Source organism: Aneurinibacillus thermoaerophilus, from assembly GCF_019603355.1.
Lineage (GTDB): Bacteria > Bacillota > Bacilli > Aneurinibacillales > Aneurinibacillaceae > Aneurinibacillus > Aneurinibacillus thermoaerophilus.
The window spans coordinates 3,550,001-3,607,671 of record NZ_CP080764.1; the positions used below are offsets into that span (position 1 = coordinate 3,550,001).

54 protein-coding genes, 1 rRNA gene and 1 riboswitch (2 of these 56 running past the window's edge) are annotated in these 57,671 nt (G+C 43.4%); of the genes, 12 read left to right on the plus strand and 43 right to left on the minus strand.

Translation table 11 applies throughout. The features are described from left to right. Both K3F53_RS18220 and K3F53_RS18225 read right to left on the minus strand, forming a co-directional pair. Window positions 1-1,374 (minus strand): 16S ribosomal RNA (locus K3F53_RS18220); it reaches 167 nt to the left of the window's first position. 712 nt (window positions 1,375-2,086) lie between these two features. After that, on the minus strand, window positions 2,087-2,353 hold the full coding sequence (locus tag K3F53_RS18225; protein WP_057897299.1) for a hypothetical protein: 267 nt from the start codon (window positions 2,351-2,353) through the stop codon (window positions 2,087-2,089). Between the two features lie 295 nt (window positions 2,354-2,648). Then, a riboswitch (glycine riboswitch) is annotated at window positions 2,649-2,773 on the plus strand. Window positions 2,774-2,917: 144 nt separating this feature from the next. Here K3F53_RS18225 and K3F53_RS18230 point away from each other — a divergent pair. Beyond that, window positions 2,918-4,288 (plus strand): alanine/glycine:cation symporter family protein, encoded by a 1,371-nt coding sequence (locus tag K3F53_RS18230; RefSeq protein WP_057897297.1) that lies wholly within the window; start codon window positions 2,918-2,920, stop codon window positions 4,286-4,288. A 189-nt stretch (window positions 4,289-4,477) separates the two neighbouring features. Beyond that, complete coding sequence (speE, locus tag K3F53_RS18235; RefSeq protein WP_091260544.1) at window positions 4,478-5,335, plus strand: polyamine aminopropyltransferase; 858 nt, start codon at window positions 4,478-4,480, stop codon at window positions 5,333-5,335. A 214-nt stretch (window positions 5,336-5,549) separates the two neighbouring features. Here the strand turns inward: speE and K3F53_RS18240 are convergent, their stop codons facing one another. The 12 genes from K3F53_RS18240 to K3F53_RS18295 all read right to left on the minus strand — a co-directional run bounded on the left by K3F53_RS18240 (window position 5,550) and on the right by K3F53_RS18295 (window position 16,331). After that, on the minus strand, window positions 5,550-6,197 hold the full coding sequence (locus K3F53_RS18240) for an amino acid ABC transporter permease (protein ID WP_057897295.1): 648 nt from the start codon (window positions 6,195-6,197) through the stop codon (window positions 5,550-5,552). Window positions 6,198-6,227: 30 nt separating this feature from the next. Continuing rightward, window positions 6,228-6,884: an amino acid ABC transporter permease gene (locus K3F53_RS18245; RefSeq protein ID WP_057897294.1), complete on the minus strand. Its 657-nt coding sequence runs from the start codon at window positions 6,882-6,884 to the stop codon at window positions 6,228-6,230. A 71-nt stretch (window positions 6,885-6,955) separates the two neighbouring features. Continuing rightward, window positions 6,956-7,810 (minus strand): ABC transporter substrate-binding protein, encoded by an 855-nt coding sequence (locus K3F53_RS18250; RefSeq protein ID WP_220559220.1) that lies wholly within the window; start codon window positions 7,808-7,810, stop codon window positions 6,956-6,958. A gap of 28 nt (window positions 7,811-7,838) precedes the next feature. Further along, the gene (locus K3F53_RS18255) at window positions 7,839-8,567 is read right to left on the minus strand and encodes an amino acid ABC transporter ATP-binding protein (RefSeq protein ID WP_057897292.1); all 729 of its coding nucleotides are present in this window, start codon (window positions 8,565-8,567) and stop codon (window positions 7,839-7,841) included. Window positions 8,568-8,814: 247 nt separating this feature from the next. Next, entirely contained in the window at window positions 8,815-10,329 is a 1,515-nt protein-coding gene (gene hutH / locus K3F53_RS18260) for a histidine ammonia-lyase (protein WP_057897291.1), read from the minus strand. Between the two features lie 132 nt (window positions 10,330-10,461). Beyond that, entirely contained in the window at window positions 10,462-10,920 is a 459-nt protein-coding gene (hutP, locus tag K3F53_RS18265; RefSeq protein WP_057900196.1) for a histidine utilization transcription antiterminator HutP, read from the minus strand. Window positions 10,921-11,050: 130 nt separating this feature from the next. Beyond that, window positions 11,051-11,791, minus strand: a complete 741-nt coding sequence (locus K3F53_RS18270) for a M20/M25/M40 family metallo-hydrolase (RefSeq protein ID WP_220561084.1) — start codon at window positions 11,789-11,791, stop codon at window positions 11,051-11,053. Further along, the gene (locus K3F53_RS18275) at window positions 11,697-12,008 is read right to left on the minus strand and encodes a hypothetical protein (RefSeq protein WP_057897289.1); all 312 of its coding nucleotides are present in this window, start codon (window positions 12,006-12,008) and stop codon (window positions 11,697-11,699) included. The genes K3F53_RS18270 and K3F53_RS18275 overlap by 95 nt, the downstream gene beginning before the upstream one ends. A 127-nt stretch (window positions 12,009-12,135) precedes the next feature. Beyond that, window positions 12,136-13,599, minus strand: coding sequence for an efflux RND transporter periplasmic adaptor subunit (locus tag K3F53_RS18280; protein WP_236781937.1), 1,464 nt, complete (start codon window positions 13,597-13,599; stop codon window positions 12,136-12,138). A 27-nt stretch (window positions 13,600-13,626) separates the two neighbouring features. Then, window positions 13,627-15,150, minus strand: a complete 1,524-nt coding sequence (locus K3F53_RS18285) for a DHA2 family efflux MFS transporter permease subunit (RefSeq protein ID WP_057897287.1) — start codon at window positions 15,148-15,150, stop codon at window positions 13,627-13,629. 18 nt (window positions 15,151-15,168) lie between these two features. Then, on the minus strand, window positions 15,169-15,822 hold the full coding sequence (locus tag K3F53_RS18290; RefSeq protein ID WP_057897286.1) for an HlyD family secretion protein: 654 nt from the start codon (window positions 15,820-15,822) through the stop codon (window positions 15,169-15,171). 68 nt (window positions 15,823-15,890) lie between these two features. Next, window positions 15,891-16,331 (minus strand): MarR family winged helix-turn-helix transcriptional regulator, encoded by a 441-nt coding sequence (locus K3F53_RS18295; RefSeq protein ID WP_057897285.1) that lies wholly within the window; start codon window positions 16,329-16,331, stop codon window positions 15,891-15,893. A gap of 111 nt (window positions 16,332-16,442) precedes the next feature. Here K3F53_RS18295 and K3F53_RS18300 point away from each other — a divergent pair, with 111 nt between their 5' ends. Continuing rightward, window positions 16,443-16,733, plus strand: a complete 291-nt coding sequence (locus K3F53_RS18300) for a hypothetical protein (RefSeq protein ID WP_139184955.1) — start codon at window positions 16,443-16,445, stop codon at window positions 16,731-16,733. 29 nt (window positions 16,734-16,762) lie between these two features. On the opposite strand, the gene K3F53_RS18305 is transcribed toward K3F53_RS18300, so the two are convergent. The 14 genes from K3F53_RS18305 to K3F53_RS18370 all read right to left on the minus strand — a co-directional run bounded on the left by K3F53_RS18305 (window position 16,763) and on the right by K3F53_RS18370 (window position 30,721). Continuing rightward, entirely contained in the window at window positions 16,763-17,497 is a 735-nt protein-coding gene (locus tag K3F53_RS18305; protein WP_057897284.1) for a glycerophosphodiester phosphodiesterase, read from the minus strand. A gap of 121 nt (window positions 17,498-17,618) precedes the next feature. Continuing rightward, window positions 17,619-18,938, minus strand: coding sequence for an ABC transporter substrate-binding protein (locus tag K3F53_RS18310; protein ID WP_057897283.1), 1,320 nt, complete (start codon window positions 18,936-18,938; stop codon window positions 17,619-17,621). 27 nt (window positions 18,939-18,965) lie between these two features. Beyond that, window positions 18,966-19,772, minus strand: a complete 807-nt coding sequence (locus K3F53_RS18315; protein ID WP_057900195.1) for a carbohydrate ABC transporter permease — start codon at window positions 19,770-19,772, stop codon at window positions 18,966-18,968. Between the two features lie 45 nt (window positions 19,773-19,817). Next, complete coding sequence (locus K3F53_RS18320) at window positions 19,818-20,756, minus strand: carbohydrate ABC transporter permease (protein WP_057897282.1); 939 nt, start codon at window positions 20,754-20,756, stop codon at window positions 19,818-19,820. Next, window positions 20,757-21,830 (minus strand): ABC transporter ATP-binding protein, encoded by a 1,074-nt coding sequence (locus K3F53_RS18325; protein ID WP_057897281.1) that lies wholly within the window; start codon window positions 21,828-21,830, stop codon window positions 20,757-20,759. Window positions 21,831-21,846: 16 nt separating this feature from the next. After that, window positions 21,847-22,509 (minus strand): HAD-IA family hydrolase, encoded by a 663-nt coding sequence (locus K3F53_RS18330; protein WP_220559221.1) that lies wholly within the window; start codon window positions 22,507-22,509, stop codon window positions 21,847-21,849. Continuing rightward, window positions 22,481-23,086, minus strand: a complete 606-nt coding sequence (locus K3F53_RS18335; protein ID WP_057897279.1) for a glycerol-3-phosphate responsive antiterminator — start codon at window positions 23,084-23,086, stop codon at window positions 22,481-22,483. Before K3F53_RS18335 ends, K3F53_RS18330 begins: the two co-directional genes overlap by 29 nt. 250 nt (window positions 23,087-23,336) lie before the next feature. Next, a complete protein-coding gene (locus K3F53_RS18340) occupies window positions 23,337-25,016 on the minus strand; it encodes a M20/M25/M40 family metallo-hydrolase (protein ID WP_057897278.1) in 1,680 nt (559 codons plus the stop codon). An 18-nt stretch (window positions 25,017-25,034) separates the two neighbouring features. After that, window positions 25,035-26,435 carry an alanine/glycine:cation symporter family protein gene (locus K3F53_RS18345; protein ID WP_220559222.1) on the minus strand — a complete coding sequence of 467 codons (1,401 nt, stop codon included), beginning with the start codon at window positions 26,433-26,435 and terminating at the stop codon, window positions 25,035-25,037. A 321-nt stretch (window positions 26,436-26,756) separates the two neighbouring features. Next, window positions 26,757-27,737, minus strand: coding sequence for a peptide-methionine (R)-S-oxide reductase MsrB (gene msrB, locus K3F53_RS18350; protein ID WP_057897276.1), 981 nt, complete (start codon window positions 27,735-27,737; stop codon window positions 26,757-26,759). Window positions 27,738-27,879: 142 nt separating this feature from the next. After that, window positions 27,880-28,281, minus strand: coding sequence for a secondary thiamine-phosphate synthase enzyme YjbQ (locus K3F53_RS18355; RefSeq protein ID WP_057897275.1), 402 nt, complete (start codon window positions 28,279-28,281; stop codon window positions 27,880-27,882). Between the two features lie 27 nt (window positions 28,282-28,308). Further along, window positions 28,309-29,154 carry a DUF72 domain-containing protein gene (locus K3F53_RS18360; RefSeq protein WP_057897274.1) on the minus strand — a complete coding sequence of 282 codons (846 nt, stop codon included), beginning with the start codon at window positions 29,152-29,154 and terminating at the stop codon, window positions 28,309-28,311. Window positions 29,155-29,157: 3 nt separating this feature from the next. Beyond that, the gene (locus K3F53_RS18365; protein ID WP_220559223.1) at window positions 29,158-30,105 is read right to left on the minus strand and encodes an SDR family NAD(P)-dependent oxidoreductase; all 948 of its coding nucleotides are present in this window, start codon (window positions 30,103-30,105) and stop codon (window positions 29,158-29,160) included. 28 nt (window positions 30,106-30,133) lie between these two features. Then, window positions 30,134-30,721: a TetR/AcrR family transcriptional regulator gene (locus K3F53_RS18370; RefSeq protein ID WP_057897272.1), complete on the minus strand. Its 588-nt coding sequence runs from the start codon at window positions 30,719-30,721 to the stop codon at window positions 30,134-30,136. A gap of 364 nt (window positions 30,722-31,085) precedes the next feature. Here K3F53_RS18370 and pdxK point away from each other — a divergent pair, with 364 nt between their 5' ends. Then, the gene (gene pdxK / locus K3F53_RS18375; RefSeq protein ID WP_175493589.1) at window positions 31,086-31,940 is read left to right on the plus strand and encodes a pyridoxine/pyridoxal/pyridoxamine kinase; all 855 of its coding nucleotides are present in this window, start codon (window positions 31,086-31,088) and stop codon (window positions 31,938-31,940) included. Between the two features lie 138 nt (window positions 31,941-32,078). On the opposite strand, the gene cyoD is transcribed toward pdxK, so the two are convergent. The 4 genes from cyoD to K3F53_RS18395 are packed head-to-tail and all read right to left on the minus strand — an operon-like array spanning window position 32,079 to window position 36,011. Further along, entirely contained in the window at window positions 32,079-32,390 is a 312-nt protein-coding gene (gene cyoD, locus K3F53_RS18380) for a cytochrome o ubiquinol oxidase subunit IV (protein WP_057897271.1), read from the minus strand. 1 nt (window position 32,391) lies between these two features. Then, complete coding sequence (gene cyoC, locus K3F53_RS18385; RefSeq protein WP_057897270.1) at window positions 32,392-32,991, minus strand: cytochrome o ubiquinol oxidase subunit III; 600 nt, start codon at window positions 32,989-32,991, stop codon at window positions 32,392-32,394. Further along, window positions 32,991-35,006, minus strand: coding sequence for a cytochrome aa3 quinol oxidase subunit I (qoxB, locus tag K3F53_RS18390; protein ID WP_057897269.1), 2,016 nt, complete (start codon window positions 35,004-35,006; stop codon window positions 32,991-32,993). Before qoxB ends, cyoC begins: the two co-directional genes overlap by 1 nt. A gap of 24 nt (window positions 35,007-35,030) precedes the next feature. Beyond that, window positions 35,031-36,011, minus strand: a complete 981-nt coding sequence (locus tag K3F53_RS18395) for a COX aromatic rich motif-containing protein (protein WP_091260548.1) — start codon at window positions 36,009-36,011, stop codon at window positions 35,031-35,033. 473 nt (window positions 36,012-36,484) lie between these two features. Between K3F53_RS18395 and K3F53_RS18400 the strand changes: the two genes are divergently transcribed. Continuing rightward, entirely contained in the window at window positions 36,485-37,021 is a 537-nt protein-coding gene (locus K3F53_RS18400; RefSeq protein WP_057897268.1) for a DUF420 domain-containing protein, read from the plus strand. A 71-nt stretch (window positions 37,022-37,092) separates the two neighbouring features. On the opposite strand, the gene K3F53_RS18405 is transcribed toward K3F53_RS18400, so the two are convergent. From K3F53_RS18405 to K3F53_RS18415, 3 genes are all read right to left on the minus strand, one after another. Beyond that, on the minus strand, window positions 37,093-38,766 hold the full coding sequence (locus K3F53_RS18405) for a glutamine--tRNA ligase/YqeY domain fusion protein (RefSeq protein WP_057900192.1): 1,674 nt from the start codon (window positions 38,764-38,766) through the stop codon (window positions 37,093-37,095). A 229-nt stretch (window positions 38,767-38,995) separates the two neighbouring features. Then, window positions 38,996-40,999 (minus strand): N-6 DNA methylase, encoded by a 2,004-nt coding sequence (locus K3F53_RS18410; protein ID WP_236781936.1) that lies wholly within the window; start codon window positions 40,997-40,999, stop codon window positions 38,996-38,998. A gap of 59 nt (window positions 41,000-41,058) precedes the next feature. Beyond that, window positions 41,059-41,964: a glutamate biosynthesis transcriptional regulator GltC gene (locus K3F53_RS18415; RefSeq protein WP_057897267.1), complete on the minus strand. Its 906-nt coding sequence runs from the start codon at window positions 41,962-41,964 to the stop codon at window positions 41,059-41,061. 217 nt (window positions 41,965-42,181) lie between these two features. Here K3F53_RS18415 and K3F53_RS18420 point away from each other — a divergent pair, with 217 nt between their 5' ends. Next, entirely contained in the window at window positions 42,182-43,459 is a 1,278-nt protein-coding gene (locus K3F53_RS18420) for a Glu/Leu/Phe/Val family dehydrogenase (RefSeq protein ID WP_220559224.1), read from the plus strand. Window positions 43,460-43,746: 287 nt separating this feature from the next. On the opposite strand, the gene K3F53_RS18425 is transcribed toward K3F53_RS18420, so the two are convergent. Continuing rightward, the gene (locus tag K3F53_RS18425) at window positions 43,747-44,658 is read right to left on the minus strand and encodes a LysR family transcriptional regulator (protein WP_057900191.1); all 912 of its coding nucleotides are present in this window, start codon (window positions 44,656-44,658) and stop codon (window positions 43,747-43,749) included. 137 nt (window positions 44,659-44,795) lie between these two features. Between K3F53_RS18425 and K3F53_RS18430 the strand changes: the two genes are divergently transcribed. The 3 genes from K3F53_RS18430 to K3F53_RS18440 all read left to right on the plus strand — a co-directional run bounded on the left by K3F53_RS18430 (window position 44,796) and on the right by K3F53_RS18440 (window position 49,875). Further along, on the plus strand, window positions 44,796-45,974 hold the full coding sequence (locus tag K3F53_RS18430; protein ID WP_057897265.1) for an MFS transporter: 1,179 nt from the start codon (window positions 44,796-44,798) through the stop codon (window positions 45,972-45,974). A gap of 441 nt (window positions 45,975-46,415) precedes the next feature. Continuing rightward, entirely contained in the window at window positions 46,416-48,470 is a 2,055-nt protein-coding gene (locus K3F53_RS18435; protein WP_057897264.1) for a methyl-accepting chemotaxis protein, read from the plus strand. Window positions 48,471-48,570: 100 nt separating this feature from the next. Then, the gene (locus K3F53_RS18440) at window positions 48,571-49,875 is read left to right on the plus strand and encodes a haloacid dehalogenase-like hydrolase (protein WP_057897263.1); all 1,305 of its coding nucleotides are present in this window, start codon (window positions 48,571-48,573) and stop codon (window positions 49,873-49,875) included. A 102-nt stretch (window positions 49,876-49,977) separates the two neighbouring features. On the opposite strand, the gene K3F53_RS18445 is transcribed toward K3F53_RS18440, so the two are convergent. Then, window positions 49,978-50,853 carry a LysR family transcriptional regulator gene (locus K3F53_RS18445; RefSeq protein WP_057897262.1) on the minus strand — a complete coding sequence of 292 codons (876 nt, stop codon included), beginning with the start codon at window positions 50,851-50,853 and terminating at the stop codon, window positions 49,978-49,980. A gap of 134 nt (window positions 50,854-50,987) precedes the next feature. Between K3F53_RS18445 and K3F53_RS18450 the strand changes: the two genes are divergently transcribed. Further along, complete coding sequence (locus K3F53_RS18450) at window positions 50,988-51,932, plus strand: DMT family transporter (RefSeq protein WP_057897261.1); 945 nt, start codon at window positions 50,988-50,990, stop codon at window positions 51,930-51,932. A gap of 95 nt (window positions 51,933-52,027) precedes the next feature. Continuing rightward, on the plus strand, window positions 52,028-52,738 hold the full coding sequence (locus K3F53_RS18455; RefSeq protein WP_246615665.1) for a thioredoxin domain-containing protein: 711 nt from the start codon (window positions 52,028-52,030) through the stop codon (window positions 52,736-52,738). Between the two features lie 34 nt (window positions 52,739-52,772). On the opposite strand, the gene K3F53_RS18460 is transcribed toward K3F53_RS18455, so the two are convergent. The 6 genes from K3F53_RS18460 to K3F53_RS18480 all read right to left on the minus strand — a co-directional run bounded on the left by K3F53_RS18460 (window position 52,773) and on the right by K3F53_RS18480 (window position 57,098). Next, a complete protein-coding gene (locus tag K3F53_RS18460; protein ID WP_057897259.1) occupies window positions 52,773-53,129 on the minus strand; it encodes a hypothetical protein in 357 nt (118 codons plus the stop codon). A 37-nt stretch (window positions 53,130-53,166) separates the two neighbouring features. Continuing rightward, window positions 53,167-54,555, minus strand: a complete 1,389-nt coding sequence (fumC, locus tag K3F53_RS18465) for a class II fumarate hydratase (protein ID WP_057897258.1) — start codon at window positions 54,553-54,555, stop codon at window positions 53,167-53,169. A 196-nt stretch (window positions 54,556-54,751) separates the two neighbouring features. Next, on the minus strand, window positions 54,752-55,090 hold the full coding sequence (locus K3F53_RS19815) for an ATP-binding domain-containing protein (protein ID WP_327851000.1): 339 nt from the start codon (window positions 55,088-55,090) through the stop codon (window positions 54,752-54,754). 208 nt (window positions 55,091-55,298) lie between these two features. Continuing rightward, complete coding sequence (locus K3F53_RS19820) at window positions 55,299-55,529, minus strand: UvrD-helicase domain-containing protein (RefSeq protein ID WP_327850994.1); 231 nt, start codon at window positions 55,527-55,529, stop codon at window positions 55,299-55,301. A gap of 9 nt (window positions 55,530-55,538) precedes the next feature. Next, entirely contained in the window at window positions 55,539-55,697 is a 159-nt protein-coding gene (locus tag K3F53_RS19975) for a transposase (RefSeq protein ID WP_220561086.1), read from the minus strand. Window positions 55,698-56,147: 450 nt separating this feature from the next. Then, window positions 56,148-57,098, minus strand: coding sequence for an ABC transporter substrate-binding protein (locus K3F53_RS18480; RefSeq protein ID WP_220559225.1), 951 nt, complete (start codon window positions 57,096-57,098; stop codon window positions 56,148-56,150). Window positions 57,099-57,308: 210 nt separating this feature from the next. On the opposite strand from K3F53_RS18480, the gene K3F53_RS18485 reads away from it, so the two are divergent. Continuing rightward, window positions 57,309-57,671: the 5' portion of a FecCD family ABC transporter permease gene (locus K3F53_RS18485; RefSeq protein ID WP_057897255.1), read on the plus strand. The gene runs 672 nt beyond the window's last position; only the first 363 of its 1,035 coding nucleotides appear in the window; it begins with the start codon at window positions 57,309-57,311; its stop codon lies beyond the right edge, outside the window.

Consider the following 57,671-nt stretch of genomic DNA (forward strand, 5'->3'; position numbering starts at 1 on the left):
TTCACCGCGGCATGCTGATCCGCGATTACTAGCGATTCCGGCTTCATGCAGGCGAGTTGCAGCCTGCAATCCGAACTGAGAACGGTTTTTAGGGATTGGCTCACCCTCGCGGGTTGGCACGCCCGTTGTACCGTCCATTGTAGCACGTGTGTAGCCCAGGACATAAGGGGCATGATGATTTGACGTCATCCCCACCTTCCTCCGTCTTGTCGACGGCAGTCTCCTTAGAGTGCCCAACTGAATGCTGGCAACAAAGGACAAGGGTTGCGCTCGTTGCGGGACTTAACCCAACATCTCACGACACGAGCTGACGACAACCATGCACCACCTGTCACCGCTGTCCCGAAGGAAGCCTCCATCTCTGGAGGGGTCAGCGGGATGTCAAGCCCTGGTAAGGTTCTTCGCGTTGCTTCGAATTAAACCACATGCTCCACCGCTTGTGCGGGTCCCCGTCAATTCCTTTGAGTTTCAGCCTTGCGGCCGTACTCCCCAGGCGGAGTGCTTATTGCGTTAGCTGCGGCACTGAGGAGGTGAACTCCCCAACACCTAGCACTCATCGTTTACGGCGTGGACTACCAGGGTATCTAATCCTGTTTGCTCCCCACGCTTTCGCGCCTCAGCGTCAGTTACAGGCCAGAGAGCCGCCTTCGCCACTGGTGTTCCTCCACATCTCTACGCATTTCACCGCTACACGTGGAATTCCGCTCTCCTCTCCTGCACTCAAGCTCCCCAGTTTCAGATGGCCCTCCACAGTTGAGCCGTGGGCTTTCACACCTGACTTAAGAAGCCGCCTGCGCGCGCTTTACGCCCAATAATTCCGGACAACGCTTGCCCCCTACGTATTACCGCGGCTGCTGGCACGTAGTTAGCCGGGGCTTTCTCGTCAGGTACCGTCAGACCGGGAGGTCATCCCGGCGGTTCTTCCCTGACAACAGAGTTTTACGATCCGAAGACCTTCCTCACTCACGCGGCGTTGCTCCGTCAGACTTTCGTCCATTGCGGAAGATTCCCTACTGCTGCCTCCCGTAGGAGTCTGGGCCGTGTCTCAGTCCCAGTGTGGCCGTTCACCCTCTCAGGTCGGCTACGCATCGTCGCCTTGGTAGGCCGTTACCCCACCAACTAGCTAATGCGCCGCAGGCCCATCTGTACGCGGCTCAAAGGCCTTTCCATGCCGAACCATGCGGTTCGGCATCCTATCCGGTATTAGCTCCGGTTTCCCGGAGTTATCCCGGTCGTACAGGCAGGTTGCCTACGTGTTACTCACCCGTCCGCCGCTAACCTCAGGAATGCAAGCACTCCATCGGTTCGCTCGACTTGCATGTATTAGGCACGCCGCCAGCGTTCGTCCTGAGCCAGGATCAAACTCTCCAAAAAAGTTGAAGATTGATACGCAAGCTCGTAAGCTAGCTCATAAAGTAAAGAATGTTTTTCGGGCCCCATAAAAGTGCCTGAAATCAACTTTGAAGCTGACCTTCACTTTCATGGGATATTTAACTCGCACACAAACGAGTGTCACTGTTCAGTTTTCAAGGAACTTCTTTTTCATTTTCACCGCGTTCCAGCGGCGACTTTTTCATCTTATTATAACCTAAGATTTTTGTCAACAACTTTTTTTGTTTTTTATTCTAATTCTTCACTGTGCTTGGCAACAACCTTTTATTATAACAAAAAGGATTAGTTGATGCAAAGTTTTTAATTTGTTACAGCGATAGTTTTCATTTTATCACACCTTCGATATAAAATGCAAATCGAGTGAAGACAATCGGTCTTTTCATTTCATGTCGTTACATAGCATGTACTATGGCCTCTGTTGGCTACAGTATGGACTTTGTTTTGTTTGGTAAACTCATCCAAAGAACGTTGGCCTCCTATGAGGTTCGTTTCGTATTCCTCAGGCCAAAGGTTTGCCGCCGACTTCCTTCAGATTCGACCTCGAAGTCGACATCCTTGTCTTAAGTTAATGGCTACTACTGCCTTCGCCATTCAGGACTTGAACCCTATAGATGACCCCCATGCCGAGCGCACCAAAAAATGGCCGCTTTTAAAAGGCCATTTTTTCCCTCAAAACTATATATACTGTACCTTCCTAATTCTGTGGCTGCTGCATCTGCGCTACACGTCTGCGTACTTCCTCCAATTGCTCCACCATCTCAGCGACAGCGCGCTGATTTTCGCTTGTATTCGCTTGTGCGATTGCACGTTCTGCCTGTTCAATAGCATTTTGAGCGCCTTCAAGCGCTTGCTGGGTAGGGTGGGATTGCATCTGAGCCGCAGCATTCTTTGCCTGCTCTACCGCGTTTTGCGCCTGAGAAATCGGGTTTTGCGTCTGTATGCTGGATTGTTGATTATCCATGTGATTGCCTCCTGCTCACATTTTTTCTGTATTTAATATAAGCACCTATCATTTTCTTTATCCGTCATTCTCCCATTAAAACCTTTTACCAAAAATATTTTCAATCAATTTAAATTTCATTTAACCTCTTGATTTCTCATTTTTATTTCCTATAATTTAACTTATTAATCAAATATATATTTCGGATGAACCATGCAGGAGAAGATGAACCGTGATTCACTGGTTTGTCTACCGACGGGGCAAGAAGCAAAAGCTTCGAAACTCTCAGGTCTTGGGATCAAGTAGAACTGTATGGGGACGAAACTCTGGAGAGACCCCCTCCGCTTCCACACTAATGAAACGGAGGAAAAAGGGCACCGAAGGAGCAAGTCTGCGCCACCGCGCAGATAATCTCTCAGGTAAAAGGACAGGGATTACAAAAAAGAAAAAAAGGCCAATCTTTACTTTATTTTATGGAAAGGCGTTCTTTCACCATTTATTCTCTACCTTGCCATATCTCCAGAGACCATTTTATCCACAGGATAAAATGGTTTTTTTATTTCTAAAAAGGAAAGGGAACGGCAAATGGATGCTCTAGCAAAACTACTTGACAAAATCAACGGATACGTATGGGGAATGCCTACGCTCATTCTCTTGGCCGGAACAGGCCTTCTGCTCACTGTGCGTCTGCGTGGCCTCCAATTCACGAAACTTGGATATGCACTAAGCCTAGCTTTTGGCAGAAAACAGGACAAAACATCAGAAGGGGATATTAACCATTTCCAAGCGCTTATGACGGCTCTTGCCGCTACAATCGGAATAGGAAACATCGCGGGTGTAGCCACGGCAATTACCACCGGAGGGCCTGGTGCAATTTTTTGGATGTGGCTTACAGCCCTGTTCGGTATGGCGACCAAATACTCAGAAGCCATTCTAGCCGTCAAATACCGAGTAAAAGGAAAAAACGGGGAATACTCAGGCGGTCCCATGTACTATCTGGAACATGGACTAGGAAAAAAATGGCTGGCTGTGCTATTTTCTCTTTTCGGAATTTGCGCTTCCTTCGGCATCGGCAATATGGTGCAGGCTAATTCCGTCGCGGAAGCGGTAAAAATAAACTTCTCGGTTCCCCCAGTCATTACCGGTATTGCACTTGCCGTTCTCACTGCCTTTGTCATTCTCGGCGGCGTGCAGAAAATCGGGCAGGTAACAGGCGTGCTGGTTCCTTTTATGGCTATCTTTTATATTACAGCAGGAGTTGTGATCATACTTGTTCATATTGAGCACGTCCCTGACGCGATCGCTGCCATTTTGTCCGGCGCTTTTAACGGTACAGCGGCTGCTGGAGGTTTCCTCGGTGCGACAGTAGCCCAAGCGATTCAAATGGGGGTTGCACGCGGCGTTTTCTCGAATGAAGCTGGTCTTGGCAGCGCTCCAATCGCCGCGGCCGCGGCAAAAACCGATTCGCCCGCAAAACAGGCGCTTGTTTCAATGACAGGAACGTTTATTGATACGATTATCGTCTGTTCAATTACCGGACTAGCGCTTGTTACAACCGGCGTCTGGGAAATGGGCAAAACAGGCGTAGAAGCGACAACGCTTGCGTTCCGTAGCGTGTTCGGCAGTACCGGAAGCGTCATTTTAGCAGTTTCGATTATTCTATTCGCTTACTCCACGATTCTTGGTTGGGCGTATTACGGCACCAAATGTATCGAATACCTTCTGGGCCGCAAAGCCGTATGTTATTACCAAGCTATTTTCATTATCGTTATCGCCTTTGGTTCGGCGCTTAAGCTTCATATTGTCTGGACGTTTTCCGATATTGCTAACGGCTTAATGGCTATTCCAAATCTTATCGGTCTGATTGGATTAAGCGCAGTAGTTGTAGCTGAGACCCGACGATTTCTTGCTTCCGAAGCAAAACCGAGAAAAGAAAACACGAACCAAGCTCTATGATGATAGGAAAAGTAAAAACCTTTGAATTGTCTGCGCTTTTCCGTTATGATACCCTAAAAGAGGGACATTGCTGTTTTCTCCCGGGGACTTAAACCTTGAGGAAAGGAACTCTGTGTCTCTTTTTGTTTATATTAATGACATCATGTGAAATACATTACTTTTTTGCGAAGATCATACAAGGAGGTAGAAATGAAGCAAACACCGAACTACATTGAGAAAAAAGATGATGTATTATGGCTTACGGAAGATGAGCGCGAAAATTTGAAAATAAGCTACCGCATTAAAGAAATCGTCGCCTCGGAATCTTCTCCTTTCCAACATGTGATGATCCTTGACTCATATGATTTCGGTAGAATGCTGGTGCTTGACGGCGTTGTACAGACGACTTCAATTGACGGGTTTATATACAATGAAATGATTACCCATGTGCCGTTGCATTTCCACCCGAACCCTAAACGCGTTCTTATTATCGGGGGCGGCGATTGTGGCGCAGCGCGCGAAGTGACAAAGTACAAAAATGTGGAACAAATCGACATGGTTGAGTTGGACGAACTGGTAGTCAAATTCTGCAAAGAACACTTGCAGGAAGTTTCCGGGAATCTCTCTGACCCGCGCGTTCGTTTTATTTACAATGATGGCGTCGCCTTTGTCAAAGACATTGAAAATCACTACGATGTTATTATTGTGGATTCGTCTGATCCGATCGGGCCGGCGAAACAATTGTTTGAGTTGGATTTCTATAGAAATATCCACCGCGCTCTCAAAGAGGATGGCATTATGGTTTGCCAAAGTCAGTCGCCGATTTTCCACTTTGATGTTCTACAGCAATCATATAAGCATATCAGCGATCTCTTCCCGTTAACCAAACTGTACACTGCCGTTGTCCCGACATATCCGGGAGGGATGTGGACGTTTACAATGGGATCAAAAGTATATGAAAAACCGGTAGAACATGCTTTCCAGCAAGATACGAAATACTTTAATAAAAATATTCTCGACGCTTGTTTCCAGCTTCCACAGTTTCTAATCCAAAAATTACAGGCCTAGCGCTGGGCCTGTAATTTTTTGTTCCAGAATCATTTGACAATACACAGACTTAAATAAGCCTCCTATTATTTCTCGCCCGCTGACGTCTATTTGCCGAAGTTGGGCTGTACGCCTGGGCAGGCATTGCAACGGATACATACACATAAGAAAACGAGGCGGCACAGATGCTACGGCACCCCTTCGGGCAAGTGCATCCATCCCCTCGTTTTTTGCCTTAACGAGAATGTTCCAACCGCCGCGCAATAAGCGACAGGCTGAAGTTAACGACGAAATACAATAAAGCGATTAACAGCAGAATCGGGATAACATATGAATAATTAGTATTGTAAATAACCTGTCCATTGTGCATCAATTCCGGAAGAGCAATGATAATTGCCAGCGAAGTATCCTTCAACAGCGAAATAAACTGACTAACGATCGGTGGAATCATACGACGCAATGCCTGTGGTAAGATAATGTAGCGAAGGGCTTGCCCGTACGTTAAACCAGACGCACGCGCAGCCTCAATTTGTCCTTTATCCACCGACATCAGACCGCTTCGGACAACCTCGGAAATCATCGCCGATTCGAAAATTGTTAGCCCTACTACTGCCGCGCTGAATACCCCCAGTTTAATTCCGACATCACGCAAGGCAAAATATACAAAGAAAATAATTAAAAGCAATGGCAGATTCCTAATCATTTCCACCCATACAAATAACAGTTGCGATAACACCGGGATTTTTGTATATCGAATAATCGCCACAATAATTGCAATCACAAATGAAAGCAAAATTGCCAGCGCTGCTACTTCAAGCGTTACCAGAAATCCTTCCAGCAAATAACGCAAATTCGGCCAACTGTACGCACCAGCAAAATCCATAAACTTCACTCCTTTTCCTCTCCACTACATTCAGGCATGCTTCAGGCGACGCTCCAACCAATTCACCAGAATAGAAAGTGGTACCGTAATGGTTAGATAGAAAAAGCCGACAAGAATATACGTATCGAAAACATTAAGCGTATTGGAAGCGACAATATCCGCATGATACATCAAGTCCATTCCCGCAATAACACCTAGGATAGATGAGTTTTTAACAAGGTTAATAAACTGGTTACCAAGCGGAGGGATAACAATTCTAAAAGCCTGTGGCAAAATAACGTAACGCATCGCCTGAATATAGGTCAGACCGGAAGCACGAGCAGCTTCCATTTGGCCTTTCGAAATTGAATGAATTCCGGCTCGGATAGCTTCCGAAATAAAAGCGGCCGTGTAAACTGTAAGGCCAAGTGTGCCTGCGGTGAATGCGCCAATTTGAATGCCGAGCGAAGGCAAACCAAAGAAAAAGAAGAATACTTGAATTAATAAAGGAGTATTACGAATGAATTCAACATAACACCGCCCGATAATAACCAGAATGCGAAAAGGCGAGATGCAAAAAATGGCGAGCATAGTGCCCAACGCTAAGCTCGCGATCAATGAGATGAAACTAACTTTCAACGTTGTGATCAGACCGCTAATATACTCAGTTCGGTATTCAGACAAGATTTCAAATATTGTTTGCAGCATACGTTCTGTTCCTTTCCTCCGGAAAGATGAAAAGGGCCTGCGGCCACCGCGCCGTCAGGCCCCTTCTTCCCCTATTTTTTCTGCGGCTTTTCGCCAAACCATTTTTCGTAAATCTTGTCATACTCACCGGAAGACTTCAGTTCCGCGAGCATTTCATTGATCGTTTTCAGCATCTCGGTGTCGCCTTTGCGAACTGCAATACCGTATGGTTCATCCGTAAATAGGCCTCCCACCAGTTTGAAATTCGGATCTTCTTTCTGCATACCAAGCAGAATGGAGTTATCCGTTGTAAGAGCGTCGCCTTTTTTCGATTTCAGCGCCGTAAACGCTTCTGCATAATTCTCATACTCAGCTACTTTCGCCTGCGGAGCTTTTTGGCGAATATTTTTCGCAGAAGTGGAACCTTTCACCGCGATAACCGTCTTGCCATTCAAATCCTGTATGCCTGTAATCGGAGAATTTTTCGGAACGAGCAAGGACTGGCCTGCTTCAAAATACACATCGGAGAAGTCAACCGTTTTCTTACGTTCTTCCGTAATGGTCATAGTCGCGATAATCGCATCAATATCACCATTTTTCAGCATTGGAATACGCGTCTTAGACGTTACTTCTTTCAGTTCAATCTTCGTCTCATCACCCATGATTTTTTTTGCTAGCGCTTTCGCTATGTCAATATCAAATCCTTTTACTTGACCATCAACCGGATCTTTCTTGCCGAACAGGTTCGTGTCATACTTTACACCTACGATCAGCTTGCCACGTTCTTTCGCCGCGGCTACTGCGCTTTTTTCTGCGCTCCCGTCGCTTGCCGCCGAACCCGCATCCGCTGGTTTGCCCGCTTCCTGCTTACCGCCGCAAGCCGCAAGCATAACAGACATGACCAGCATAAAAATAAGGCTTAAAATCGATATTTTTTGCTTCACCATGTAAAACCCCCTTTATAAATTGCATAAATTAATGGTTCAACAGGCGACTCAAGAAGATGCGCGCTCGTTCTTCCTTCGGATTTGCGAAGAACTCTTTCGGCTCGCCAACTTCTACAATTTGCCCGTGATCCATAAACACCACACGATCGGCTACTTCCTTGGCGAATCCCATTTCGTGGGTCACGACTACCATAGTCATGCCCTCTCTTGCCAAGCTTTTCATCACTTCCAGCACTTCGCCGATCATTTCCGGGTCAAGCGCGGATGTCGGTTCATCAAACAGCATAATCTTCGGCTGCATTGCAAGTCCCCGCGCGATTGCCACCCGCTGCTGCTGACCGCCAGAAAGGGCTGAAGGGTAAGCATCCGCTTTGTGTAAAAGCCCAACCTTCTCCAAGTAATAACGGGCCGTCTTTTCTGCTTCTTCACGCGAAATTTTGCGCACCTTCATCGGAGCAAGCGTAATATTCTCCAACACAGTCATGTGCGGATACAAATTAAAGTGCTGAAATACCATGCCAATTTCCTGCCGCAACGCATTTAGATTTGTTTTTTTGTCATGAACATTTACGTTATCAACAATGAGCTCCCCACTTGAGATTTTCTCCAAATGATTGATGCAGCGAAGCAACGTCGACTTTCCTGATCCGGAAGGACCAATAATCACAACCACTTCCCCTTCGGAAATCTTCAAGTTAATATCCCGCAGCACATGAAAATTGCCATAGTACTTATCTACATGGCGAAACTCGATCACTATGTACCTCCGTAAACTCCTAGTTTATGTTGGATAATATTGGCTGTCCTAATTTGATCATACTATAATTAATTGATAATTGCAAATATTTTATTAATTAATTAACATTCATCATTTAGACCCTTAATATTTAGGAAAATAGACTTCAATATCCTTAATTTTTTAATTTATAGATAAACAAAGAACATAAATACAAGAGAAAAAGCGATTCATCCCCCACCTATAGAGGAAGGAGACTTCTCGCTACTTATATAAAAAATGTCGTTCCCACCATAGTTTGTACGGGTGTCTGAAGCAAAAAATTAGTCACTGCTTCGATGTCTTGCGCAAATACGCGATCTTCACTAATTGGCGCCGTAACTGCGCGGGCCATGGCATGAAATTTTCTGGTTTTCGTTGCCATCTTCTCAACCCCATGATATTCGGCTGCCTGCAATGCGCAGATTAATTCAATCGCAAGCACCCGGCGGCAGTTTTGTATAATCTGATAAGCATGGCGTGCTGCAATTGTCCCCATACTAACATGATCTTCCTGGTTGGCCGAAGACGGAATAGAATCGACGCTCGCCGGGTGTGCCAGCGTTTTGTTTTCCGAAACAAGTGAAGCAGCACAGTATTGCAAAATCATCGCACCTGATTGCAGTCCGGGTTGCGGACTTAAAAAAGCTGGCAAGCCGCTTAATTGTGGATTAACCATCCGCTCAATCCGGCGTTCGGAAATATTAGCCAGCTCCGCGACAGCCATTTTTAGAAAATCCATCGCCAGCGCAATCGGTTGCCCATGAAAGTTCCCTCCAGAAATCACCTGCTCCCCGTCTTGAAAGACGAGCGGATTGTCCGTGGCGGCGTTCATTTCAATTTCTAACTTTTCTTTCACATACCCAAGCACCTGCCAAGAAGCGCCGTGAACCTGTGGGATGCAGCGCAATGAATACGCATCCTGCACGCGCAATTGACCTTGTCTTGTCGTTAGTTTGCTATCCGCAAGATAGTCACGCATCCGCGCCGCAACCGCTACCTGTTCCGGATACCCACGCGCGACATGCACTTCTTCGGCAAACGCGTCCATGATACCACGCAGTCCTTCCATCGTTACGGCGGCAATAAGTTCCACCTGATAGGCAAGCTGTTCCGCTTCGAGATAAGCAACTATACCCATGGCCGTCATAGCTTGCGTTCCATTAATTAGCGCCAGCCCTTCTTTGGCTGTCAAAACAAGCGGCTGAATGTTTTCTGCCTTAAGGGCTACGGAAGCGGGAACGATTTGCCCTTTGTAAAACACGTCACCTTCCCCAATGAGCGCAAGTGCCAAATGGGATAATGGAGCCAGGTCGCCGCTCGCGCCAAGCGAACCTTGTTGTGGAATAACCGGATGGATTCTACGGTTGAGAAAGGCAAGCAAGCTGTCAATCACTTCCCGACGCACGCCAGAGTACCCCTTTAAAAGTGCGTTCGCCCGCAGCAAGAGCATCGCCCGTGATACCACTTCCGGAAATGGTTCGCCAGTTCCACACGCATGGCTACGAATGAGATTTAGCTGCAATTTCTCCACATTTTTCGGATCAATCAACACGTCGCTTAACTTGCCAAATCCCGTGTTAATACCATAGGCAATTTTATTTTCTGCCACGATTTTTTCCACCGCACGTCGACTCGCTTCCACCCGCTGCAAGCTTTCCGGCGACACTTCTACCTGTTCAAACTCATACAGAATACGTTGCGCCTGGGCTAGTGTTAAAGAATAGCCGTTCAATTTGACCATACGCTTCACTCTCCTTTTCAAAATAAACAAAAAGGGAGCCACATATGCCTAAATAAAGCGATAAAACCGCTTCTTCTTAAGCAATATGCAGCCCCCTATTATCTGTTTGCTATGGGCTTTCTAAATTCTTATTCAAATGTGATTGATTCCAAGTCCCAGCGTCTCGTGCTCCAGTCCGCGAACCGGTGCACCGATCGTGCCGTACAGCGCCACGGCGATCCACTCACCTTCTCGCTCACTATCATACGGACATCCCCGTACAATCGCAAAATTTAATCCTACAGTCCGAAGTACAGTGCCAAGCTGGACCTGGCCACGGGTAACGCCCTGCATCGCTTCGATGATGGCATGGTATAGCGCATGTGCCTCACGGTAAAACGAGCCGTCGATAATCTGCTCCTTTTTGGCGGCAGTTTCAATAGCGGCCACCACTTTATGAGCGTCCATAGAACCAACTTTTCCCCTACAATACTGATAACCTAACTTCTCTAACCTGGCAAGGGAAAAATCTTCTGCTTCAAACTCGTCTTCTTCCAGCAACGCCAACTGCATTGCCATCTTGCCGATGCGATGCTCAATACGTAAAGACACGTCTTCACCACTCACTAACTATAACGATCTGCTACTATACTAATATATAAATATGTCAGAAAATAGTCAATGTTTACACACAAAACTTTTTACACCTACGCTTGCTAATCTTTTCCCACACTGTCTCACATTATTTTTTCGGTTCTTTTATATGCGTGAGCAACTCGATTAAGAGAATCGAAAATGTGTGCAGACGCTCCTCCATTCTACCTGGGAACTGTGAACGGATAAAATTCAAACTATCTTTCTCAGGATTATGCCATATAGCCCCATGCTTTTCCGTTTGAACATAACCATCCTGATCACACAGCGCCCAGTTTGTCGCTTCAAAATAAGCGAACGGGATTCCTAGTTTCTTAAATGCCGCATGGTCGCTCCAATCACCCGTCGAACCTTTCGGATATTCAGGATTAAGACCCGGATTGGTTTCCACGTTCAGTTTCTTTTTCTTTGCAAGGTCCAGCGCCTGATCGCGCACCCAACCGTCTTCGCCTTCATCCCCGTATACATACATCTTATCCCCAGCGATCAAACTATCCAAATTCACCATGGCTACCGTATTTTGTATTTCTTTCGGAGTCATTTGAGAAGTGTAATACTCAGAACCTTTCGTGCCGATTTCTTCAGCCCCGAAGAAAACAAACGTTAGCGTGTAAGGCATTTTCTTATGTTGAAAACTCTCAATGGCTTCCAATATTACGCCCACGCCGGAACCATTATCATCGACTCCCTGTACGCCTTTTACCGTATCGTAGTGAGCTCCTACAATGATTTGCCTATCTGATTCCCCTATTTTTTTCGCAATAATATTCTGCGAAACAATCGTTTCCCCCGCTTCTGTTCGTTGTTGTAAATGTTTGAATTTCTGGATGCAAGCCTAACTTTCTCAACACTTCTACAATATACTGTGCCGCCCGCTTCTCATCTTCCGTGCCAGCTACCCTATCGACAATTTGCGTCGCCAGGTTAAAGATATGATCGGCAGCGATAGTACCTGGTTCTGTCTTCGATTTTGCCGTTGCCAGCGGAACAAACGAAATAAATACAAGTATCAAACAACATAGAAGAACAAATTGCTTTTTGATCATCTTTCCCCCTCCTACCCCTCTCAAAATATGACTCTATTATATTTTTGTATAAAAATGTTGTAAATAGAATATTAATACAAATAAAAAGACCCAATCCGCAAGGAAAAGATTGGGTCTTTTTACATATTTAATGCTGTATTTCAATTTTGGTTTGATCGGCCAAAAGCGCCACATTATTAACGATCACTGTGTCATTTTTCCGTAAACCGGACGTAATCAGCGCTTCCGCTCCCTTTTCAGCCCCTTCCTTCACTTCCACTCGTTTTGCCTTATCGCCTTCTGCTACGTACACATAGGTTTTTCCATTTTCTTTTACAATAGCAGAGGATGGGATAACAATGCCTTTTTGCGAGCCGGGAGCAATTAAGCGAACGTCAGCGAGCATGCCCGCTTTCAGCTTCACATCCGGATTCGGTACCGTAATCTCTACAGGATATCCTTTTCCTTTTTCATCAAGTGGGCTAATATTCTTCACCGTGCCTATCGTTTGGAAATTAAACGCCTTTGCCTTTACCTGAACCTGGCTTCCCGGCTGTATACGGTTTATCTGATCAGCCGGGAAATATGTCAGAATCCGAACTTCGGACAGATTGGCCACGACAAGCACAGGCGCCTGCGGGGAGACCATCTCACCGATTTCTGCTTTTTTCGCACCGATAATTCCGTCGATCGGCGAAACGACAGTCGCGTCGTCAAGCATGTCGCGTGCTGAAGCAGCCGCGACTTGCGCCTGCTTCAACGCCTGACGGCTTGCTTCAATTCCCGCTTCACTTTGCGCTACATCAACCTGTTTTTGGGCATTTTCATAGCCGCTGATTGCATTTTGATAACTTGCTGTTGCATTGTCATATGCCTTCTGCGCAGTGGCCAGCGCTTTTTGGGCTGCTCCCAATTTCTCTCTAGCATTCGCGCGTGCAATTTCTGCGCTCCGATGCGCCGCTTCCGCATTGACAAGCGATGTTTCCGCTTGTTCCAGCTGCGCTTTGGATACAGCCCCTTGTTCGAACAATTGAGCAATGCGGTCACGGTTTGCCTTCGCATCATGCAGAGCTTGCTCTGCTTTAATGAACGAAGCGTCCGCATCTTTTACCGCGTTAGCGGTCTGCTCCAACGCACTTTTAGCCTGTGTAACAGCTCCCTGCGCCTGAATCATGCCGTTTTTCGCCTGTAACATTCCGTTTTTCGACTGTACAGCACCGCCTGTTGCCTGAACCACACCTGATTTTTGCGCCATCTCCGCCGTTTGAATCCCTGCTTCCGCCGCTGATACAGCAGCTTCCGCTTTCCGTACAGCGTTTCGTAACTCTTTATCTTCCAATTTAAACAGTACCTGGCCCTTTTTGACCCGCATGCCAAGTTCTACCGGCATCTCAGCAATTTTCCCCGCGATTTTCGGTACGATATTAACTTGCTGCTCCGGAAGCACAGTACCTGTGAATATCTCTCCTGTACCAAGCACACCTTCCTGCGCTTGCGCCACTTTCACCGGGACTACGGTTTCCGGGCTTACAGCTTCTTTCGCGCTGGTTGTGCATCCCGCCAGCGCGAACGCTCCAAGCAACAGGCAGGCTACTGCCTTTGTTCGTCTCATTTTTTTCATCCCTTCTCCCTTTCTTTGTTATCCTTGTTTTGTCATCTGCGCCTGTGGCAACTTCTTTTTTTGTTTAAACAAAAATACAAGCGGAATAGCAATAAACAGAGGTATAGAAGAAATCAAAAACGTATCAGCAATACTCCACGCTGTCGCTTCACGCTGTATAATCCCTACAAGTGTCGGAATACTATTTACACCGAGGCTTTCCTGTGCGGTTTGAAACGCTACCGTATTGATAGATTCGGTAATATGCTCGGCATGCTCGGCTGCTTTATGTTGCATAATAGCTGTCAATACCGCAATTCCAAGTGAAGCCGCTACTTGCCTAATAAGATTGGAAACTGCGGATGCATTCCCAACCTGATGCGGAGCTACGGCATTCATTCCGGCAGTGGAAAGCGGCATCATACAAAGCCCAATGCCAATGCCGCGAATGGTAAGCACAGTCTCAAGCCATTCTTGCGGCGTGTTGACAGTTAAACGATGAAGCTCGTACGTCATTACGCTCAAAATCGTAAGACCGACAAATCCTAAGGGAATGACTCCGACTTTATCAAATAATTTTCCGGCTATAGGCATCATGACCGCCATCGCGATCGATTGTGGAATGAGCAAAATTCCTGTATCAATAGCGGATATCCCCTGAATGTTTTGCAGGAAAATTGGGGTCAAAAACACGCCGCCAAATAATCCGATAGTTACAAGGCTAGCAGAAATTACACTCAGCGTATACGTAAAATTTTTAAATAAACTTAAATCGATGATCGGATCTTCTTTTCCGGTCTCAACCCACAGTAAGAAGACAAGCGCCCAAAAAGAAATAAACATCAAAGCCACAATTTCAAATGAAGTCCAACCTTTCGTCTGACCGTTACTGAGCGCATATAGCAGTGTTCCTGCTGAAATCGCTGTAAGTACAAAACCGAGCGTATCAAAGGATTTGCCTTCGACTTTTTCTGTCTCCTGTAACAAAACAGATATGAGAAAAATCGCCAGAAGCGCCACTGGAATATTAACAATGAATAAAGAGCGCCAATTGAACCACTCGATTAAATATCCACTCAATGTCGGGCCGACCGCAGGAGCTACCATGGCGGAAATCCCCCACAGTCCAAGCGCCATGCCAATTTGGTTACGCGGAATGATTTTATAAATGATCGACATGCTAAGCGGCATAATCACACCGCCGCCAAGTCCTGCAATCACACGTCCAGCAATTAATGACGTATCGCTCCAGGCCAGTGCGCAAAACAATGTTCCGGCGGTAAACACGCTTAGCGAAATGATAAAAAACTTCTTGTAGCCAAGCCTGTCTCCCATATATCCGCTAATCGGAATGATCACACCGGACGCCAGCATATAGCCTGTTAATACCCATTGGATTCGTTCTGTCGTCGAACCGAGATCGTTCGTCAACTTAGGAATGGCCACATTAATGAGACTATTGTTCAAAATAGCAACGAACGCCGCAACAATAATGGCAATAAAAGCAACCCAATTCGTACCGGATGATTCGGCTGAAGGAGCGGCAGAACCCTGCGTACTCACATTTATTCCCCCTCCCCGTTATGTAATATGAACTTTGATCTCCACGTTCGTTCCCGGTATGAGTTCTACGGCATCAGGCTTATCAATACTGATTTCAACCGGAATTCGCTGTGTTACTTTATTGAAATTACCGCTTGCGTTCGTCGCGGGAATTAAAGCAAATGTGGAGTTTGAAGCCTTCCCTATTTTTCTTACTTTTCCTGTAATCGTTTTGCCATTTGCCGCATCAAGCGTAATGTCCACCTTTTGTCCAGGATGTATTTTAGAGATATCTGTTTCCTCAATATTAGCTGATACATAAAGATGTTTGAAATCCATCATCACCGCTACTGGCTGGCCGGGAGCTCCCATCTCATGCTCTTTGGCGAAAACCTTAACAACTACACCGCTAATCGGTGCGCGCAACACGGAGCGACTTACCATACTGGGGTCCATATTCGCAGGATCTTGCTCCGCAATGGCGTCATTTTCTTGTACAACATCTCCTTCTTCGACATGAATCCGCATTATTTCCCCGGCAATTTGCGGCATAATTCGATACTGGTCTCCCTGAATGCGCGCATCTTCTGTTTTAACATAGTGTGTTCCCTGGTACCAGTAGTAATAACCGATACCGCCCCCACTGATCAACATTGCTAAAAGAAGAATCCATAGTAACATCTTTCGCTTCATTTTTTTCCCTCTTTCCTTTTGATTTCTCTTTCTAATATTTTGGATGCGAAATATCCTTGCAAAAATTTTTATTTTTTTTCTTTTATTTTCTCTTTTAGGCGATCAGCCAATAATTGTAGAGCGTTAACAATATTTTTTATCTCGTCTTCCGAAACCCCTGCAAATATTCCGTCAAAATAGTCGTCCCGAAGCGCAGGAACTTCTCTACAAAGAGCTTTTACCTTTTCCGAAAAGAACACCCAGACAACGCGACGATCTTTCTCATCCCGTACCCTACGAACATATCCGTTCTCCTCCAAACGATCTACGATACCAGAGACCGTGCTGTTCGACAGGCAAAGTTGCCGACTAATATCAGAAATACGCTGCGGCTCATCTTTCAGGCAACGCAAAACAAGAAACTGCGGTCCCGTTATATTAAAAGCCGCTATTTCGCGCGACAAAAGCTCAAAGGTCATCTGATTAATCTGACGAAGTAGTAGACGAATTTGCTTGGACGCGTTCTGCATGTCTGGCTCCTTTCACATAAAAATATTTCTTTCACAAATATTTTCTATACGAAATACACATATAAGATTATAGCAGTCACGCGAAGAATTACAAGATAAAAGTTTATAAAAATGGGGGCAAACGATACAGAACTCCGAGAGGTTGGTTCTTATTTATGTATGTTTTATAGCTTTGATAAAGTATTGATAAACAACACGCCTCTTCTTCCTGTACACCCTTTTGATTTTCCTCCTAGCACCGCTGAAAGCAAACGCAAAACATCGACTGCAACTGTCTCCATCTCCAAACAGATTAGATGTTTTGCAGACGCCGCTTTTACCGAAGCAGTATGGACAAATAATACATCCTTGCGGAAAATCAATGAATCCCAGGAAGAAGAGGCATATTTGTCAACAATCTAAGACTCTGTCCAAACTACGCAGAGCTTCTTTTAATTGGCCGTCGTTTTTTTCAAGGCAATCATACGTTCTGGATGATTGGTGCAAATCTGTAACTGCGGATGAAATCCTAACAAATGTTGAATGTCATCCGGTTCATCTACCGTCCAGGCAATGACGGTATATCCTGCTTCAATCATTTCTATTACGAAATCTTTCGTTACATACGGATACGGCATCGAAAGAATAGTCGCGCCGGTTTCCGCGAGCTGCTCGCGTATCAGCCTTGGTTTGCCCCCGAAAATCAATCCTTTTTTCAAAGCGGGAGCAAGCGCATGAACCCGCTTAATTGCGTCATGATCAAAAGAAGTAATATACACTTCCTGTTCCATTCCGTATTTATAGATAAGCTCTACCACTTTTTCTTCCAATCCTGGATATCTATCACCGGCAGCCTTCAACTCAATATTTATCTCTAATTTACCACGGACTTCCGTAAGCACCTCCTCGAGCGAAGGAATATGCTCGCCTTTAAAAGATTCGTCAAACCATAGACCAGCATCCATCTGCTTTAGTTCTTCCCATGTATAATCTTTAACCGAACCCCCAGCTTTTACTGTACGTCCTAACACAAAGTCATGCATCAGCACAGGTACCCCGTCTTTTGAAAGCTGCACGTCAATTTCAATTGCTTGAATATCAGGATACTGCAGCGCGAGACGGACAGCTGCCATCGTATTTTCCGGTGCTTTTCCTGACCAACCCCGATGAGCAATACAAACATTCATTTGTTCTTCTCCTCTCTTCTTTTACTATGATATAAACATCAAAATACCCAAAATGATAGATACAGGATAGGGAGGGTTCGTTCGCTCTCCCCATCCTGTATTTACGCATCATTTAGTCATTTTATTTCTTCAGCGTTTTTTGTGCTTTCTTCACAGCCGTCTCTAGCGCTTCATCAACGGTTGCTTGTCCGAGCATGGCGCGCTGAAGTTCGCTCATAATAATCTCTTGCAACTCTTTGTATCCCGGCACCATCGGACGCGGCTTCGCATATTCAAGCTGATCGACTGCTACTTTCAGATTCGGGTCTTTTTTGTATGCTTCTTGCATTTCCGGCGATTGCACCGCTTCCGTTGTTACCGGCATATAACCGGAAGCAAGCGACCATTTAATCGTCTGTGGTGTATCGCTCATCCACTTGATAAACTCCCAGGCGGCTTTCTTCTCTTCATCCGAAGATTTCGCCAGCATGACCAAGTTAGCGCCACCCGTGGGCACGCCGTAGCTCTTGGCCGCCGGCAGGAATGCCGCCCCTACATCAAACGAAGCGCTGGATTTTAATGTTTGCAAATCGCCTGTAGAAGTAAAAATCATGCCTACTTGCTTGTTTAAGAAATCCTGTTTCGCTACATCCCATGCATTGTACTTTTCTCCCGGAGGATTTTTCATAATTCCTTCTTTCACCATGTCGCTCCAAAGCTTTAGCGGCGCTTTCCCAGCTTCATTGTTAATGGTAAGCTTTTTGCCATCTTCGCTTAGAATATTGCCTCCGTTCTGGAATACCAACGCTTCATAGAACCAAATATCAATCGGAGTGGAAAAACCGTACGTCTTTGTTTTATCGCCTTCCTTCTTCGTGAGAGCACGCGCGTATTTCACCAGCTCATCCCATGTCTTCGGACCAGACGGATCAAGGTTCGCTGCTTTCAACATATCACGGTTCACATACAAAAGAGGAGTCGAACGGTTAAACGGAATCGCATACAGCTTATCTTTCCAGTAAGAATTCCCCATCAGGCCCGGAATGTATTTCTTCTCCACCCCCTGTGTGTACGGCGTCAAGTCTTCCAGTACCTTCGCATCGGCAAACGCGCCCACGGACGCGATTTCTACCATCGTTACATCAGGCTGGTTACCCGCGGCTACCGCGGAAAGCACTTTGGCATGGTTTTGATAGTAATCCCCTTGGTAAGCGGGTTTGACTACAATATTTTTGTGAGTAGCGTTAAATTCTTTTACCATCTCTTCAATGACTTTGCCGTTTTTGCCTCCCAGAGCATACCAGAAATCAATCTCCACCGGTTTGCCTTCACCGGAACCGGCAGCCTGTTCCCCTTCCGCCGAGCCATCCGTTTTTGAAGCAGTTTGTCCCGAACAGCCCGCAAGTATAAGCGACATACTTAACAGCAACATCAGAAAAATACTGGCCCACCTTTTTTTCATACCTGACTTCCTCCCGGATTCGTAAAGTTATTTGGATTGATATACAAACGCGCTAATGATATGGCGTTGTGCAAAAAAGAAAATAACAAGAATCGGAATCACTAGAATCATATTGCCAGCCATAATGATATGCCACAGGGTGTCTCCTTCGGTCGATTTCAACATGGAAATGCCGACGGGCAACGTGCGCGCCTGTTCGCTATTGGTCATAATGAGCGGCCAAAAATAATCGTTCCAGTGATAGATGAAGCTAAACAATCCGAATGTAACAAGCACCGGCTTAGCCATCGGCACCATAATTGTCCACATGATTTTCCATTCACTGGCGTTATCCAAACGGGCTGCTTCAATAATTTCATCCGGCACCTGCATAAACGACTGGCGCAACAGAAAAATACCAAATGCGCTCGCCCCATATGGAAGAATGAGCGACCAAAGTGTATTTACAAGGTCCCATTCACTCATAAACACATAAATAGGTAAAAAAATTACCTGCGGCGGAATCATGAGCGCAATAAGCGTCAGGCCAAACAACATGTTGCGCCCTTTAAACCGATACCTAGCAAACGCATAGGCGGCCGGTACAGCGGTTAATAGCTGAAAGATGAGAATCGTAAGCGTAACAATTAGGCTATTTACCAGATAAGTAAGAAACGGACCCGACTTCCAGGCAATGGAAAAGTTCACAAATTGCCATTTCTCCGGCAGAAATGACGGTGGAAACCGGAACACTTCCGGCAACGTTTTAAAAGCGGTCAGCGCCATCCAAAGAAAAGGAAAAACAAAAACAAGCGCGATTGCAAGCAAAAGTATCCATTCAATCATTTTCCGCATATAAAGACCAAGAGAATACACCCTATGCTCCCCTTTCCTCCGGGTTTACCGATAATGAACCCGCCGGGACATAAAAGCAAAATGAAGCAATGTTAACAACCCGACAAGCAAGAGCAAGACGACAGAAGCAGCCGAAGCGAGACCACCATTGAAGAAATCCATCCCCTGCTCATAAATATAAAACACAAGCATGTTCGTGCTGTTCACCGGTCCTCCCTGCGTCATAATAGCGATCGTATCAAACGCCTGAAATGAAGAAATCGTGTTAATGATGAACAAGAAGAAAATTGTTGGCGAAAGCATCGGAATCGTAATTCTCCGCAGCGTCTGCAAGCGCGAAGAACGGTCAAGGGCTGCCGCTTCATAAATATCTTTCGGAATGCTTTGCAGACCGGCGATAAACACGATCGTGTTATAGCCGACTATTTTCCATACGCTAACAAGGACAAGGGACAAAAGCGCGCTCTTCGTATCGCTCAACCATGTATAAGCAGGCAACCCTACCGCTTTCAGCATCGCATTTAACAGTCCATACTGCGGATCCATCATCCACATCCACAGCATGGAAATTGACACAAGCGAAATAATATGCGGGCTAAAAATCGCACCCTGAATCACGCCGTATATTTTCGCTTTCCTGTTCAGCCATAATGCCAGCAAAAAGGCAAGCCCAAGCCCGAGTATCACCGTAAGCGCAGTGAACACCGCCGTGTTTACAATAACCTGATGAAAGTCTTTCTCCTGAAACAAGTCCTGAAAATTCGCCAATCCTACCCATTCTTTTTCTTCCAAATTCAATAGCGACCAGTCGTGAAAACTCAAATAGATCATGTAGCCAATCGGATAAAAGAAAAAAATTACAAAAAACAGAAAGGCAGGTGTCAAATATACATAAGGCCACCATCTTTCCCATTGCCGCACCGGAGACAATACCCGAACCGTCGACTTCCAAACTTTCGGTTTTGCTACCGCTTCATTTTGCATCTATGCAATCCCTCCAACAAGGGCATTTCTAATTCCCCGCACTTGTTCTCCAGTCATCCGTATACCGGTTTCTTTATGGAAGAAGTATAAATGCTTGGCTTCAACCGATACTCTCACACTTGTACCGAGCTCGATAATGCTCTCCGCGCTCCCTTTCACTACAATACGCTCCTGATTAACCTGAACATAATACAGCATTTCCGAACCGAGAATCTCACGCGAAACGAGCGTTCCTTCAAACGTTAAGCCTATATCTAGCACGGTCGCCTGCCCGTTCCTGTTCTGAACATCGATTTTTGCTTTTTCCGGACGAAAACCAACCACGCAGAAAGGATGGTTGCGAATTTTCACAATATTCATAGGTGGCGAACCGATAAACTGGGCTACAAACAAATTTTCCGGCATCGAATATAAATCGATAGGTGAAGCCACCTGCTGGATCTTCCCTTGATTCATAACGACAATCTGATCGCCCATCGTCATGGCTTCCACCTGATCGTGCGTGACATAAACAAACGTGGTGCCCATTTGCTTATGCAACGCTGTTAATTCTACGCGCATCTGGTGGCGCAGCTTAGCATCCAGATTGGATAAAGGTTCATCCATCAAAAACACTTTCGGCTTTTTCACCATCGCCCGCGCCAACGCAACTCGCTGCCGCTGTCCACCGGATAGCTGGGACGGTTTGCGCTTTAAATACTCAGTCAAACCAACTACTTCAGCGATTTCTTCAACCAGCTTTTTTGTTTCTGTACGAGACACGCCGCGATTGCGAAGACCAAAGCCGATATTGTCAAACACGCTCATGGTCGGATATAACGCATAATTTTGAAAAACCATGGCGATATCCCGCTTGCCGGGCGACACATCGTTTACCATTTGATCGCCGATCCAAATTTCTCCCGACGTTACGCTCTCCAAACCGGCAATCATACGCAACGTCGTCGACTTTCCACACCCGGAAGGACCAACCAGCACTGTAAATGAACCATCGGGAATTGTGAGATTGAGCCTTTCAATAACTGTCTGGCTTTCATACTGCTTGGTAACCTGTTTTAACATGACCTGTGTCATAGCGGCGCACGTCCTTTCATTTCGCTTTTTCCAGCACAAGCTCGCTTACAAGATCGCCAAAATTTAAAAAATAATAATCTGGACAAACGGTTACTCCGTGTTCCATACCATACCAATTCATAAAAATAGCAGCGACACCCGCTGCTCTAGCGGCCAATAGGTCATACTTGCTATCACCAATAAAAGCCGTCTCATGTAAATCGGCGCTCAATTCCGCTACCGCCCGTAGAACCGGTTCGGCAGAAGGCTTACCAGCGGCTACATCGTCCAAAGTCACAATCGAATCAAATAGTGGAAAAATACCCGCTATGTTTAATCCGCGCATCGTGAAATCGCGCTGTTTATTGGTTACAATGCCAAGTTTGCAGCCGAATGCCTTCAACTGTTGAAGCCCTTCAGCAACTCCGGGAAATAAGCGAACTGTCCGATCATGATGAGCGTCTATACGCTTGAAATAATACTGAAGTATCTGCTCCCTGGAATAAAAGCTTCCCAGCGCCTTATCGATCACATCCAAAAAATCGTCGAACGATTCCCCAAATCTGGCCAATATTTCTTCTCTCGTAAATAGTCCCGGAACATACGCTTCAGCCGTAGCATATACGGCGTCAATAATCGGATCGCGACTGTCTAGCAACGTCCCATCCAGGTCAAACAACAGGTACCGGAAGTGGCTCATTAGCTATCTCCTCCTTCCATAAATGATGATTTCCCATAGAAACGGCAATCGCTCCGCAGCGCAATGCCTGTACCATCTGTCCCCTATTCTTCAACAATCCTCCGGCGATAATGGGAACTTCAATATTCCTACGGAATTCAGCAATAAATTCCGGCAATAACGCAGGCATAATTTCTACCACATCCGGTTCCGCCTCTTTTACGGATAAAAAACCGGACTTAATCGCATCGCTATCAACGAAGAACAGGCGCTGAATGGTTAACAGCCCGTGCTTTTTTGCTTGCTTTACAAGATTATTGCGCGTTGTAATAATCCCGTCAGGTTTTACGCACCGGGCCAGAAATGCGATCCCTTCCTTATCCTGACTCATTCCGCCGATGCGCTCCGGATGGACAAAGACAGGAATACTATGCGCTTTGTAAATTCGTACATAATGAGCAATATTACCGACATCGCCGATAGACAAAACGACAGCACCCACATCGGCATGCAACGCCTTTTCCAGCGATTTTGGTTCTTTGACTGAAGCAATCTTTTTCACTTTGGAAAGCCTCATGTAAAGTTCGGTTCGGTTCACGCTATGCCTCCTTTCAAAACAAAAAAACCTTAAATAGAATTACAGAACAGGGGAAATGCCGATGTCGCAAATCTGCCGACCTTTCTCGTAAGTTCTATTTGAGGTTTCTCCAAGACTCCAACCTTTCTTTATTTACTTGTTACTTTAGAAGATACAACAGCATTGTTATCCTAAAATAAATAAACCATTAAAAAATTGTAAAAAACACCCACCTATTTTTGAAATAGGCGGGTGCTCTATCGCAATGATTTTATTCACTGCCTACAGGTTCCGCTTTGCGGCTTAGCAGCCTGCATGTAACGGCACGAATAAGACCAGGCAAAACGCCAAATGTATAAGGTTTGTATACACGTTCCGTCCATTTGTGACCATCTTTTCCGTATACACCAATATTGACGGATGAAATGTTAAGGCTGCGAATTTCATTTACCGGTACCGGATAAATATTCTCCCATTCCGGAAAATTCTTAATCAACGAAAGAATCTCTTCATCCGTCTCATGTAACGACAGAAAACTTCCATCTGCAAGATATGGAAAGAACTTCTTGAGTGCGAATTTTTCGCCTGTTTCTTTCTCCACCACTTTCAACACCTCACGGACTGCCTCAAGCAACTCGCGATCCCGCTCTTTGTCCGTGTTCAAATAATTGTGCGGCAAATACGGAGGGGCGTAGAAAATAATCACGCGCGCTTTTTTCTCCGAGTCCATGTTTTGCAGAGCCTCTACAATCTTAAAGCATAGCATGCGCGGCTCCATATCCTTATTCTGCTCCCACACTTCTCTTGCCTTCTGTTCCGGGTTCATTCCTTTTTCGGCTAGCTCTTCCATATATTCTGCAAGGCTGGTCACTTCAATATTCCATGATAGTGATTTAGCAGGAAGACCGGTACGGATCAGAAATTCTTTATAATTTCTGGATAATTTCTCCTCCACTTCACGAGTAGCTTCCACGGCAATATCTTTTAGCTTGTCCATAACTTCTTTCGCCGTTAACTCATAAATAAAGTAGTTAAAATAAAGATAACTGCTAGTCGCCGTCTGTACGTTATATACCTCCTTATTATCGCGTTGATAGAGGCATGAAGGCGGCAATACGAGTTCTCCCTCAATATTCTCGGTTAACTCTACATTATTGTGAATACGCCGTGTAATCTCCGCCGCGATTACATTCGGATCGATACCGGAAAGGGTATCCCCTACGTGCGCCTCCCGCCCGTAAATATAAAAGCTTGGCAACAGTTTGCCTGCCGCTCCCGTATAAATGTAGCGATGATGATCACCGTCATATAATGGCGTAATAAAGTCATTGTTAATGGCCATCACGAAATCCAGACCCTGGTGCCGCTTAAGGCGCTCCAGTTCCGAAATCGCCGTTATAACACCTTTATGTTGGCTTTCCTCGTCCGGATTTAGCATCAATAACACATTGCCCGAAAGTTCTTCGCGGTGCTCCGTAAAATACAGTACGTTTGCCAGATGGACAGCGATTCCGCTCTGCATGTCCACCGATCCTCTGCCGAACAGCCAATCGCCAGATTGCGCATCTTTCTGCACATCCTTATCCCGTTCATATCCAGAAAAAAACTCGGCCAATTCATCCGGCTTCAACGCATATTGTTTCATCACCCCGAAATCTTCAATTCCTACAGTATCAATATGCGAATGATAAATAATGGTTTGTTTTTCATCAGAAAGCCCTCTGACAAGAGCGAAAATATTTTTGCGTCCCAACGAGTCATTCGGGATTTTCTGCTCCCAAACATTTTCAGGATGCTCCTGGAAGTATGGAAAGCTTAACAACACATCTTTGATAAAATCCGCAATCTCTACTTCTCCAATGGTTCCGTTAATGCTTTTGATACCGACGAGCATCCGGGTTAATGTTTCAACTCTATCAAACATGTTCATGGAACGAAGCTGTGTATACATTTGATGTCTCTCCTTTGTTTATTGCGCTTCCTTTATCATTTGTCTCTCTTCTTCCGCTTTCTTATTTCTTGGCCTATTCAACTTTGTAAAATAATCTCTAGTAATTGCTCGCACTTCTCCGCTTAAGAACAAGACGGCGATAAGGTTCGGTACAACAATGAGCGCCAGTAGCAAATCAAGAAATTGCCAGATAAATTGCAGGCCGCCGACAGCGCCTACCATAATCGCACCGATATATACAAGGCGCATAATCTTAGAAAATGCGGTACCAAACAAATATTCCGCTTGCTTCTCACCATAATATACAATGACGATAACCGTTGAGATAACGAATAGGAACAGGACAATGGAAAGAAGCATATTGGCCAGCGAGGGACCAAAGATTTGTCCAAACGCTTCCGCCACCATAGAAGAAGCCTGCTCCGCTTTCAACGTTTTCCACGTTCCGGAGGTCAATACGATAAGCGCGGTCATCGTGCATATAATCATCGTATCTACGATAACTTCAAAAATGCCCCACATTCCCTGTTTGGCAGGGTGATCCGTCTTAGCGCTTGCGTGAGCGATAGGCGCTGTTCCCATTCCCGCTTCATTAGAATAAATGCCGCGTGCCAGGCCCCATCGGATAGCGGCAGCGATACCCGCACCCGCAAAACCACCCACGGCGGAAATCGGGATAAAAGCGTGCGTAAAAATTAGTGCAAACGCTTCCGGAATATGTTTTGCATTATAAATAAGCACAAGCAAAGCTCCAATTAAATAAATGGAAACCATAAGCGGCACAAGCTTTTCTGTAACTTGTCCAATTCTCCTAATCCCTCCGTATGTGGCTAACGTGACAACCGCCATCACCCCAATTCCCGTCGCCCATAACGGAACATCAAATGAGTTTTTTACCAGCGTAGAAATCGAATTGGTCTGCACCATCGTACTTGCGGCAATTTCCAGCATCAATCCGAAGGCGAACAACCAAGCGACAAATCGCCAGCGAAGCCCTTTTTCAATGTAATACATCGGACCGCCAACCCAATCGCCTTCTGCATTTTTTTGCCGGTACTTAACACCAAGCACGACTTCCGAATATTTCGTAGCCATACCGATAAACGATACAATCCACATCCAAAATACGGCACCCGGACCGCCAAGGATGATAGCAACCGGCACGCCGACAATATTCGCAGCTCCCACTGTAGAAGCCAAAGCGGACGTTGCGGCTTGAAATGGTGTCACTGAGCCTGGTTCATCGCTCTTCTTAAACATCTTTCCAAATGTTTGTCGCAGAATATGCGGCAAATAACGAATTTGAAAAAATCCTAAGCGAAACGTGAGAAAAAGTCCGCCGCACAGCAGCAACAAAATCATGGGTAGACCCCATATCCATTCCGTTACTGCCCCGATAATTTCCGTTACACTTTTCAAACAGTATCGCCCCTCTTTCCGTCTCTCTTGGTAAATAATAATATAATTACCAATTTAATATAATTTTTTATTGTCAATATAAAATTCAAGCAATAATAATGCCAAATTATGAATAAATATACTATGCAATAACAGGAAAACAGGAAAAATTTTTCAAAAAATATTTTACATTCATTTTTTTAATTTACTTACTTACTGTGATTATGCAAAATTATTTTTCTTATGAAAAAACTATTTACATTCGTTATATTATTTTGCACAAGAAAAATGCGCCTTCAAAAGGCGCAATGCAATTATACTGTATCGTGCTGCGGGGGGCGGCTATTCTTTTTTCTCAAACAGGCTTACATACTGGCCGTATCCTTCTTTCACCAACTCTTCTTTGGGGATAAACCGAAGCGCGGCAGAATTAATGCAATAACGTAATCCCGTAGGCGCAGGGCCGTCATCAAATACATGGCCCAAGTGCGAATCAGCGCCTTTACTCCGCACTTCGGTGCGAATCATAAAGTGACTGTAATCCGGCTTTTCGACGATATTTTCTTCATGTAGCGGTTTTGTAAAACTCGGCCAGCCGCAACCGGAATCGAATTTATCAAGCGAACTGAACAGCGGCTCTCCAGACACGATATCCACATAGATGCCCTCCCGCTTGTTGTCCCAGTATTCATTGCGGAATGGCGGCTCTGTGCCGTTGTTCTGGGTAACTTCATACTGCATCGGAGTTAACCGCTTCTTTAACAGGTCTTTATCCCGCTCTTTGCTCCAGTGCTTCTCGATAAACGCTTCACGTCCAGAACCGCGGCGATACATTTTGTAGTGCAACGGATTTTTCTTATGGTAATTTTGATGGTATTCCTCCGCCGGATAGAATGTCGAAGCCGGAAGAATTTTCGTTACGATCGGCTTATCAAAGCGGCCGCTTTCTTCCAACGCTTTTCTAGATGCTTCCGCTTTCCTTCTTTGTTCTTCGTTATGATAAAAGATGGCGGTCTGGTACGACTGTCCCCGGTCGTAGAACTGGCCGCCCGGATCGGTCGGATCAATCTGGCGCCAGTAAATATCCAACAGTTTCTCATACGGAAATACATCTGGTTCAAACGTAATTTGCACCGCTTCATAGTGTCCGGTTGTATCGGAACATACCTCTTCATATGTCGGATTTTCCTTATGCCCGCCTGTATAGCCAGATACAACTTTGATAATGCCAGGCATTTCTTCAAATGGCGATACCATGCACCAAAAACAACCACCTGCGAACGTCGCAAGTTCGTAACGTTTCTCGTCCGTATTGCTACTCATACGATTTATCACCTCATTCGCTGATATCCATGTTTGAAAAACGGAGGTTCTTCTGCGCCATGTTCAATTCTTTTTTTCTCTTTTTATAATAAGCCAAGGGTGCTGCTTTCAAAAGCGAGGCAGACTCTGAAATGCGCTACCGTCAGTCTTTTTGAACTTTCACATAACAAGTACGACGGCGTGGGCCGTCAAATTCGCAGAAATAAATACCTTGCCATGTGCCGAGTATTAGATTTCCGTCCGCCACCAGCACAGTCTGCGACGCCCCCATCGTGCTCGCTTTCAAATGAGAAGCAGAATTGCCTTCCGCATGCCGATACTTTGAATGTTCCCACGGATATACTTCATCAAGGCGCATCAGCATGTCATGCACCACATCCGGGTCTGCATTTTCATTAATTGTAATTCCCGCTGTCGTATGTGGACAATATACGATCACCATTCCGTCACGTACATTTTCTTGTTCGATAATCTTACGTACCCGATCCGTAATTTCAATAAATTGATCACGCTGTGACGTTCTCAATTCAAGTTTATGTACCATATTTTTCACCCCTTCAAATTAACATCTTTAAAAAAACTTTAACTGGCGTGGGCCTAACCAATCGTATTCTACCCCAAGAAGCTCCATCAGTTCTTTCGCATTATCGGCAGCATCGCCGCCGGAATTATTATTGAATATGACACAAATTTCCTTCGTTTGCTTTTGCAGCAATTCCAGTTTTTCTTTCCATTCCTTTAGCTCTTCCGTGCTATAACGGTACAAATATCGCACCTCCCGCCAATTCGGTTGTCCGCTACTATGCCAACCCGCCGCATTGCGGCCATGAAATCGCACAATTGTTACATTCCTGTCTGTAGCATGCAACACAGTCGGAACCGAACCAACGCCTGCCTGCGGCTCGTCACAGATACTATGAATCCAGCCGTCCTTCTCCATAAATGCGAGCGTTCGCTCCCGCATTTTCGGCGCAAACCAACTTTGGTGCCTGAACTCAAGCGCTACCGGAATATCTTCCATCTTATCTTTGGTATACCGGAGAATATCCACATTTTTGCGGGTACAATCAAACCATGGAGGGTATTGGAACAGTACCGCTTTTAATTTACCTGCTTCCCTTAACGGCACAATCGAATTTTTAAACGCGTCAAACATTTCACCGATGCTTTCAAACGGATTCTCACCCCTTAAATGTCCAGTCATCCCCTGGTACGCCTTTACGATAAAAGAGAACCCCTGAGGCGTATCTTCCGCCCATTTTACATAGTTCTTAACTGGTTGCACAGCATAAAATGAACTGTCCACTTCTACAATCGGAAAATGAGTACTGTATACCTTCAGCTTATCCCGACTCAATATTTTCTGAACGTATAAATGATCATGATCCCCCCAACCGGTTAAGCCAATCAAAATCATCGCTTATGTTCGTACTCCCTTCATAAAACTCAATGTTTGCCTTATTCCTTCTTCATAGGAAGTTTTCGGCAATGGCCCGATATGTTTCTCATATTTTGCACCCGATAAAACAACCGGCTCTTCCGTTAAATACATCATTTCTCTTACTTCCCACATCATCCTGCTAAATAAACCGGCCAATGTTATCATTCCTCTGCCAATCGTGCCGACCTTCCGGCTATAGCCAGTTATCTCTTTCACAATAGAAATAATTTCGCGTCCAGAAATCACACCGTACCCTGGAATATTCCAGTTTTGCCCGTAAGCATCTTCCCTGAGCGCCAGTTCTACCGTTGCTTTCGCTCCATCCGGAGTGAAAATATATTCTCTCTTTACGTTCTGATTTCCTACAAATGCAGCCTTTTTTCCAGCAACCATTGACTCCAGCGTATAGGAAAGGAGAGTGTTGGTAGCATTCGGACCATAAAAATCAGGAAAATGAACGATTAACGCCGGAATTCCCTGACGATGCGCGTCCTTCGCCATGTGATCGATTTGCAGGCGAATGTTGCCTTTTTTCGTATGCGGTCGCTTCGGATATTCTTCAGTAATCGGTTGACCGTTTCCTCGGCCATATGCATAAATATTGTCAATCAGTACGATTTTTGAGCAGTTAGCAGCAGCTGCTTCCACGACATTTCGCATAATGGTAGGGTGTCCTTTTTCCCACTCATGATACGGAACACTCACTGTGTGAAAGATTACTTCAACTCCTCTCCCCGCTTCTTTAACATCTTCCACCTGATACACATCTCCTGAAATAATCGTAACTTGTTCCATATGTCCGAACAGCTTTTCTAACTTTTCCCTTGTTCTTGCAAAAGCTACCGTTTCAATTCCCCGAGCCACCAATTCATGGACGAGCGCGTACCCCATTCCGCCTGAAGCTCCTAATACAAGCGCTTTTTTCATAAATTAGCCTCCTTTTATTGACCACTGTTCAATTATTGTTAAAAAACAATCCCAAGCCTTTGAGCAAAAAACCGACATGCGCTTTCGCCATCGTTTCTACATCAGCAAACGTCTGACCTGACCTGCAATAATGGGAAACAAAACCGTGCAATGACAAAAACAACGACCAAATCTTGGTGCTATCCGCACGGCCATCACTCAGCTTATGCACTAAATCCGCAAATTTATTGTAGCTTATCGTCGGTTCCTGACACAGATAATGATTCACTTCATCATCTTTTATCAAAAACATAATTTCATAATGGCTCTGATGGGTAAATCCGAACTCGATAAAACCAAGCAATACTTCCTCTAGCTTCTCCAGAGAATGGCCTGGCTTTCTCATGATCGTCTCTAGCTTCTTATCAAGCAAAGAAAAATACTCTCTTACAAGCGCATAAAAAAGTTCAGCCTTATTCTGAAAATGATAATAAATCGAACCGTGGCTATAGCCTAGTTCTCTTGCAATTTGCCGCATGGAAACGTTCCGGTACCCATGCGTAACGAACAATTCCCTTGCCACGTCTAAAATTCGTTCTCTTGTCAATTCCTGTTCGACCGCTTTTCTGGCTGCCAAATGATCACCCCACCATTAATTGACCACTGTTTAATTATATAAAAAACATACCATCTTTCCCCTCAATCCTCAAGATTTTAATAGAGATTCAGGGCAAAAAGCGCGAATTTTGTGCGCTAAGCCACCTTCAGACTAAAACATTGCCGAAAACGTCTATTTTCCACAGATAAACCTGCAAAACAGTCGTGGAACAAGACAACTGTTATATTGTTATCTTGTATTGTTATACTTTTATTATGTAATATAAATTCAAAATACACATAACACTTTTACAAGTTATGCCTTTTCCCGCAGATTTTGAACAAGCGGGAAACATTATAGAACATCCTTTTATTTATACAGATTTAAGGGGGATATCCATAACATGAATATGTACAAAGCTTTAACCATAGCCGGTTCCGACACAAGCGGCGGCGCTGGCATGCAAGCCGATCTAAAAACATTCCAGGAGCGCGGCGTATACGGAATGACGGCTCTTACTGTTATCGTGGCGCAAGATCCGCATAACAATTGGTTTCATAATGTGTTTCCTATTGCTATTGAAACGCTGGAAGCACAGCTCGAGACCGTACTTGCTGGTATCGGCGTAGACGCGTTGAAAACAGGCATGCTCGGTTCTATCGATATTATCGAAATGGCAGCCAGCAAAATCGAAAAATACGCCATTAAAAATGTGGTCGTCGACCCAGTTATGGTATGTAAAGGCGCGGATGAAGCTTTGCATCCAGAAACAAATGAATGTCTGCGCGACGTGCTCGTGCCGAAGGCACTCGTTGTTACACCGAACTTGTTTGAAGCATGGCAACTAAGCGGCGTTGGTCCGATTAAAACCGTCGAGCAAATGAAAGAAGCAGCTGCTAAAATCCATGAGAAAGGCGCAAAATACGTAATTGTAAAAGGCGGTGGAAAACTCGAACACGAATCTGCCGTAGATGTACTGTACGACGGTAAAACATTCGAAATTCTAGAATCGGATCGTATTGGCACAACTTACACGCACGGTGCGGGATGCACATACTCCGCGGCCATTACCGCTGAGCTAGCAAAAGGCAAATCTCCGCGCGAAGCGATTGAAGTGGCTAAAGCATTCATTACGGAAGCGATCCGCCACTCATTCCCGCTGAATAAATACGTTGGGCCAACCAACCATGCTGGTTACCGCCTGTTCGGTCCTGGAAAGAACGAAAATCTACAAGAGCAGGTAGTTGCAACCAAATAGCACAAAAAAAGCCTTCGCTTGAAAAGACGAAGGCTTTTTTTGTGCTTGCAAAAATAAAAAATCTCTGTGCAACCAAAGCTGCACAGAGATATAAACACTAATAGAAATTATATTTCCCAAGTCCTGTGAAGCTTATGATTAAGCAAATTGAACTTGAGAGTTAAATGTCATAATCCAAATAGAGCCAGCTACAATTGTAACAACGAAAACAATGCCAAGCACTAACGCCATCACATTATATCTTGGCTTCTCTCCTTCTCTGATATGCATGAAGAAGAACAGCTGCACTGCAAATTGCAGAACCGCCATTACCATAATGGTCACGAAGAGTGCAGTCCGGCTCATCATATGATTGAGTACCAATACCAAAGGAATGATGGTTAATACAATCGATAAGATAAACCCGATAATATACGCTTTTGTTGAACCATGAGCCTCTTGCTGCGACATCTTACATCACCCCCAGCAGATAAACAACCGTAAAGAGGAAAATCCAAACAACATCAAGGAAGTGCCAATACAATCCAATAATCGTTACTTTTCGTTTGGTCACTTCATTAATTCCATAGCGGCCTAATTGGATCATAATCGCTACCATCCATATCAAACCGATGGAAACGTGAAGACCGTGCGTACCAACCAACGTAAAGAATGCTGAGAGAAAAGCGCTGGCTGAAATCGTCGCTCCCTCATGAGCCAGCTTAATAAACTCATCTATTTCTAAGCCTACAAACGCTAAACCCAATAATGCTGTAACGATCAACCAACCAATTAGACTCTTAAGCTTCCCTTTATGCATGGCTAATGTTGCCAAGCCACTCGTAAAGCTACTTGTTAACAGAATAAACGTTTCAGCAACAAACACTGGAACTTCAAACAATTCTTTGCCTGTCTGCCCAGGGTTTGCATGCGTGTACAATACGGCGTAAGTCGCAAACAAAGTACCGAACAAGAGGCAGTCCGTCACAAGGAAAATCCAGAATCCCAAAACTTTTAAGGACTCGTGATCCTCATGATGATGATGTTCATGATGGGATACTGCTTGTGCCATTATACAACCCTCCCTAACGATGCTTCGGTACGTTTCACTTCGTCAACCGGGATGTAGTAATCTGTGTCGTATTGGAAAGAACGGGCTAGCATGCAAAGACCTACGCCAAGCAAGCCGATAACAGCCATCGAAATCCAGACAAACGTAAGTTTCGTTTCACCGAACGTAATGTCAGTCGGAGCAAACGTAAAACCAAATCCAGCGATAAACCAGAAAACTGCCATCACAAATGGAATTCCGGAGTTTTTCGGCATATGAATTGGCTCAAGTTTCGGCTTTTCTTGTTTCGCCTTTCCTTGCTTCATTTCTTCCTTCATCCGCCACCATACATCTTTACCTGCTGCATGAGGAATTACGGCAAAATTGTAATGCGGTGCCGGAGACGGAATTGACCATTCCAGCGTACGTCCATCCCATGGGTCTCCTGTTACATCACGCTCACCATGTTTGATGCTGTAAATAATTTGCCATGCTTGGAAAATAAATCCGATACCCATTAAGAACGCGCCGATAGTAGACAACAGGTTAAGCGGTGCCCAACCTAAATCCCAGTTACCGTACGTATAAAGGCGTCGAGTCATACCCATAAAGCCTAATGCGTACTGCGGCATGAAACATACATAGAAACCAATATTCCAGAACCAGAACGCCCATTTTCCTAAGCGATCATTCAATTTGAAACCGAACATTTTCGGCCACCAGTAAATCAATCCAGCCACATAAGCGAAAACTACGCCACCAATCAATACTTGGTGGAAGTGGGCGATTAGGAAATAGCTGTTATGATATTGATAGTCCGCCGGAGCAACTGCCAGCATAACGCCTGTTGCACCACCAATAAGGAAGCACGGGATAAAAGCGATGGTCCACAGCATCGGCTGCTCCATCCGAATCCTTCCTCGGAACATTGTAAACAGCCAGTTAAATACTTTAACCCCTGTAGGAATAGCAATCGCCATTGTCGTGACCGCAAAGAAAGCATTAACGTTAGCACCGGCACCCATGGTAAAGAAGTGGTGAACCCATGTAAAGTAACCGAGAACACTAATAATCATCATGGCGAATACCATGGACGTATAACCAAAGATCGGCTTTCTTGAGAACGTACTTACAATTTCAGAGAAAATACCGAACGCCGGTAAGACAACGATATATACCTCAGGGTGTCCCCATATCCAGATGAGATTAATATACATCATCGGGTTACCGCCACCATCAATGGTGAAGAAGTGGGCACCCGCAAAACGGTCAATAAACAACAAGGCAAGAGTTACTGTCAGCACCGGGAACGCGAAAATGATCATGATACAACTAGCCATTACTGACCAAGTAAACAACGGCATATCCATCAATTTCATGCCCGGAGCACGCATTTTTAAAATGGTGACGATAAAGTTGATACCCGTCGCCAAACTACCGATACCGGAAATCTGAATACCCCAGATATAGAAGTTCTGACCCGGTCCCGGACTAAATTGATTTTCAGATAATGGCGGATAGCTAAGCCAGCCTGCATCCGCAGAACCGCCAATTACGAACGATATGTTAAAGAGCATTGCTCCCAAGAAGAACAGCCAGAAACTTACAGCGTTCAAGAACGGATACGCAACGTCACGCGCTCCGATTTGTAGCGGAACGACAATATTGAACAAACCGAACATAAACGGCATCGCCATGAATAAAATCATGATCGTTCCGTGTGTTGTAAAAATTTCATTGTAATGTTCGGAGTGTAGAAAAGGCATATTAGGGAACGCTAATTGTATGCGCATTAACAGGGCATCCACCCCGCCACGGAACAGCATCAATAACGACGCGATGATATACATAATACCGATTTTTTTATGGTCAACGGTTGTTAACCATTCGCGCCACAACCAGCCCCACTTCTTGAAATACGTAAGAACAAAGACAATAGCAAGAGTGGTGAGTACAATCGAAACGTCCGCACCATAAATTAATGGATCTCCCGTCACAAAGAACTGGGAGGCGAAGTTTTTGATATTCTCTAACATACGGTTTTCCCCCTTCCTTTGACTTTATTTGTCCGCCTTCATACCGGACATCTCATGTTGATTTGCTCCATGCTCCATATGCTGGTTTGCATCATGATTCATGTCACCATGATTCGTGTTCTGATTCATCTTCATATGGTGCTCATGTTGTTTATAATATTGGCCACCGTTTTTATCTACGATTTCTTTAAACAATTCCGGCGGGAAGGATGAGTAGAATTGCTTATCAGAAATACCTGGTTTTGCCAGCTCTTTATAACCATCTTTGGTTAAAGCAGGCGCTGTCTGTTTTACACTTTGTACCCATTTATCAAACTCTGCTTGCGATTTTGCAACGACTTTGAATTGCATATGAGCGAATCCTTCTCCTGTGAAGTTCGCACCCGATCCAAAATACTCGCCCGGTTCATTAGCCTTCAACGAAAGACCCATTGCCATTCCAGGCATCGTATATGTCTGTCCGCCTAACTGCGGAATCCAGAATGAGTTCATCGGGGCATCCGAAGTCACTACGAACTGAACAGGAACTCCTGTCGGAATCTCAATATAGTTGACTGTTGCAATCCCTTGTTCAGGATACTGGAACAACCATTTCCAATCCAGTGAAGTCACCTGAATCGTCAGCGGTTTAGTCTCAGGATCTTGAGGTTTGGCAAGTGCAAATGTGTCCCTTACCGTGAAAAAGCCCAAAATAGCGATGATAACAATAGGAATTCCCCACCAAACAATTTCAAGCGTCTTACTATCTACCCATTCCGGAGTATAAGGCGCTTTATTACCTGGCTTATCTCGATAACGCCAAACAACATACACGAGCATAGCCAGAACAGGAATGACGACAACAAGACACAAGATGATTGAGATAATAATTAATCGATATTGTGTTTCAGCAACCGGTCCTTTCGGATTCAGAACAATATAGTTCTCACACCCGGCTAACAACATTGTCGCCAAAGCTGCCATAATGAAGAATACAACCCGACGTAGCAGCTTTTGTTTCTTCACTTTGCTTCATCTCCTCTCTTACCCATCCGCCTGTTCTAACAGCAGAAATCCTTTCTGCTTCGTGAATTGAATCAAAAAAGAATAAGACCTATCAGTATCGTTTTTATAATATCAGAGGTACAAAAGATACGCGCAACGGTTCACTTAAAGTTCATCAATTCGTCACAATTTTATTCATAAAGTTTCCACATACTATGAATAAATTTACTATCCATCCACAAAATAGGAGTTAATATCCAAGAATCATCATAAATTGGCAACAATTTCATGATCTATTCTATAGAATTGTTGTATATTTTTCTCTCTATAAACATCGGCTCACGTTCACAAAACGATATAGAAAATTTAATGATTCATGTTTTTTTCACAATCTGTTGCAGACTTTTACTGTATCAATAGTAAAAAATAAGCTACAATAAAGCATAGACAAACAATAGTACTATAAAATGTAAAGTGACAAAGGGGTGATTTCGGTGAATTCTCATCAAGTAAAACAGCGTAATTATACGCCGGTCATTGTCACACTTACGATTGTAATTAATGCAATCGTTGCGATTTTGTATTTTATGCCGGAATATAAAGGATTAAGCGACGTTGATTTAACGTTTTTGCCGTTTTTAAACGCCGTATTAAACAGTTTTACGTTCGTTTTCCTCATTGCAGCCCTTGTATCGATTAAACAAAAAAATATTCAACGTCACCGCCGTTACATTTTTGCAGCGTTCACGACGACCACGCTCTTTTTGCTTTCATACGTAACGTATCATGCACTTACAGAGTCGACACCGTATGGCGGGGAAGGCATCTTACGTTTCATTTATTATTTCATTTTAATTACGCACATCGTATTATCTGCGGTCATCGTTCCGCTTGCGCTCATATCGACGGCGCGCGGATTAAATATGCAAGTCGAGAAACACCGTAAAATCGCACGCATAACAATGCCGATTTGGCTTTATGTTAGCTTTACCGGTGTACTTGTTTACATTATGATTTCACCATATTATTAAGAAAAATGCGGAAAGAAAGAAGCGGCATTACCTCTGTGGGGATGCCGCTTCTTTTTGATTTCTTTATTATTTCATTTCGGCATTTTGAACGAACTTTTCAACGAAACGATGCGGTTAAACACTAGCTTATCTGACGTAGTGTGCTTCGGATCAACATTGAAATACCCGTGACGAAAGAATTGGAACTTATCATGCGGTTTTACGTCTTTCATATTCGGCTCGACAAAACCCTGTACGATTTCGAGCGAGTTCGGATTTACATAATCCAGGAATGTCTTACCTTCCTCCTCTTCTCCCGCTTCCTCATCCAGAATAAGAGGCTCGTACAACCGAAATTCGGCTGGTACCGCATTCTTCGCTTCTACCCAGTGGATCGTTCCTTTCACTTTGCGTCCCGTAAAACCGGTACCGCTCTTCGTTTCCGGATCATACGTACAACGTAGCTCCACTACGTTACCGTTCTCGTCCTTAACCACTTCATTGCACTTGATAAAATACGCGTGCTTCAAGCGTACCTCATTGCCCGGATACAGGCGATGATACTTGCTTGGCGGATTCTCCATGAAATCGTCTTGCTCAATGTAAATCTCTCTGGAAAATGGAATTTGGCGCACGCCCATTTCCGGATTTTCCGGGTTAATTTCCGCGTCCAGCATTTCCACCTGACCTTCCGGATAGTTCGTAATAACAACTTTCAGCGGACGCAACACACCCATCGTTCGCGGTGCTTTTAGCTTTAGATCTTCACGAATAAAGTGCTCCAGCATCTTCGCGTCAACCAGACTGTTGCTCCGGGCAACGCCAATTTCACGGCAAAACGCACGAATCGCTTCCGGCGTATATCCCCTTCGACGCAGACCAGAGATAGTTGGCATACGCGGGTCATCCCAGCCATCCACATATTGCTCGTCCACAAGCTGCTTCAGCTTACGCTTACTCATCACGGTATTTGTCAAGTTCAAACGGGCAAATTCGTACTGGCGCGGGGTATGCTCCATCTCGCATTCCCGGATAATCCAGTCATACAATGGACGATGATCTTCGAATTCCAGCGTACAAAGCGAATGGGTTACACCTTCAATCGCATCTTCCAGAGGATGTGCGAAGTCATACATTGGATAGATGCACCATTTATCCCCAGTATTGTGATGTGTAGCATGGGAAATACGGTACAATACTGGATCGCGCATATTAATATTCGGAGAAGCCATATCAATTTTGGCACGCAATACTTTTTCCCCGTCCTTAAATTCGCCCTTACGCATACGCTCAAACAGATCGAGATTCTCTTCCACAGAGCGATTGCGATACGGACTCTCCTCACCCGGTTCAGTCAACGTACCGCGCGTTGCGCGAATTTCTTCCGGCGAAAGATCACAAACGTATGCTTTTCCCTTTTTGATGAGGAGTACAGCCCGGTTATACATTTCCTCAAAATAATCGGAAGCGAAGTACAACCCATCCCATTCGAAACCGAGCCATTTCACGTCTTCTTTGATGGCTTTGACGTATTCCCTGTCTTCTTTTAATGGGTTGGTATCATCAAAACGCAGGTTTGTTTTACCGTTGAATTCGTCCGCTAACTCAAAGTTCAAACAAATGGATTTAGCGTGTCCAATATGTAAATAGCCATTCGGTTCCGGCGGAAAACGCGTGACGATCGTATCTACCTTCCCGGATTTTAAGTCTTCTATAACGATATTTCTAATAAAGTTGGAGGAACTCGGTTTTTCCAAAACGATCAACCTTTCTATATTGAAATAAAAACGCCCCGAAGCGTTTTTGCCTTTGTTATACATAATATCGTCTGCATATAGAGAGTTCAACATGCCTAGTTCCGGCATCCCTTATTCTCTACAAACAGCTATAGTTTTATTTTTTCCAAGGATGTGGCTTTTTAGGGAAACAACATAATGAGCCTTCTACTCAAACGTAAAGCCAAGATCCTCGGCGTTTGTTAAAGAGCGAATATCACTATCCTATATAGTGATCTTTTATGTAACCCATCATATGATTCTGTCTTTCCAGTTCCTTTTTTAAACTTTCATAGTTCTCAATCATAGCGCTATAGTATTGCATAAACTTATCTTGTTCAGCTTTATCAGGAAGGCTAATTTCAAATTGGAGAAATTTCCTTTCATCTAAATATTTTCTATTTGTCGTACCGGAGCTGGACTCTTTAACGATCGCCATAAACTCTGATGTCGAAGTAAATAAGTTGAACCAATCAATATTGAGCAACTCATGTTTTGCTTCATATGTCCAAAAGTTCCCCGTTATAATCGCACCTTCCAACTCCTCCGGAACAATTCCAAACGCCCCGTTCCTTGCATCTATTCTCGACAATAAAAATTGTCCTCTTGATATTTTAAACTGTCTTTTTGTACCAATTTCCTTTCCATAGACAATATCCCTTAGATAAATTCCACCATGATTCAACTTTATCGTAACCCTTTTATACTGGGTTTCATCATCTAAAATTAAAGTATCTTTTATTCTTGTTAACAATTGACCTATTTTATACTTTCTTCTTTTTCTATTAATAGAACGCACGTAATCCAAAAATGCAATTGTATTTTTCTTCCGTTCTTCCATCAGGTTTATTGCCTTTGTGCTTGTATTTATCATGACATCTCTAAGCTTATCTGCTGAAAAACAATCATCGTTTTTATTTTTATTAGGGTTCTTGATATCCAAGTTATAGTTTCTCTCAGTAATTTCATGAATAGATACCAACCAGGCATGTTCGTTGGCGCTCCTATTGTTCCACCATTTGCGTTCTATTTCAAACTCCTCATATCGAATCGGCCGTGTTTTGGAATATTTCTTATACTCGTCTGGAAGCGGATGTTCAAAATACCAAATATGTTCAGTAGATTTTCCGCCTTCAATAAAAAGCAAGTTCGTCTCAATATCAGTATAAGGTTCAAAGACTCCTTTCGGCAGCCGAACAATGGTATGAACATTCCATTCTCTTAACAATTTCTTCTTTATATTGATTTTTACTGTATCCTTTTCAAACAAAAAATTATCTGGCAAAATTACACACGCCCTACCGTTTTCCTTCAGCAAATACATAAGCAGTACCATGAATAAGTCCGCGGTTTCTTTCGTTCTAAATTGAAGGGGAAAGTTGCTAGCAATTCCATCTTCCTCTTTTCCGCCAAAAGGGGGATTGATCATAATGACATCCACTTTATCCACTGGTTTGTACTCTTCAACATTTCTAGTCAAAAAGTTATCACGGCATATTTTGGGAATATCGATGTCGTGCAAAATCATGTTTGTTACCGCAAGCATATATGGCAGCGGTTTCTTTTCAATCCCGATAATGGTTTCCTGCAAAATCCTGTTGTCATCAACGCTTTTTATCTGTTGTCTAAGATGCTCCAGCGCACTTAGTAAATAACCACCGGTACCACAGGCAAAGTCTAACACTTTTTCTCCCAGCCGGGGATTAACCATGTTCACTACAAATTGCGTTACCGGGCGGGGCGTGTAATATTCCCCCGCGTTACCGGCGCTCTGTAAATCCTTTAAAATCGTTTCGTAAATATCGTTAAATATATGCCTATCTTTTTGGGTAGTAAAATCAATCTCGTTTAATTTACGAATGACTTGCCGCAGTAAAGCTCCCGATTTCATATAGTTATAGGAATCCTCAAATACTGATCTGACAATACATGCTTTGGAATGGCTATTTCCATCGAAATGCAGCTCTTTTAACCCTTTAAATAGCTTGTTGTTAACGAACCCCAGCAATTCTTCGTCGGTCATGCCTTTGTCGTCTGCCGTCCAGTCTCTCCATCTTAAGCCTTCCGGAATGATCGGTTCATAATTATCATACAATCGTTCCCATTCTTCTTCTTTTGCGTCAAAAACTTTCAAAAATACCATCCATACCAGTTGAGAAATACGCTGGGCGTCGCCGTCTATCCCGGCGTCTTTTCTCATAATATCCTGTACAGATTTAATCACTGACAAAACGGACATTCAGCACTCCCCCTTCTTATCGTCCGAGCTATGTTATACTACTATTATTTCTCAAATCCGCTCAATACCGTGAAAAACTGCTTGAGAAACTCATAGAACCGCTTTTCTGTAGGCAACAGCTCACGGTCACTCGGAATAATCACGCCCACGGTACGGGTAACAGTCGGCTCACTGATAGGAAGCTTCACTGTTGCGCGCGGTATGCTATCAACTAATGTAATTTCAGGAATCAGCGTGACGCCAAGACCAGCTGCCACCAGCCCCTTAATTGCGTCAATGTCTTCCCCCTCAAATGAAACTTTAGGCTGAAAACCAAACTGCCGGCAAGCATTGACGACAAGCTCGCGCAGGATAAATCCTTCAGGAAACAACACAAACGAATCATCCCGCAGTTGACTCAATTGCAGAGAAGATTGACCCGCGAGGGGATGATGGGCTGGCAGAAGTGCAACAATATTCTCCAGGAACAAGATATGGCCCTGAATCTGTTTCTCATGTTTGGGTACCGGGCCAAGCAGCGCCAGGTCGATTTCCCCTTTGGCCACCGCATCAATCAAAGAGCGGTAGGAGCCTTGACGCAACTGAAATTTAACCTGAGGGTGACTTTCGCGAAATGCGGAGATAACGGTAGGTAGTGTATAGGCAGCCAAACTGCTCGGAAATCCAATACGAATCGTACCCAGTTCCGGGTCGAGAAATTCTTCGATTTCCCGCTTCGCTTTTTCGATCACCTGCATCGCCTGCTGCATGTATGCCAAAAAACTTCTTCCGATCGGGGTTAATCTAACGTTCCGCCCCTCCCGAATAAACAAATCAACTCCCAACTCTGATTCTAAGTTAAAAATCTGACGGCTTACAGCCGATTGTGCCACATGCAAAGCAAGTGCCGCCTCAGTTACATGTTCTCGTTTGGCCACTTCGATAAAATACTGTATTTGCCTCAATTCCATTCTCATCACTCCACTGTTTAATCATCTCATATCGGCATTAATATTATCTAAATTTTATATTGTTTCGATTAATTTTCAATTATAAAATACACCTGTAATTAAATAACTCGGCTATCCTCCAAAAACAATGGGTACTAAAGTAAAGCCTAATTGGATAAACCGAACGATAAAATTACAAAATATTCAGTATATTTCTTTAAAGGTGGGGGGGAGAACGATGGCTACCGTACAACAAGTGCAACAAACAGAAAGGGAAGTTCTTAATCCATATCAAATCGTACAAACACAGATTGAAAACGCAGCGGCCATTCTCGGACTTGAGCGCGACATTGTAGAAATTCTAAAAAAGCCCAAGCGTGTTCTTTGCGTTACTTTCCCGGTGAAAATGGACGATGGCAGCATCCGCGTGTTTGAGGGATACCGCTCGCAACATAATGACGCAATCGGGCCAACAAAAGGCGGCATCCGCTTCCATCCTGACGTGACGATGGATGAAGTTAAAGCGCTATCGATGTGGATGACCTTCAAGTGCGGCGTAGTAAGCCTGCCATACGGCGGCGGAAAGGGTGGCGTGATCTGCGATCCGCGAACCTTGAGCCAAGGAGAAATCGAACGGATCAGCCGGGGATTCATGGAGGCAATTGCGGATATCGTCGGCCCGGACAAAGATATTCCTGCACCGGACGTATACACCAACCCGCAAATTATGAGCTGGATGATGGACACTTTCAGCCGCATGAAAAGATCGTTCAATCCAGGTGTAATTACCGGCAAACCGCTGATCGTTGGTGGCTCCAAAGGACGCAATGAAGCGACAGCTCGCGGCTGCGTGTACACCATTGAGGAAGCGTTAAAAGACGCGGGCAGGCAGATGCGAGGCGCTACGGTAGCTATTCAGGGATTCGGCAACGCGGGACGAATCGCCGCTAATCTTCTGGCCGCACAAGGCTGCAAAATCGTGGCGGTGAGCGATTCCAAAGGTGCGCTGTACAATCCACAGGGACTTGACCTTGACATAGTAAAACAATTAAAAGATTCGTCGACGATTATGAATTATGACCAGTGTTACCACCTGCAACGACCGGAAGAAATTCTGGAGCTCGACGTAGACATTCTGATTCCAGCTGCGCTTGAAAACGTAATTACCTTGAAAAACGTAGACAAAGTGAAGGCACGTATCGTGGCGGAAGCAGCCAATGGCCCTACTACACCGCAAGCGGACAAAGTACTGTTCCAAAAAGGCATCCTCGTCATTCCTGACATTCTGGCTAATGCTGGCGGCGTAACAGTATCTTACTTCGAATGGGTTCAAAATCTGATGAATTTCTATTGGAGCGAGGAAGAAGTCAATCAGAAGCTGCGCGACGTGATGGTTCAGTCTTATCGAGAAGTGCGTTCGCTCGCACACGAATACCGAACCGATTTCCGTACAGCCGCCTATATGATTTCCCTGAAACGTATCGCCGAAGCGATGAAAGCACGCGGTTGGATATAAAATAGCGTTTAAAAAATATTTATTATATACTCCCTTTTTTAGACAAAGTGTGGCGGCAAAGCATTCTATACCACCTCAAAAAAGAAAACTTTGCCGCCGCCTCCCACTTTGTCTGAAAAATCTATCAGCTTTCACTATGATAGTTTTAAAAAAAGCATTCAAGTTATATTTGCTTTTAACTCCTTTCCCCTTAGACTCTGAATAGTTTCCAATTCCCACGACAAATGTGAACCTCGATTCTTGATTCTTGTGCCTTTGGCATTTTTCTGTGTAAAAAGAGAGCATTTCTAATCATACTGATTAAAGAGTGGGATGACAGATTTTTTCATTAGATCAATAAACGCATGTACAGTTGGCGATAGATTGTCACTTTTCCAAGCAAGGGCCGTCGTAGTGGTAAATGGATGATTCCGAATGTCACGATAGACAACTTTAGTTTTTAATACATATTGTATAAAAGATGGTACGAGAGCTACTCCCATTCCTGATGAAACAAGAGATATGACAGTAGGTAATTCCTGTGCTTCTTGTACTACCTTTGGATGGAATCCTGCCTGATAACAACAGTTCATCACTGTATCATAATGACTTTGATTTGCCTTTCTTCCCGTTAAAATGAATGGATCGTTAGATAAATCAACAAGATTTATTGGGGATGTTTTAGAAGCTAAAGGATGATCCTTTGGTAAAGCAATCACCATTGGTTCTTGTCGAATCACTTCAACATGAATGGTGTCATTTTTTATTTTTATAGGATGACAAAGTATTCCTATATCAATATAGCCTTCGTGTAAAGCTTTTACTTGTTCTGCTGTTGTTAACTGTTGCAAATCTATATGAATATTAGGGTATTCCTTTCGATAGAGCTCTATAATGGTTGGAAGAATATCATAGACTGCTGAAGCTATGAAACCAATCGTTATTTCTCCAGCCTCTCCGCGGTTCACCATTCTTATCGTTTCGATTGCTCCCTCTAAATCCTTAAAAATCTGATAAACTTTTTCTAAAAACAATTGGCCTTCTTTTGTTAATTCTACCTTTCTTTTCGTTCGATGGAAAAGAGGCACCCCTATTTCTTCTTCTAATTGACGGATTTGAAGACTTAATGGTGGCTGTGCCATATTTAAACGAGCTGCAGCTTTACCAAAATGTAATTCTTCAGCTACTGTTATGAAATATTTCAAATGACGCAGTTCCAACATATGACCCCCTTTTTAATACTTATTATATATTAATATCTCTATAAATATATATTAGACATATTACAATGAGTTTTGTAAGGTGGAAATAGAATATCTCTTCCATAACGAATGATTCCATGAAAATGGAGGTTATCATGCGAAAAGTTTTTCTCCTCACGATAGGTATGTTCGCTCTTGGGTTTGATGCCTATGTGATAGCTGGTTTGTTGCCGAATATAGAGGTAACGTTCAAAATAAGCGCCTCACAAACAGGACAAGCAGTGAGTGTCTTCACCCTTTTTTATGCACTAGCAGCCCCAATTTTTGCGACATTGTTGGCTGGAAAACCAATGCGCAGGATTTTAGTAGTGGCACTTGCAGTATTCTCATTAGGCAATGGGGCTAGTGCACTAGCCTCGAGTTTCTCCATGCTGCTTATGGCTCGTGCAATTGCAGGTATCGGAGCTGGGCTTTATTCCCCGCTGGCCGCTACAGCTGCTGCATCCCTTGTTTCCGAACAGAAACGCGGCCGTGCTCTTGGCATAACACTAGGCGGCATGAGCACAGGAACGGTCGTAGGGGTTCCACTTGGATTGATTATTGCTGAACATCTAAATTGGCACGCAACTCTCTGGTTCATCACTGCACTAGGTCTTATCGCCATGATAGGAATTGTAATATGGTTTCCAAATTTTCCAGCTTCAGCGCCACCCTCACTACGTCAACGTGTGGCCATGATGACCAATGGACGGGTTGCAGCAATTGTTGGCATCACTTTTATGACCAGTATTGCCAGCTTGGGTCTCTATACATATATCGCAACCATTTTAGATAACCTGGCAGACATTCCTATGATCACACCCTATCTTTGGGCATGGGGCATTGGTGGCGTAGTCGGGAGTTTTTCCATCGGTACTTTGATTGACCGAGCGAGTAGACCAGGTTTACTCATGTCCGGCATTTTAGTCATAATGGCTTTAGCCATGTTCAGCTTACCATTCGTGCTTCAATTTCCGATACTATCATTCCTGCCTTTCATTCTATGGGGGGCGATGGGTTGGGCCTCGCAAGCCCCGCAACAACATGAATTACTTTGCTTACAACCTAATCACGGCGCAGCTGTCGTTGCTTTAAATAGTTCCGCTAATTATTTAGGTAGTGCGATAGGTTCCGCTCTTGGAGGGGGAGTAATGCTAGCTGGATTAGCACCTTCCCAACTTCCATTTGCTGCCGGTTGTCTAGTATTAGTGACTTTACTGGGACAATGGGGGATTGTGTCAAGCAAAAGAAAGCATGGAAGAGTGAGAGAAAACATAGAAAATCAAATGCAATAAAGACTATCTCGAAATTTGATAAAAACATAATATGTATCGCCTTTATACTCAATTGGTGTCAAAAATAAACAATAAAATTCAACAGAGGCTTGAATATAAAAAAGAAACCCCCGAGTGTTCTTCTCAGAACCGCTCGGAGTTTCTTTTCTTAATCTTTCAGATCCTTGTCGGATAGAATCCCTTTGCTCAGATATCCACAGAATTATTTGAATTTTTAATCGTTGGTTAAGGAGGAATGATATCAATAATCTGATGAATCCCCTACTACTTTATATAAAATTCTTAACGGAACCTAAAATTATTCCGATTAAAATAAAAGATACTATATAAAATCGTAATTAATATATCGGCATTCTTTCGTGGTTAGAAAGGAGGAAGAATGATAAGAAGGAAAAGAAAGACTCCAGAAGATAAACAGGATATCACTTAGGAGGAACAATCATGTTACGTAGTATAAAGGGCAAGTTAGCCATTACTTTTTTATTGATCATTACGATACCAATCACCGTAATTAGCAGCATTGTTTATATCAACATGAAGCAACAAATTCTTGATGATTTTATTCAAGCAAATACGAAAGAAGTTATCCAGGTCGATAATGGAGTTTCTCTTTACTTTGAAGCTATTCGAGAAAATCTTGCCATGATGGCAAATAATGCGACTGTGAAAAAAGCAGATCAAACGATTAAGTCATATATTAATCAGCCCAATACAACAAAGCTTACGCCATTGGAAAACGGAGGCATTGAGGCTGAAATTTATAAAGAATTTATGCATTACGTGGAATCGCATCCCAATACATCTGCCGCTTTTTTAGCAACAGTAAACGGCGGTTACACCCAATACCCTGTAAAAGAAATGAAGCCTCATTACGATCCCCGCAACCGTCCTTGGTACAAAGCCGCTATGGCTAAACCAGGGGAAGTAGTTATTACTGATCCATATATTTTGTCTGCAACGAATACGATTGCGGTAAGTGAAGTTACCATGCTGAAGGATGCTAATGGAAAACCTGCGGGTGTTGTAGGAGTAGATGTTAACTTAGAGAATTTGACCGAAGTATTAAAAAATATGAAAATTGGAGATTCTGGCTATGTCATGATGCTTTCCCAGGATGGAACGATTCTTGCTCATTCCAAACGTCCTGACATGATTTCAAAAAACATTAAAGATTTAAAAAATGATAAGTTAGCATCCATTCACAATGTGTCACAAAAACATTTTGAAGTAAATATAGATGGGTTGGATTATGTTGCCAACGTTTATACTTCCAAGAAAACCGGCTGGAAATATATTTCCTTTATTGAGCAGCAAGAATTAAGTAAGAGCGCAAACCATATTGGCTATGTCATTCTATTTGTAAGCTTAGGCTTTGGAGTTATCGCATTGGGCGTAGCAATGATTATTTCCTCTAGATTTTCCAAGCCAATTACTATGATTATTGACCATATGAAGCAAATTGGCATCGGTAACTTAACGCAAGAAGTTCCATCAGCATTGCTGAATAGGAAAGATGAAGTCGGAATTTTAGCCCACTCTCTTGAATCTATGCAATCATCGATCCAACATTTGGTGGCACAACTAATAAATGCGGCAAAGAAACTAGTCGATTCATCGGAACAATTGTCTTCTCATGTTGAACAAAATATGAAGACAATTAATCAAATTGTATCGTCTGTTCAAGAAGTAGCGACGGGTGCCGATAACCAATTACAACGCACGGAAGAAAGTGCCAGAGCAATGGAAGAAATGGCTATCGGTATACAACGAATTGCCGAATCCACTTCAAATATTGCAGAATCGTCATTGGAAACATCGAAAGAAGCTGAAAAAGGAAACGGTACGATTCAACAAGCTGTTCAGCAAATGAATGAAATTGAAGATGCCGTGACCCATTCACTGAAAGTAGTCAAAGTATTGCAAGAGCGTGCAACCGAAATTGTAAGTATAGTACATATGATTACAGATATTTCTTCACAGACCAATCTTCTCGCATTGAATGCCAGCATTGAAGCGGCACGTGCCGGTGAACATGGCCGAGGTTTTGCGGTTGTAGCCGACGAGGTAAGAAAACTTGCGGAACAATCATCTGAATCGGCCGATAAAATCATTACTCTTATCCAGGAAATTCAACGTGAGACAAACCGAGCGATGGATTCAATGGATTTTGTTAGTGAAAGTGTGACGAATGGTATCAAAATGGTTCAGGAATCGGGAAAAGCATTTCAACGTATACTTGGCGAAATTAAAAATATTACCGAGCAAATTCATGATAACTCCGCTGTTTCTGAACAAATGTCTGCGTCTAGTGAAGAAGTAACCGCATCTGTTGATGAAACAGCTCAAATTGCAAAAATGTCAACTGCACATATGCAAAATGTTTCCACTGCATCTGAACGTCAACTAGCAGCAATGAAAGCTTTGCAAACCTCTTCCGAGGAATTGCATCAACTATCCAAAGAACTAAACCAACTGATCGACAATTTTCAAGTGTGAAAAATTCACACTCTGTAATTTTTTATAATATGTCTCCATCTAAATGATTGATCATGTTTTATAATTATTCATTTTATAAATATACAGGGGGAATTTATTCATGAAAAAGAAAAACTTTTTACTCGGATTGGGACTGACCTTCTCTCTTTTACTAACGTCACAAGGCCCTGTCTTGGCAGCGCAGCCAGTACAGGAAACTACATCACGTATCGTGCAAAATATTCAAGCGCTTGATCAAGGAAAATGGGCACCGAAAAACTACGAAGCTATTCAAGCTCTTATTGACCAATATGGAATAAAAAATCCTTCATACAATCCCGAAAAAAAGCCTTATGTCATCTTTGACTGGGACAATACTAGCATTATGCACGATACGGAAGAAGCGTTATTTGTTTACCAAATAAACAATCTGGCCTTTAAAATGACTCCTGAAGAATTTGCCAAAGTACTTCGTGCCAATGTCCCGGCCGGCGCATTCTCCGCTCAGTATAAAAATGCAGACGGCAAAACGATAACACTTGAAGCGATTGCTTCGGATATCGAATCAGATTACAAATACTTATATGATCATTACAAAGGTTTTAAAGGCGAAAACTCTCTTGAAGACATTGTCAAAACTGATGAGTTTCAAGATTTCCGTAGCAAAATGCTCTTCCTTTACGAAGCGATAATCGGTACTCATGGCAGTAAAGTAGGTTATCCCTGGGTTCTGCAATTCTTTACAAATATGACAACCCAGGAAGTACAAAAGCTTGCGGAAGCTTCTAACGATTACTCTCTTGGAGATGCCATTAGAAAGGTTACATGGACAAGTCCAACATCACTTGCCGGTAATGCCGGGGTAGTAACGGCTACACACATCACAGGAATCCGTCTTACTCCGGAAATTGCAAACCTTATGAACACTTTCCGCTCCAACGGAATCGATGTTTACGTTGTTTCAGCTTCTATGGAAGAAGTAGTGGAGGTATTTGCCACGAATCCGAAATATGGTTACAACCTACCGAAGGAAAATGTGATTGGCATGCGGTTAGAGACAAATTCTGACGGTAAAATTATACCTAAGTACAAACAAAATTGGTTTATTACAGTAAATCACGGCAAAACGGAAGTTATCCAGTCAGAAATCGCCAAGAAACGCGGCTATGGGCCTCTCTTTATCGCCGGAGATAGTGACGGGGATTACGAAATGATGACCGAATTTCCTGATACTAAATTAGTTTTGATCATCAACCGTGTAAAAGACGGAAATATTGGTAAAGCAGCAGCCCGTGCTACAGAAACTGCGAATAATAAACAACCAAAATTCATCCTGCAAGGACGCGATGAAAATACTGGCATGTGGATCCCGTCTGAATCCACGATTAGACTTGGCAAGTCGGAACCGGAACTTTTGAAAAAATAGTAAGTACTGTTGTACAAGAACCGTTCGGAAAAATGACGAACGGTTCTTGTATATTCAATATGGGTTAAGCTGCATTCAGAAAAACATAGAATTTAAGATTGTTTATCTATCTCTTATGTTCTGTTCATTCCGTACAATGCGAATTGTCTCTATAAATTTCGCCAATGCATTTGTCATGTGCGATCCCGACCTGTACACAAAAACGGTAGAAACGATACTGTATTCTTTTGGGATAGCGTAGCATCTTACTTCCCCTTCCGCTTCCAAATGTTTTACTGTCATCTTGGGAATTAGCGTAATTCCCAAACCGGAGACAACACTACCTAAAATCGTTTCAAGTGTACCAAACTCCATCTCTTTCCCCGGTACGATTCCTTCCGATTCCAGCCATCGTCTCAATCGGGCCCGGTAACCACATCCTGGGCCAAATACAAGAAGCGGTTTTGTTTTTATATCATCCAAAGAAGAGGAACGAGCATTTGCCACGAGAACCAATTCTTCTTCAAATACTTGCTCCTGGATAATGTGAGGATGTTCAACAGGCCCTGTGACAAATGCGCCGTCAAGCTTACCGTTTATTACTTCGCGAATAAGATGGCTCGTAACTCCCGTGATAAGGGATAAATCCACCTGTGAGTATTTGTGATGATAGGCAGATAAAATGACAGGAAGTTTTACGACGGTTTCGACGGAACCGATTTCCAATGTGCCGCGCGGGTTATCTTTGTCTTGAAATGATTCTACCATTTCATCCATCATTGCTAAGATTTTTTCTACGTAAGATAATAACCGTTTTCCTTCCGAATTTAGTGTCATACCACGGCTATGACGATAAAAAAGCGGCGTTTGCAGCTTGATTTCCAACTGTTGAATTCTTGCTGTTACATTAGACTGAACATAATTCAGTTCTTTAGCTGCCTTGCTAATGCTTCCATGCTGCGCAACAGCTTGAAAAATTCGCAAATCTCGAATCTCCATGTGCATCCTCCATACTATTTGCCAGTTAGCTATCATTTATAATGATAGCTTATATCTATTTTAAGCATTTTACATGATATGTGAAACAGGCCTATGATTGGTTATGTATGAAACAGAGATGGAGGAAAGAAAAAATGCGAAGCGTTCAAGTCATCAAGGGTGCTATTCTCTGCCTGATTGCAAGTATAGCGTGGGGAGCTATGTTTCCGGTGGCAGAGCAAGCATTGAAGCATATTGATCCGTTTTATTTTTCATTTTTGCGGTATGCATCCGTGTCGGTGCTCCTTCTCATTTGGTTAGTAATAAAAGAGGGGAAAAAAGCGCTGCGTCTTGAAGGAAGGGCGATGTTACTGTGGTTTTACGGTACGATGGCATTTACCGTGTATAATTTCTTCATATTTTTAGGACAAAATTTACTGGGAAAATCGGGTGTTATTCTTGCTTCCATTATGGAAGCCATGATGCCCCTTATTTCCATTCTAATTTTATGGATTCATAAGCGTGCTCGTCCGGCAGGTTTTACGATGGGATGCATGATCGTTGCCTTTTCAGGAGTCTTCATGGTCGTTACTAAAGGAGACATAGGCTTTTTTTCTGAAGCAAAAAACAGCCTGCTTCCAGTTTTGATCATTTTTTTGGGCGTATTCGGCTGGGTCGTTTATACAATCGGCGGCAACTCGTTTAGTAATTGGTCGCCACTGCGGTATTCAACGCTAAGCTGCGTGCTTGGCACAATTACGGCGGGTATAATCGTCGCGGTTATGACATGGCTTGGTTATTTGGAGATTCCTAAATTCAAAACACTCGTTCTGATTCGATGGGAAATGACTTTTATGATTTTGATAGCCGGGCTAGCGGCACTCATAAGCTGGAATATCGGGGTTAAATACATGAAACCAGTAAATGGAATCTTATTTATTAATTTTGTTCCGGTAACAACATTTGCTATTTCTGTTATACAAGGATATACGACGACTATGTTTGATGTAGCAGGCACCCTTTTGATTATTACAGCCCTTATTTGCAATAATTTATATCAGCGTAAGACACTACAGAAACGGCTGCCGCAAACTACATAATAATAAATCGAATAGCAAAATGGACGTTGATCGAGCATCACTCCCTTTGATCTCGAATATGTTATTACATGACGCAAAAGCAGGAGGGAGTTAACTTGCGGGAGCAGCTACATTCATACGAAAAAAAAATCATGTCTCAGAATGGAGAAGACGGAATCATTGAGGAACTATTTTCGCGTATCGGCACAACGAACCAATTCTTTGTAGAATTTGGAGTACAGGATGGATTGGAATGCAACAGCGCCTACCTCGCTTTATTTAAAAATTGGTCCGGGCTTATGATTGAAGGGAATTTGAATCATTACAAAAATTTATATTCAAACTTTGCCAATCGTGCGACTGTAAAAATCGTACACCAATTTATTACTAAGGAAAATATTGTATCTATATTTAAAAGGATGCATGTCCCCATTGAATTTGATTTATTATCGATCGATATAGATGGCAATGATTACTGGGTATGGAGAGCCTTATCGGAATATAATCCGCGAATTGTCGTTATTGAATATAATGCGTCTTTTCCCCCACCCCAAAAAATGGTGATCAAATACAATCCGAATTTCATGTGGGATGGTACATCTTATTACGGAGCCAGTTTAACATCATTATCAGAGCTTGGAAAGGAATTGGGATATTCATTAATTGGAACCGACTCAAGAGGAGTGAATGCATTTTTTATCCGTAATGATTTAGTGAATGCTTCAAGATTTAAAGAATTGACCCCTGAACAAGCCTATCATCCCCCAGCTTACGGCCCATATAATGGCGGTCATCCATGGCGGGATGGACCTTACCTGGAGATTTAATAAAAAAACCCCTGTCCTTTCAGGGGTGTTCATTTCAAATATTACCCAACTCTTCCGAGAATTCCACATCGACAAACATGCGTCCATTTTTGTAGCGAGTAACGGGTAAGGGAAGTTCAATGGCTTCCGTTAAGATTCCCTTGCATTGAAAGTAAATCACACAATTCTTCTTCCCTGCTTCTCTCTTTTTCATATTAGCGAAGTATCGTATAGCTTCCAAAAGCTGTTCGTACTCCTCTCTGCTCTTCACATAAAAAATATGGATATCGACGCGAATCTCCAATTTGTCATGCATTTCTTTTACCAAAGCGACAGCTGTCCAAGCTTCGTCCCAGTTTTGTTCCAGCTGAAAGCCAAATATATTATGAGAAATAGAGAGAGCCTGCCACACAATGAACCCCCCTTTCGTTCTTTTCAAATGTTCGTTTCTATTCTTTAGGGTGAATCATATGTTCAGGCCGAACGATTTGATCAAATTGTTCCTCGGTCAACAGATTGCTTTTAATAGCAGCTTCTTTCAGCGTTAATCCCTCTTTATGGGCTAATTTAGCGACTGATGCGGCATTTTCATAACCGATATGGGGATTCAATGCCGTAACGAGCATCAGTGATTTTTCCAGATTGTTTTTAATCACACTCAGATTGGGCTCAATACCGACGGCGCAATTGTCATTGAAAGAGAGCATAGCGTCAGTCAGCAGTCGGGACGATTGCAGGAAATTGTAAATGATCACTGGCTTAAAGACATTCAACTCAAAATTTCCTTGACTGGCAGCAAATCCAATTGCTGCATCATTGCCCATCACCTGGCAAACGACCATCGTTAATGCTTCGCTTTGTGTTGGATTGACTTTTCCAGGCATGATAGAGCTGCCCGGTTCATTAGCCGGAATCGTAATTTCGCCGATTCCGCAGCGTGGCCCGCTGGCCAGCCATCTCACATCATTAGCAATTTTCATCAGATCGGCGGCAAGCGCTTTTAATGCACCGTGAACATAAACAATTTCATCATGGCTGGTCAAAGCATGAAACTTATTGGCCGCAGACTCGAATTTCTTGCCTGTTAACTTGCTGATCTCTTCCGCTACCATCTCTCCGAATCTCGGGTGGGCATTAATGCCGGTTCCCACGGCCGTTCCGCCAATGGCAAGCTCCCTTAGAGATTCTGCGCTTTCTCTAATCATTTTTTCACTTTTTTCAAGCATACGGTACCAGCCGCTAATTTCTTGTCCCAATGTTAGAGGGGTTGCATCCTGCAAATGTGTTCTTCCGATCTTAATGATGTCCTTATACTCCTCACTCTTTTGGTGGAGAGTATTTTTTAATTTGACCAATGCAGGCAACACATTGTCTTCAATGGCGATGAGAGCGGCCATATGCATAGCTGTGGGAAAGGTATCATTTGAGCTTTGCGATTTATTGACATCATCATTGGGATGAACCCGAAGTTGGCTTCCGTTTTGTTCCAACAATTGATTGGCACGTTTGGCAATCACTTCATTCACGTTCATATTTGACTGGGTGCCGCTTCCGGTTTGCCATACGACGAGCGGGAAATGTTCATCCAGTTTTCCTTGTAAAATTTCATCCGCTGCCGCTACGATTGCGTCTGCCTTTTCGTTTTCTAATTTACCTAGTTTTTGATTTACCAATGCCGCGCTTTTCTTAAGAACAGCAAACATCCGAATAATTTCTTGCGGCATTTTTTCCGTACCAATTTTAAAATTCTGGAAGCTGCGCTGGGTTTGTGCACCCCACAATTTATCTGCAGCCACTCTCATTTCTCCTAAGGTATCCTTTTCGATTCTGTACTCCATTTCACTTCCTCCTTTTTATATCCACATGTATATGATATCCAGTTTCCCTCCTCTTTGCTCAATTCATAGTGTATCTTCACTTATATGATAATGATTTTCATTATTAATTATATTATCGTAAATAATGGTCATCTTTGTCAATGTCTTTCTGTCAGACGATCTCTAATGTATTTGTGTCCCTTTAATATTAATCACATCAACTGACCGATACATAAATATCGGGGGAAACGTCATAGATAAACGGACTCATCTCGCCAATGAAATAAACGTGCAATTCATGCATCGCCCTGGTACAAACGGTATAAAAAAGCTTGCGCTCAGAATCTCTCCCATACTGTGCTTGCGAGCCGTTGTAGACGATGACTGCATCGAATTCAATTCCTTTAGCGAGATAAGAAGGAATGACAAGTATACCTGCCTCAAAATATGTTGGTCTCTTTTTCGATAAGACGAAGCGGTAAGTCGTTTTGCAACATCTCGTACGCCTCCCGGCTTTCCTGCGCTGTTTTGCAAATAACAGCGATCGTCCTTGTATCCAGCAACCTGAAGCATCTGTAGGCGTTCAGCAATCTTCGCGACAAGTTCCCTTTCATTGGCCGCTTGCGTCAACGTCGGCTTACTTCCTTCACGGTTGAACGGTTCGATTTCTTCTCCGCCGTCCAATTAATCCACGCGTAAACTCAACAATTTGCCGCATCGAACGATAACTGCTCCTCAATATGAACGTTTCGATCTGTTTGGTTTCATATACGCAAGACAACGCCGCAAATCCTGCACTGGCAGCCGCATGGGTATATATTGCACGGTTTAAGGTTACCAAGCACCGTCATTTTGCTGCGTAGAAACAATCGCCTGATAAACGCGAACTGAAATGGTGAGTAGTCCTGTGCCTCATCAATGAACACATAATGGACAGAAGTGTTCGTCTGAAAGCCTTCAATTTGCTCTTTTACCGTACAAATAAGGCACTGCATCTTCGTAATCTAGCTTCTAGCTGTAAGTTGACTCAATAAATCGGATACAGCATCACTATCGTACACATTTGCTGTTGTCAGTTCTTGTGCAAGAATAATCCCTGTCGGTGTTGTTGCCAGATGTAACTTGTAACCCTTGTATAAGCAAAGATGAAACGAAGCAAGGATGTTTCAGGTAAAGTAGCATGCTTTTATGTAATGTTGGGTATCATGGTAAGTATCCACCTCGCTAGAATGGGGTTTGTCGGTACTCACCATTCTTGCTTACGAGGTGGATTTTTTTACGCTTTATTCAGAGAATATACGTTTTGCGACACCCTTATGCTTCATTATAAAATAACAGTATCGTATTAACATGCCTTACAAACATCCCCATAAATAGTAATTTCGAATTTCTGCTTTACGATCACTTGTGATATGGTTCACCGTAACGGTTATATCCGAGAATTTTTTATTTTTAGTTCGCTTCCCCAGGGACACACCCTTGTCTTGAACACTCCCCTACTACTTCCTTCGAGGCTCATGACTTGCATCCGATAGATTACATACATACTAGACTCATACAAAAATAGGACTGACATTCACGTCAGTCCTATACACTATAATAGATATTTCACTTTATTTTTTCGTTAACGAATCAACAATTTGATCAATGGTTAGTTTATTAGCTATCAAACCGCTAATTGTCCAATGGCTTGGATCTTCCATATTATATACATTACCTTTTTTAACAGCTGGAATACCCTTCCAAACAGAACTATTTTTTAGTGTTTCTAATCCAGATTCACCAGGTTTGCTAACAAGGAAAAGGTGATCAGCATCAAGTTTAGATAATGCTTCAAGTGAAACCGGCTTCCATGTCGCTTCAGCTACAGGTAATTTTTGAATCATTTCAGGTTGAGCAACACCCAAATCATCATAGAGAACATTTGCTGCAAAGCGCGTGTTTTCAAACAAGTAGAATTGATCACCAGCTACCCATAAAATGGCTGCTGTTTCATCACCAATTGCTGCTTTAATTTTCTTAGATGCTTGTTTAGCTTTTTCGTCATAATCAGCCAATGCATTTTTTGCTTGTTTATCTTTACCTAACAATTTACCCATTACTAGCAATTGTTTACGCCAGTCGGAGCCCTCTTCATCTTTAAAAACATATGTTGGTGCCACTTTTTTGTACACTTCATAATTCCCTTTTTGAATAGCCGCTGGTGAACTAAAAATAATTAAGTCAGGTTTTGCTTTAATCGTTTGTTCTAATGGTAAATCCCAACCAATTTTTTGCACATCTTTTAAATAAGATTGTAAGTAATCAAGTACCGTTGTTCCAATTGACCACTGAGCTACTGGAGTCACTCCAAGTGCTACGAGTGAATCTTCCATGTATGGAGCAAGAATGCGTTTCGCATTTGCAGGGATCGTTACTTGTTGCCCCATTGCATCAGTTACTGTCACATCTTTTGATTTTTCTTTCGCTTCCTTAGCGTGGTTGTTAGTACCACAACCTACTAATAACAATATAGTACAAATAAAAACAGTGATTATTCCTAAATACGTATTTCGAAATCTCATTTATGTCCTCCCTTGTTTATATTACGATAAAGATGATAATCATTATCAAATAAAACGTCAACAATTAAAAATTTAGTTTTTTTGATAATATTTCTCAATTAATTTGATAAAATATTTTGTTGAAAGGTATAGAGAATAATTTTATACTTAATTAATGTTGATAATGATTATCACTATTTTGAAATAACAAAGAAGGGTTGTTTTCAGCTAGTGACAAATTTAGTACAGCGAACTTGGATAGCAGAAGGACGTAAATTAAGAACAGGCTTAATTTTGTTTGTTGGAATTAGTGCTGTCTTGTTGGCCATTTGTATTTCTCTCGTTTATGGAACGACAACTATAAAACTGACGACAGTTTGGCAAGCAATATTCCATTATAATTCTGATAACAAAGCACATCAAATTCTTCTAGAAATTCGTCTACCACGAACATTAGTAGCTGCATTTATCGGTTCTTATTTAGCATTATCCGGAGCCATTATGCAGGCAATAACAAGAAATTCACTCGCTGAACCCTCTCTTTTAGGGGTATCTTATGGAGCAGCATTTTCCCTTGTTATTACAATAGCCCTG

Bases quoted from the DNA above. Each gene is read 5' to 3' on its own strand.
- K3F53_RS18225 (WP_057897299.1), bottom strand. From the start codon at position 2,353: ATGGATAATCAACAATCCAGCATACAGACGCAAAACCCGATTTCTCAG.
- K3F53_RS18230 (WP_057897297.1), top strand. From the start codon at position 2,918: ATGGATGCTCTAGCAAAACTACTTGACAAAATCAACGGATACGTATGG.
- speE (WP_091260544.1), top strand. From the start codon at position 4,478: ATGAAGCAAACACCGAACTACATTGAGAAAAAAGATGATGTATTATGG.
- K3F53_RS18240 (WP_057897295.1), bottom strand. From the start codon at position 6,197: ATGGATTTTGCTGGTGCGTACAGTTGGCCGAATTTGCGTTATTTGCTG.
- K3F53_RS18245 (WP_057897294.1), bottom strand. From the start codon at position 6,884: ATGCTGCAAACAATATTTGAAATCTTGTCTGAATACCGAACTGAGTAT.
- K3F53_RS18250 (WP_220559220.1), bottom strand. From the start codon at position 7,810: ATGGTGAAGCAAAAAATATCGATTTTAAGCCTTATTTTTATGCTGGTC.
- hutH (WP_057897291.1), bottom strand. From the start codon at position 10,329: ATGGTCAAATTGAACGGCTATTCTTTAACACTAGCCCAGGCGCAACGT.
- K3F53_RS18275 (WP_057897289.1), bottom strand. From the start codon at position 12,008: ATGATCAAAAAGCAATTTGTTCTTCTATGTTGTTTGATACTTGTATTT.
- K3F53_RS18280 (WP_236781937.1), bottom strand. From the start codon at position 13,599: ATGAGACGAACAAAGGCAGTAGCCTGCCTGTTGCTTGGAGCGTTCGCG.
- K3F53_RS18290 (WP_057897286.1), bottom strand. From the start codon at position 15,822: ATGAAGCGAAAGATGTTACTATGGATTCTTCTTTTAGCAATGTTGATC.
- K3F53_RS18295 (WP_057897285.1), bottom strand. From the start codon at position 16,331: ATGCAGAACGCGTCCAAGCAAATTCGTCTACTACTTCGTCAGATTAAT.
- K3F53_RS18300 (WP_139184955.1), top strand. From the start codon at position 16,443: ATGGGGGCAAACGATACAGAACTCCGAGAGGTTGGTTCTTATTTATGT.
- K3F53_RS18305 (WP_057897284.1), bottom strand. From the start codon at position 17,497: ATGAATGTTTGTATTGCTCATCGGGGTTGGTCAGGAAAAGCACCGGAA.
- K3F53_RS18310 (WP_057897283.1), bottom strand. From the start codon at position 18,938: ATGAAAAAAAGGTGGGCCAGTATTTTTCTGATGTTGCTGTTAAGTATG.
- K3F53_RS18315 (WP_057900195.1), bottom strand. From the start codon at position 19,772: ATGCGGAAAATGATTGAATGGATACTTTTGCTTGCAATCGCGCTTGTT.
- K3F53_RS18320 (WP_057897282.1), bottom strand. From the start codon at position 20,756: ATGCAAAATGAAGCGGTAGCAAAACCGAAAGTTTGGAAGTCGACGGTT.
- K3F53_RS18325 (WP_057897281.1), bottom strand. From the start codon at position 21,830: ATGACACAGGTCATGTTAAAACAGGTTACCAAGCAGTATGAAAGCCAG.
- K3F53_RS18330 (WP_220559221.1), bottom strand. From the start codon at position 22,509: ATGAGCCACTTCCGGTACCTGTTGTTTGACCTGGATGGGACGTTGCTA.
- K3F53_RS18340 (WP_057897278.1), bottom strand. From the start codon at position 25,016: ATGTATACACAGCTTCGTTCCATGAACATGTTTGATAGAGTTGAAACA.
- msrB (WP_057897276.1), bottom strand. From the start codon at position 27,737: ATGAGTAGCAATACGGACGAGAAACGTTACGAACTTGCGACGTTCGCA.
- K3F53_RS18355 (WP_057897275.1), bottom strand. From the start codon at position 28,281: ATGGTACATAAACTTGAATTGAGAACGTCACAGCGTGATCAATTTATT.
- K3F53_RS18360 (WP_057897274.1), bottom strand. From the start codon at position 29,154: ATGATTTTGATTGGCTTAACCGGTTGGGGGGATCATGATCATTTATAC.
- K3F53_RS18365 (WP_220559223.1), bottom strand. From the start codon at position 30,105: ATGAAAAAAGCGCTTGTATTAGGAGCTTCAGGCGGAATGGGGTACGCG.
- pdxK (WP_175493589.1), top strand. From the start codon at position 31,086: ATGAATATGTACAAAGCTTTAACCATAGCCGGTTCCGACACAAGCGGC.
- cyoD (WP_057897271.1), bottom strand. From the start codon at position 32,390: ATGTCGCAGCAAGAGGCTCATGGTTCAACAAAAGCGTATATTATCGGG.
- cyoC (WP_057897270.1), bottom strand. From the start codon at position 32,991: ATGGCACAAGCAGTATCCCATCATGAACATCATCATCATGAGGATCAC.
- qoxB (WP_057897269.1), bottom strand. From the start codon at position 35,006: ATGTTAGAGAATATCAAAAACTTCGCCTCCCAGTTCTTTGTGACGGGA.
- K3F53_RS18415 (WP_057897267.1), bottom strand. From the start codon at position 41,964: ATGGAATTGAGGCAAATACAGTATTTTATCGAAGTGGCCAAACGAGAA.
- K3F53_RS18420 (WP_220559224.1), top strand. From the start codon at position 42,182: ATGGCTACCGTACAACAAGTGCAACAAACAGAAAGGGAAGTTCTTAAT.
- K3F53_RS18430 (WP_057897265.1), top strand. From the start codon at position 44,796: ATGCGAAAAGTTTTTCTCCTCACGATAGGTATGTTCGCTCTTGGGTTT.
- K3F53_RS18435 (WP_057897264.1), top strand. From the start codon at position 46,416: ATGTTACGTAGTATAAAGGGCAAGTTAGCCATTACTTTTTTATTGATC.
- K3F53_RS18440 (WP_057897263.1), top strand. From the start codon at position 48,571: ATGAAAAAGAAAAACTTTTTACTCGGATTGGGACTGACCTTCTCTCTT.
- K3F53_RS18445 (WP_057897262.1), bottom strand. From the start codon at position 50,853: ATGGAGATTCGAGATTTGCGAATTTTTCAAGCTGTTGCGCAGCATGGA.
- K3F53_RS18450 (WP_057897261.1), top strand. From the start codon at position 50,988: ATGCGAAGCGTTCAAGTCATCAAGGGTGCTATTCTCTGCCTGATTGCA.
- fumC (WP_057897258.1), bottom strand. From the start codon at position 54,555: ATGGAGTACAGAATCGAAAAGGATACCTTAGGAGAAATGAGAGTGGCT.
- K3F53_RS19820 (WP_327850994.1), bottom strand. From the start codon at position 55,529: ATGCAGTGCCTTATTTGTACGGTAAAAGAGCAAATTGAAGGCTTTCAG.
- K3F53_RS18480 (WP_220559225.1), bottom strand. From the start codon at position 57,098: ATGAGATTTCGAAATACGTATTTAGGAATAATCACTGTTTTTATTTGT.